The organism is Mesorhizobium sp. P2_D1 (assembly GCF_056404455.1).
In genome coordinates this window covers 1-54,664 of record NZ_JBFUDZ010000039.1, presented here as the reverse complement: position 1 = coordinate 54,664, position 54,664 = coordinate 1, and the positions used below count along the sequence as shown (strand labels likewise).

Sequence of the window (54,664 nt, the reverse complement as noted above, 5' to 3'; positions counted from 1 at the left end):
AAAACGTCAAATCACCCCTTGCATCGCGGGAGCCATCCACAGAAGACATTGCCGGCGACGAGGCTTGACGGTCGCGGTCGCGGCGCAAGGATCAGTCGAGGCTGATCCGCGTTCCTTGGCGCCGTTGAGCAGCCGCTGGGGCACCAACAATCAATCCGCCCCGCAGRCATTCAACCGGCCCCGCCAGCAAGACTGAAGCCTGCTCGACGTATGTAACCGCGAGCCCAGGCCTCGCATCAGCCAGAATCTCCTGGACTTGGCGGAGGAATGAAGATGCGCCCGCCAGTCGATTTCGACCTCGCCCTCGTCCAATCGGTCACGCCATATGCGCAGCGAATACGGCGAAAGATGCAGCGCAGCGGTGTATTCGCGAACGCCATGCCGCTCCAGTTCATGGCTTCAACATGCATGGCCCAGAACGCCTGGACACCACGGTTGCGAACATCCGCGCTTATCGCAAAGCGCTGCCGAGTTCCCTTTTTCTGCCGCTTCGCTCGCTCTTCCAGGCGCTTCTGACGGCGCAATTCCGCCTGCTTACGGGCCGCGTCGTTGCCCGCAAAGTACTTCAGCCAGCGATCAAGCGTGTCCTTCGTCAGGCGATGCACGCGGCAATATTCCGTCCGGGTCAGACCGCTGCGCTGCCACGCCTCGACGTGAACCACCCAATAGGATTGCCGCGCCTTGTTCTCGAAATGTCTCAAATTCACCGGAGATCCTCCATGCTACGAAGGAGCCCGACATGTCGCGCAAATGCACTACTCAATCTGGGTGCAGAGACCGGACGCTTACATACGACCGATTAAGATTGCCGCCCGTAATCGGGGCGGTCGCATGGAAGGGCTGCAAAGCTGTGTGTCAGCCGCGGCTCCGCTGGCGATGGTCGGCAGTTCGGCGGCACATTCTGCACCTGTCAAACAGCGCAGGAGGCGGACGATGGAATTCTTTTGTGGACTGGACGTGGCGATGGACGAGACAGCGGTTTGCGTCGTCGACGACGAGGGCGCGGTGCATCTGGAGGCGGCGGTGGTGACCGATCCGGAAGCGATCTTCGGAATCCTCAAGCCCTTTCTCGGGCGACTTCGCCGCGTCGGCCACGAGGCAGGCTCGCTGTCGCCCTGGCTGCATCCGGAACTCAAGAAACTTGGCCTGCCGGCCATCTGCCTGGAGACGCAACACGTGCGCGCCGCGATGTCGGCGCAGCGCAACAAAACCGACAAGGCTGATGCACTCGGCATCGCCCACATCATGCGCACCGGCTGGTTCCGCCAGGCTTATATCAAGTCGGAAAGCTGCTATCGAACGCGGCTTCTGCTGACCCACCGGCGCAATCTGAAGGCTAAGTTCCTCGACCTGGAGAACGCCATCCGCCATTCGCTGAAGTCGTTTGGCATCCGTCTGGGCAAGGTCGGACGCGGAGCCTTCGATCTGGCGGTGCGGGTGGCAGTGGCGAACGATCCGCTGTCGAGCGAGCTGATGGACGCGATGCTGTCGGCGCGCGCGGCACTGTGGAAACAGTACTGCCGCCTGCACGATCTCGTCGTCAAAACGGTGGCGCGCAGCGAACCGTGCCGGCGCTTCATGGCCATCCCCGGCGTCGGTCCGGTGACGGCGCTTTCGTTCATGACGGCGATCGACGATCCCACCCGCTTCCACCGCTCGCGCGACGTCGCGGCCTATTTTGGCCTGACCTCGCGGCGCTGGCAGTCAGGCACCTCGATCGACGTTCAGGGCCGCATCTCCAAGGCCGGCGACGCGGACGTGCGGCGCGCACTCTACGAAGCGGCGTCAGGTTTGATGACGCGCTTCAAGGGCAAGGACAGGGTCAAGAGCTGGGGCCGGGACATCGCCAAACGCTCCTGCCACCGCAAAGCCTGTGTCGCGGTGGCACGCAAGCTGGCGGTGATCATGCACGCCATGTGGAGCGATGGAACGTTCTACGTCGGCGATCCGGCCGCGAGTGAGGACGCCGCCGAGCGGCGCGCCCATGTCAAGGACCGCAAGCTGCTGGGAGCGCATCGATGAGCAGTGCGGCGGCATTTGAAACGCATGGCGCCGGCCCGCTGACCGACGCCATCTGAACAAGGGAGATCCGCTCCGGCGGATGAGGACCGATGCAGACCAGGAACGACGGAACGCACGTTATCCTGCCTGCGGCCGCGCCGATCGACAGACGGCCGGACCGCGCTCGATTGCCTGTGACGATGCTCCGTCAGTCCGATGGAAAAGTGCGCCACGATGGTTCGAGCGCTGCACTCATGCAGCCAAAACAGCCCGTCGCAGAGCGCGGAAGATTGCACGGCGCATCGGAACTCAACGCCAGAACGCGGAATCGTAGCGCAGAGCATAGATTCGTATATTATCGCATCCTGAAGGAGGAAAGACGATGGTTACAAAGTATCGCCAAACACAACCGATTAAGATGGCAAGATAAAATGGAGTACATTGCGCGGCGGACGGGTCTTTGTTTTTCAATGCGTTAGATAGTGATTTCGCAATGTACGCATGTTTACTGCACCTTGCGAGAATGTCGATTTCTCAGCTATCCCCGTGAGTTAGTGCAATGTGCGGGAGCCGTTTCCGCACTTTGATGAGGATGAGGCCGGGAAAGGGGCGTAGTCAGGGACGGCGCTGAGGCAGCCTCTCGCCGGCACACAACGAGGTGGTGGATAGTCAAAGTCGAACCGCGTCGACCTGGCCTGCGGTGGCTAGCGATGGGCGGCCGGTTCGGCTGCCGGGAGAGAGGCTTACTACGGACCCGATTGCCGACATCGCCAGCGTCGGCCGTAAGATAGCGGCCGAGCGCTGGCTTGCCGGCTGGCGCCATCTTCCGTACTGCGGATGCGTAGGCTTCACGGTCCCGATGGAAAGAGCGCAGGCGATACGTCCGCCACCAAATCCAAGCGTCCACCGGAGGGTTCGTCGGGCCGCCATCCGCCGGCGCTGCGCATCGCCTGGCTGTCCTGACTGTCGTCTGCCAGTAGCCTCTCCATCCTGACAGGAACGCGTAAACCATCGTGTTACGGTCTAGCCGGCTTAGGTCACTGGCTTAATAGGCTTCAAAGCAAATGGAGAGTCCGCCACGTCTAGGATCAACCGCCGCGCCTTGCTCCTCCATTCTGGCAGCGCAGTCGTCGCCTCAACAGTTGCGGCAACGGCGCTCTGTACCGAACCGCCAGGTCAAGACCGAGGACCGTCCGATAGTCTGCAAGCGCTGATGGAGGCGCATAAGCTATGCTGCGTTCGCTGAAGCCCTGCATCACAAGGGCGGTGGCCGCAGCCAGTCCGACAGAGCGAGCCGGGAGGAGGAGAGGGCGTTGCTCGCCATCTGCGGCTACCCTGCAGTTGGGGAGGCGGACTGCCTAGCCAAGGCTCGGTATCTTTTAGAAATCGAGGGGAGGTGTGAGCTCGACTTGGCAGAGCATATGCAGGCCGTTCTCCGCTCTGCGACGTGGAGGGGATGAAGCGACCGAGGCGCGGTCGGTCAGCGACTGAATGTCTGCTATGCGCCGCATGTCGGCCCTAGAGATTTGCTTAGCCGCTGCCTCAAAGCAGACGCGGCTGACAGGGCTGGACGTCTTGATTGCGCCAGGTCTGGCGCTTCGCCGACCTGTCTCGAACGACTCGGGTCGATCCTATGCGGACCATCCGACCAATGGCTCGGGGCTATCTTCCCTGTGCTTAACGGCTCTATGTTGAGAAGGACGGCACTGATCTGGCTGCAGTAGGCTGGATAGAGGGAGCACGACGTGAGTGAGACCCGGAAAATAGCAGCGATCCTGGTCTCGGATGTGGTCGGCTACAGCCGGCTCGCCGGCGCGGACGAGGATCGCATCCTGGCGCGGCTGCGGGCGCTGCGGAGCGATCTGATCGATCCGACGATCGCCGTGCATCATGGTCGCGTGGTCAAGCGCACCGGGGACGGAGCCCTCGTCGAGTTCCGCAGCGTCGTGGAGGCCGTGCGCTGCGCCATCGAGGTGCAGAATGGCATGGTTGAGCGCAATGCCGGGCTGCCGCCGGACCGCCGCATCGACTTTCGCATCGGCATCCATCTGGGCGATGTCGTGGAGGAGCGCGACGGCGATCTGATGGGCGACGGCGTCAATATCGCCGCGCGGCTCGAAGGCATTTGCGAGCCTGGCAGCATCTGTCTCTCCGAGCAAGCATACTGGCAGGTCAAGGCGAGGCTCGATCTCGCAATCAACGATCGCGGCGCGGGGCAACTCAAAAATATCGCCGATCCGGTCCGAGTTTATTCGCTGCAAGTCGGAGTCCCCGCTCAGGCGAAGCCCGCGACACCTGCGGAGCCCGCTGTGCCGGAGAAGCCTTCGCCACAGCTCGCGCCGCCCGACAAGCCTTCAATTGCCGTGTTGGCGTTCCAGAACATGGGCGGCGATCCTGAGCAGGAATATTTCGCCGACGGGATAACCGAGGATGTGATTACCGACCTCTCTAAGGTCAGCGGCCTGCTGGTGATCGCGCGCAACTCCAGCTTCACCTATAAGGGCAAGGCTGTCGACGTGCGGCAGGTGGCCCGTGAACTCGGTGTCCGCTCAGTGCTCGAAGGGAGCATCCGCCGCGCCGGCAACCGTGTAAGGATCACCGCACAGCTGATCGATGCGGAAACCGGCGGACACCTTTGGGCCGACCGCTTCGATCGCGAACTCAGCGACGTCTTCGAGGTCCAGGACGAGGTCACCCGGCGGATCGTCGACGCGCTGATGATCAAACTGAGCCCGAGCGAAGCCGCGATGCTTGGTGCTGTCAAAACAACCAGCAGCAAGGCACACGACTTTTTCCTGCTCGGGCGCGAGGCGCTGTGGGGGGCCATCAGGAACCGCGACGTGTTCGAGCGCTCGATCGACCTGTTCGCGCAAGCGATCGCCCAGGATTCGAGCTATGGCGAACCCTATGCCGGCCTCGCAATGGCCGAGGTGCTCAACTGGCAGTTCCATTGGACGGATGGCTGGAGCGAGTCGCTTGAAAAGGCTGAGCGCGATGTCGAGTTAGCCCTGCAGAAGAGTCCGCAGGTTGCCTTCGTGCACTATGTCGCCTCGGTCTTCTACTTATGGAAAAAGGATCTCGACCGATCCGCGGCTGAAGCGGACGCGGCGCTGAATCTCAATCCGAACTACGCTCAGGCGCACAACTCGCGCGGCATCGTCAACATCTATGGCGGCCAGCCCCTCGCGGCTATTCCCCATATCGAACAAGCCATCCGGCTCGATCCCGCGTTGAAGCAGCTGTACATCCACTTTCTCGGCTCCGCCTATCTTGTCGCCGGCAAATTCGAAGCTGCCACGGCGCTGTTCAGGGAGCGTATACAGCTCGCCCCGAAGACCGACCTCTCTCGCGCCTTTCTTGCTGTCGCGCTCGGCCATTTGGACAAGGCCGAGGAAGCCGGCCGGGTCTGGCGCGAACTGATGGAGATCAATCCGAAATACTCCTTTGCCGAGCATGTTGGACGGCTCCCCTTCCGCGATCAAGCCGACGTTGACCATCTGTCCGAGGGCCTCAGCAAAGTTGGCCTCCCGGCTTAAATGCAAATTGGAATCGAGCTGTCTGTCTTGCAGAAAGACATCGTCTCGGGTCTCCTTCCTGTGCTTCAAAAAATACGGGGCGTCTAACCCGCGACGAAATTGTAGGCTGAGCAGGATCGGTGCTGTCCGTGCCCCTGATGCGGCCAAGCCGGCTGTCCCCACCGGGGTTAGATAACGACCATGCCCACGTCCACCTGAACGTCCGGTTTTCACGGTCCGCACCGTGAAGCTGCCAGTCCRCTTCTGATGCGGTGGACGGCTCTCCTCCCTCCCTGCGGTATGTTCGGGGGATCAGAGATGGAGGAGCGCTATGATGAGCAACGTTATGACGGTCGGTCTGGATATTGCGAAGTCCGTGTTTCCAGTGCACGGCGTGGATGCGGTTGGTGAGGTTTCCGTTCGCAGGAAGCTGACTCGTAGGCGCGTACTGGCGTTCTTCGAGAGCTTGCCGCGATGCTTGGTGGGGATCGAGGCGTGCAGTTCATCGCATTACTGGGCTCGCGAGCTGATCGCACGTGGCCACGATGTGCGACTACTGCCGGCACAGTATGTGAAGCCCTATCTGAAGCGGCAGAAGAATGATGCTGCAGACGCAGAAGCCATCTGCGAGGCCGTGACACGACCGACTATGCGCTTCGTGCCGAGCGCACGGCGCTACCTTGTCGACGGCTACGCCGCGCTGCTCATTCAAGCGGGAACGGCGGTTTCATCGCGRCTTCGCCAAGCTGCAAATTCGTTTAACATCATTCGCATCGAGCACCCACGGATCACGGTCGAATGTCGGGCCTGGCAGCCTTCGCAGTCCGGGTTCGAAATCTCAGCCAGTTATTCTTTTCGGCACGGTCCAACCGGGTGGGAACCTGGGGATAGCGGTTAAGCGATGCCGACTTGGTAGCTTCTGCGCTGCCTTCAGCAGGTTTAGCGGCTTAGCAGGAGTTGTGGTAATATGCCTTAACGGTCGCGTAGCAATCGCAGGAGCTTTCCAACAGGCGCGGCCTCCAGTGCAGTATCTCTTGGAGGCGCTTAACCGCACGAATGGCCCTATGGAAGGCGTCTACGCTTTTCAGTCGGGGGATTCCAACTACGCAAATCTTCGGTGGAGCCACAAGGGCGTTACGCCGGTTGCTTATGATAGCGCCGGGCCGGCGGGCAGTTGCTCTTCCACCTGATCTCGAAGCTCTATGAACGCACCTCGATCATCATCACCACCAATCTTGCCTTCGGGGAATGGCCGAGCGTCTTCGCTGGCGATGCCAAGATGACTACCGCGCTGCTCGACCGCCTCACTCACCACTGCGAGATCGTCGAGACCGGAAACGAGTCCTGGCGCTTCAAAAGCCGATCTCAAAGCTAAAGCCGAAAAGCTAATCAGCCGCGCCCGATCAGGCTGTGCAACCCCGACCAGCTCCGCCTGATCGGGCGCTTACCGGCGTGCCTCCCACAACCGAAAGCCGGGGTCCCTTTTGCGCGAAAATACGAGGTCCGATTCCGCGTCATTGACAGCCAACGGCAGCGGCACCAAATTCGCTGGGCCGGCCGCCGGGATTTTGATCGGAACGCAGAAAACGAACTCGAGCCGGTGCACGTCGGGAGATTTGTGATGCACTGCCACATCCTTGAGCACGAGGTCGTGGGATGATGTCTGTGGTCGAGGTTTTGCCTATTGTGGAGGATGCCAAGTGAAGTCCCGATGCGGTCGGTTGCAACGGTCGCTGTCATTCATTTTTTTGGCGGATTTAATCTTGCTCGCGGCTCCGGCCGGCGCCGCCGACGCGTCCGGCCAAGCAGGTAGCTCAATCTGGCAGTGGGATCACCTCACTGGGGACTGGAATGGCGACCGGACGGCGCTTGAGGACAAAGGCATTAAGTTCACCCTCGATTACGTGAGCGAGGTCATGGATGTGGCGGGTGGCGGCATCCGCCAGGGCGCGACCTACGAAGGACGATTCGACGTCAACTTGGACCTCGATTTTGAGAAGATGGGTCGGTGGCAGGGTGGATCTGCCCATGTGACGGTGTATCAAATACACGATCTCAATGATCGCAATGTCGCCGCTGAGGTTGCCAGCCTCGGCGATCCGAGTAACATCGATGCGGTTCCGACGACGCGGCTCTTCACCGCCTGGGTCCAGCAAACGTTTGCAGACGGCAGTTTTGTCAGGTTGGGGCAGGTTGCGGCGGACGAGGATTTCGCAACGAGCAATTCAGCCGGGAAATTGCTAAACGGTGCGTTTGGATGGCCTGTGCTGAATGCCTCGGATTTGCCGAGCGGCGGACCGGCCTATCCGCTTGCGACGCTCGGTGTGGTTTCAGCCGTTTACCTCAAGCCGAAACTTGTCGTGCGCAGTGGGCTTTTCAGCGGCGACCCGGCCGGACGAGATTGCCAAAACGATCCGCAGGTTTGCAACCTACACGGCACCACCTTCAGTTCGGCCGGTGGCGCCCTGCTGATGGCCGAACTGGCGTACGAACTCAATCCGGACGGTGCTGCGGACGGGCCATCGGTTTCTTACAAGCTCGGCGGCTGGTATCACACCAGCACGTTTGCCGATGAGCGATATGGCCTGAGCGGTTCGGGCAGTGTGGTGCCGCTCGCGTCGCCTCAAGCGGTGGGTTCGGTCATGCATTCGGGGAACTGGGGTGTCTACGCGCTGGTCGACCAGACGCTGTTTGAGGGAAGCGGCACCAAAGTCGGTGGCTTCTTGCGCGGGCAGTTGGCGCCTTCTGACAGGAATCTGGTCGCGTGGGGTGTCGACGTAGGCCTGGCCTTTACGGGCCTATCGCCAACGCGCAAAGACGATACGTTGACCGTTGGCGTTAGTCATTCAGCTATCAGCCATGCGGCATCGAATCTTGATAGAGACACCGCAACCGAAACAGGCACAGCGTATCCGATACGTTCCGGCGAGACCATATTCGAGGTGAATTACGACTTCGTCGCGGCACCATGGTGGAATATTCAGCCGGATTTCCAGTACATTGTCCATCCCGGCGGAGGAGCTGCGGATGATGCGACCGGCCAGGCAATCCCCAACGCCCTCGTTGTTGGAGTCAGAAGCACCATCGACTTTTGAACTGCTCTCGCCGGAGTGACTCGCACGCGTTCGTTCCATCAGATTTAAGGGAGCAATAAGCTTGGATGGCCGCTATGAGGTGCCAACGGAACGGCTGCTCTTAACATTGTCTTCCCGAAAAGCTGCCCGTCCACTTCCGGCCCCAAACGCGACGTCCGAGTAGTGGCTTGGCGATGTCCGGAGCTGGTGCAAGCCGGACCTGGCAAGAGATGGCATAGTTGTGGTCTTGTTTGGACAGGCGAGCGAACCGCAAAACTGGCGGCAGCAAGGCCGACGCTAGACCATTGATATTGCTGTCGTCAAAACCTAGGGATTTTTAGCGCTACTCCCCAGCTTCGGAGAATGATCGGCGTTCAGAGAGCAATTTGCACGCTTGGGGCGCTGCGGCACTCCCCAGCCTTTGGCCACACACCCTGCAAACGCTGGGCTACCGGGAAGCCATGAGGGGACCGGAGAATTGTTTGGACTTTGAAGGTGGTAGCGGGAAGGGTGCTGGAGACTAACCTTCTCCGTTTTGGGAACCTTGAATGAGTGCAGAGCTGAGCTTCGCTCAGGGTTCAGTTTAGCGCCCCGCTGGCCAGAAACCCGCGGGGCGTCTACTCGTTGAGCAACAGGATGGCCGGCCGCTTCACACGTGCGAATAGGCCGTGGMGCCAATCTCTTCACGGCCGATCCTGAAGTCGCGGTATCGACCGGGCTGCCGCTGTGGCAGGCATCCCCAGTTCCACTGCCAGTCTGCGGTGCTCTCTCAGATGGCGATACGACAGCTGCTCCCGCGGCTACCTTGGCGTTGGTGAGCCCGAGGCCTGCTCACGTCGCCGCTCGAGGCAGCTAAGTATTAACTGGTTAACACCGCCCGATGCTCTGTAATTGCAATAGTGTTAGCTGCAGCTAGGCTGATGTGGCAACGAAGTCGCGTAGCTTCAGCAAGATCGAGCTGTCCATGTCGCTATGAAGCCTCCTCAAGCCGAGTTCGTTGTAGACATGGCCGGTCGAGCCGGGATTGATGCCCGATATGACGACAGTCGACGCGCCGCTGTTGAATGCATAGAGCACAGCGGTGATCCCGTTCGAAAACTTCCGTGCATTGTCCAACTCGCTGTGGCGCGTGCCCATGTGCGTGAATTCACGCATGGTCATCAAATCGGCGAGGATCTGCGTCGGATGCGCCTCGTCGGTGAGACCGTTGTAGGCCGGCACGCCAGCATGCGCGGCAAGCAGTTCGGCCTGATGTTGGCCAAAGCCGCGATACTCGATCGCGTCATACATGCGGCCGAGCACGCGCGCTGTATCCTTCATGGATTCCTTGTGGCCGATATGGCTGCCCGTGGGCCCGAAATAGGTGACGTGAGCGCCCTGGTCGTAGGCCGCGACTTCGAACCCCGTCCGTGTGCGCGTCGAATCCTTCTCGAAGATCAGAGCGATGTTTTTCCTGACGAGACGCGGGATCTCGTGCCCGGCGAGCTTGGCCGCCTTGAGGTCAGCGGCCAGCTTGAGAAGAAAGCGGATTTCGTCGGCCGTGAGATCGTCCAGGGTCAAGACGGAGCGGCCATGAAGGTTGATCGACATGTGGATTTCCTCTCTGGTCAAGTCGCGTCGCGGACAATCGGACAGGTCATGCAGTGGCCGCCGCCGCGGCCGCGACTGAGTTCGGCGCCCTCGACAGTGATCACTTCAATTCCGGCTCGACGCAGGTGTAGACGTTGCGGTCGTATCCGATGACCACTCCGGGCTCGACCGCAACGACATTGTTGCCATCATCCCATTGCTCGCGCTCGGCCTCGTAACGGTCGCCACCTGTGGCGATGATGCGCAGCGACTTCAGACCAAGGGCTTCAGCAACCACTGCGGTGAACGGTTTGGTCTCAGCGGTGACCTCGACCGCCGCTTCTCCATCGCCCGGCCGCAGCGAGAAGGTGCGCAACCGCTCAACGACGGGCGGATACATGGTGACCAGGTCGCGATCACAGAAGGTGAAGACGGTGTCGAGATGCATGAAACTGCGATCGCGTGGCATCAAGGCGGCAATCACGCGCGTCCCCTCGCCAGCCGCGAAGAGGCTGCGCGCCAAGTCGCCCACGGCTTGCGGCGTGGTGCGCTCTCCCATGCCGACGAGAACCGTACCGCCCCCGATCGGCATGACATCTCCGCCTTCAAGGCTGGTCCCTGTTCCCAAGTCTGGCGACACGAAAGGAGCCCCACTTTCGCGAAAGTGGGGATGGAAGCGGTACACGGCTTCGACATTGGCCGCTTCCGGGCGCCTGGCGGGCCAGTACATGGAATTGACCGAGACCGAACCGTAAATCCAGCAGGAGCTGTCACGGGTGAAGAGCTGGTTCGGCAGCGGCGGCAGCACGAAGTCCTGGGGGAGGAGCGTCCTTCCAGTCAGGCCTTTGGGTTCAAAAGGAAGCTCCGCCCGGGCGATGCCGCCGACAAGGTAAGATGCCAGCTGCCCTGACGGCATCTCGTTGAGCCATCCCCGCATCTCGCCGACCATATCCAGCCCAACGACGCCGGGATGGACCCGGCGGTCGAGGAGCCAGTCGCGGGCCTTGGCCAGGCTCATTGTCTCCGCGAGGAGTTCCCCGAAGGAATGCACCAGAACGCCGCGTTCGCGCAACGCATCCACGAAGACGTCATGCTCCTGGCGGGCCCGCTTGACCCACAGGACGTCGTCGAAAAGCAGCGCCTTGCAGTTCTCCGGTGTTAGCCTGCGCAGGCTGAGGTCAGGACGATGGACCATCACCTCGCGCAGACGGCCGACTTCGGAGTGGACACCCAGGTTCGTCATCGAACCAATCCTTTCACAGCGGGCTGATGGCGCCGGTCCACATCTCGTAAACGGCGAGGATGGCGACAGCGATCAGGGTTCCGGCGAGCGCCGCTTCGGCAGGATGGAACACGCGCTGATTGGTTTCACGGCGCGCCCAGATGTAGAAGATGATGCCTGGCGCGTAGAGGATCGCGCACATGAAGAGGTAGGCCGGCCCTGCCGCGTAGACGAGCCACAGCCCGTATACCGTTGCCAGCAACCCGGCGAAAAGCGGTCCGATGCGCTGTTCGCCACTCTCGTAGCTCTCTCCGGTCAGCGCGAGCTTGGCCGCATAAGCTCCAGAGAAGATGTAAGGAACCAGGATTGCGGCCGACGCGATGTAGAACAGCGCCTGATAGGTGCTTTGCGCGAAAAGCGTGATTACCAGGAAAGCCTGGACGAGCAGGTTGGTGATAAGAAGCGAAGTCGACGGCACGCCGCGCCCGCTCTCCGAGCCGAAGAATTTCGGCATCGTCCCGTCCTTGCCGGCGACGTGCGGAATTTCGGCTGCAAGCAGCGTCCAGCTCAGGAAGGCGCCGATCACCGACACGACAAGCGCGATGTTGATTAGGACAGCCCCCCAGGGACCGACGACCGCCTCCAGCACGCCCGCCATGGACGGGTTCTTCAGCGCGGCGAGGTCAGGTTGGCTGAGGATGCCGAGCGACAGCAGCGACACCAGGGCGTAGAGGGCGAGACAAGTGAAGAAGCCGAGGACTGTCGCCATGGCGATGTCTTTTCGGCGCTCAGCCCGGCCGGAGAATACGCTAGCGCCTTCGATGCCGATGAAGACCCACAGGGTCACCAGCATCGTGCTCTTCACCTGGGCGGTGATCGAGCCGAGACCGGCGTTGCCGAAACCGGTGAAGTCGAGAGACCAGACTTGCAGTTTGAAGGCGACGGCAACAACCCCAACGAACAGGACGATTGGAGCAATCTTCGCCACCGTGACGATGAGGTTCACGACGGCGGCCTGCCGGATGCCGGCGAGAACCAGGGCATGGATCAGCCACAGCAGGATCGATGCGCCGAGCCAGCCTGCCAGGTATTTCCGTCCCCGAAGGCCGGGAAGAAATAGGACAGGGCGCTAAAGACGATCACCGCGTAGGAGACGTTGCCGACCCAGGCGCTGATCCAGTAGCCCCAGGCGCTGTTGAAGCCGATGAAGGGGCCGAAGCCCGCGCTGGCATAAGCGTAGGGCCCGGCGTCGAGCTCGGGCTTGCGGGTTGCAAGCGATTGATAGACGAACACCAGCGCCAGCATGCCGACGGCGGTGATCGCCCAGCCAATCATGACGGCAAGAGGACCGGCCCCGGCGGCCATGTTCTGCGGCAGGCTGAACACGCCAGAACCGACCATCGACCCAATGACCAATGCGGTCAGCGAACCGAGTCGAAGCTTCGGCGACGCCGACGTCGCGACTCCAGGGATAGGGATGTTGATTCCGGCAGTAGTCATGATGCTCTCCCAAATTTGAAGGCTCTGATGGGAGGCATTAAACAGGAAGACAAGGCTGGCAGCTTTGATACGGGTCAATAGCCGTTGGCTGAACAGCAAAGGCAGCCTTAGGGTGCCAAGCCAGTTTTCCCGATCGCCGTGCCTTGGGTAGATTTCGGTCCGACATTGCCAATTCAACCTGACAACCGCCGACATTTGCATCGGCGGCGCCGATCATGCTTGCGCCGGTCAGTTTGATCTGGCGCAAGGACGGCGGGTGATGCCAAGAGCAGGATGACGGTCGGGATGTAGAGCGCTTCCGCTGCCGTCCTGAAAGAGGATCACCATGAAAACAATATCGAGGAGTGCAGCGCTCGGGCTTGCTGCCGCAATGCTCGTGGCCGGCAGTGCGGGCGCCGTCCAGGCTGCGGCGCTTGTCCAGATTTCGCTGTGGGACAAAGGCGCGAGCATGGAGATGCCTATGGGTCTCGCCTATGCGGTGCCGGGCCTCGATCTCGCAAAGGCGACTATGGGCATCACGGCTTCGCCAGGTGCTGTGAAGGCCGGGGAGGTCACATTCAATGTGAAAAATGACTCCAAGGACACCGTCCACGAAATGATCGTGATGTACCTTGCGGATCCCGGCAAGCCGCTTCCCTACCTTGAGGCCGAGAACCGGGTCGACGAAGACAAAGCTGGCGACAAGGGCGAGGTCTCGGAGCTCGATCCCGGCAAATCAGGCGCATTGACCGTCGAACTGAAGGCTGGAAAATACCTGCTTATCTGCAACGTACCAGGTCACTATGGAGCCGGTATGTGGGCCGAGTTCACCGTCGATCCATAGGCCTTGGGCCACCTGGCAACCCTTTGGCCTGCGACTGTCGCAGTTTTTGAAAGCTCGCCGGGATCGCTGGTCTTGTCGGTTTGGCCGCCGCACGACGGCAAGGTTACGACCGAAGGCAAAGTCAACGGCTGGGCCGAACGCTGGCTCGACCAAACAGACTGGGCGGTCTCGGCGTTGTTTTCCGCGGCGTATGGAGCGCGTCATGAGAGCAATGATGCTTGAAAGCGTCGGCACCCCTTTGAAACTGGTCGACAGGCCCGATCCGATACCTGGGGTGGGCGAGATCGGGCTTAAGGTCGAGGCATGCGCGGTCTGCCGGACCGATCTGCATGTGGCGGATGGGGATCTGCTTCATCCAAAGCTGCCGCTCATCCCGGGTCATGAAATCGTCGGCATCATCGATTCTGTTGGCAAGGGCGTCGCGCGTTCCAGGATCGGGCGCAGAGTGGGCGTGCCTTGGCTCGGGCACACTTGTGGGCGTTGTTCCTACTGCGTCGCAGGGAGTGAAAATCTTTGCGATCAGCCAGATTTCACGGGCTATACGCGCGACGGCGGCTTCGCCAGCCGTGCCATTGCAGACACCCAATTCGCCTTCGATCTGGACCCAGATGCCGACCCCGTATCGCTGGCGCCGCTGCTTTGCGCGGGCCTGATCGGCTGGCGATGCCTGAGGAAAACCGGTGATAGCAAGCGGCTCGGGATTTACGGCTTCGGCGCCGCCGCGCATATCGTCGCCCAGATCGCGATCTGGCAAGGTCGAGAGGTTTTCGCTGTCACCCGGCCGGGCGACAAAGAAGCACAGGAATTTGCGCGCTCGCTCGGAGCAGCTTGGGCAGGCGGTTCGGATGAATCTCCGCCCAAGCAGCTCGATGCCGCGATCATCTTCGCTCCTGTCGGTGACTTGGTGCCGATCGCGTTTCGTGCTGTCCGCAAGGGTGGCCGGGTGGTTTGCGGCGGCATTCACATGAGTGACATTCCAGCGATGGCATACGCATTACTCTGGGAAGAGCGTGAACTTGTATCGGTGGCAAACCTGACGCGCCGCGACGCGGAAGAGTTCTTTCCCATTGCAAAGCGCGCGCAGGTTCGCACGCATACCAAGGTCTATCCGCTGGAACAGGCCAATCAGGCGCTGGACGATCTGAGGGAAGGGAGGTTGACCGGCGCCGCCGTGCTGGTGCCGTGATTAACATTCAACGAGCGTTATCTTGCCCGTTCACCCAGTCCGTGCAGTTGCCGGATCCACTTCGCGCGGGTCGCATCGCTGGTGCCCGCGACCATGCCGAACAAGGTCTCGCGTACCGGACTGATGCCTACAAAATGCAGGATGCTTCGCCGTATGGCGGCGATACCGTGACCGAGGAACCATAGTCGGTAAAGAACGGAAGGCATTCCCATCGTCACCACGAGGCGCGCGGAGCGTCCGCGAAGCAGTGCCTTGGTGAAGCCGCCACCTTTGTCCGGGTAGGCAAAGGCCGTTCCTGGCCGCATGACCTGTTCGAGAAATGCCTTGAGCAGAGCCGGCATGGTTCCGAGCCACAGCGGAAAGACAAAGACGATGTGCTCAGCCCAGACGATCGCTTCGACTGCGTCCTTCAGTTCGTCGGGAACCGCATCATGTTCGAACGCCTGCATCGTCCGCAGCATTGGGAAATCAAGCGTTGCCAGATCGATCCGGCGAACGGCATGCCCCGCCTTTTCCGCGCCCTCGCCATAGGCCTTGGCGAGACCGCGGCAGAGTCGGTCCGGGGACGGGTCGGGATGGCCGACCACAATCAGGATGCGTCGCGACATGGTCTACTCCCAGGGAGCTTGGCCCCGAGGCGTCAAGGCCGTTCTACCCGCGCCACCTGGTAAGTGTGCATGGCGCCGCTGCGTTGGATCGACACATATTCACCGGTCACGAAGCGTTCGTCGCCAAGATGGAAGCCGATCTCGTCGTCGCGATCGCCTTCGGCATAGTCGAAATACCACTGTCCTCCGGGCTTGCGCCTCAGCCGGCCGATCACGTCTTCCTCGCCGGTTCGAAACCTGCGAACACTGCAGGAGGCCCTGTGCAACTTCCATTCGTCGGCATCGATTCGGCCTTCGTCGGTCAACGGAGCCAGCACGTCACAGCCCTCTTGGCGGTCACCTTCCAGATGGCCCTTTTCACGGRCAAGCAAGAGCCGGATATGCCGGAATTTCTCGGTAAGGTCATTCAGCTTGGTCATGGCAAACTCCTTTGACCGAGTTTCATAAAGCGGCGACAGCACTTGACTTTGATCCGCGTCAAAGAAGGGTGAGAGGCTCGTTTCTCGTAGACGCTCGGCAGCGCTGTAGCCAGCGATCACAGCGACCAGGGTTGCGGCGGCCAGCGGCGACCAGAACCTGATCGGACCGGCAAACACCGCCAGTGACAGGTGACCGATCGTATTTGCCGCCAGCGCCGCCAGCAGCGCCTGACAGATCGTATACACGGACCGAATGCGTGATCAGCCGCAACGCACCGAGCAGGCGATTCGCCGACCAGCACCGATACCGCATCCGAGTGCTGAGTGCGGCCAGAATCCCGCCGAGCGCTGGATATTCCAAAGGTACGAATGCTGGCCGTGCGGCTGCGATCGGGCACCTCCCGCTCCCGCCAGCCGCGTTCTCCAGACCGACGAGCAAGCCAATTGCCAGGGCCAGTCCGAGCCGGGCAATGAACGGATCCATGGTGCGGCAATTTTCAGGCGGCGACCGTCGGAAGGCGGTCGCGAACCCACCTGACGATCTGGCCTGCTGTCATTGCGCCGGATGTGCGTGCGGTTTCTCGTCCGCCATGAAAGAGGATCATGGTCGGGATGCTGCGAATGCCGAACCTGGCCGCAACAGCCTGCTCATTGTCAGAATTGAGTTTGATCAGACGAACACGCGGCTCCAGTTCATTTGCTGCTGCATTGTAAGCCAGCGCCATCATCTTGCAGGGGCCGCACCACGGTGCCCAGACGTCGACGACAACGGGCAGGCTGCTACGAGTAATCTGACGATTGAAGGTCTCGGCGTCGACGTCCTGGGGGTGCCCCGAAAACAGTTTGGTCCCACACTTTCCGCATTTCGCCTCCCCCGCATTGCGAGCCGGCGGCAGGCGGTTGACCCCGCCGCATTTGCTGCAAACCACCAGGTTCTGCTGTGCCAAGGCCATTCACCGATTTGTGGTCATCTACTATGCGCGCCCGAAACGTCCATCGCCAAGAGTGCGCAGCGCGTTGAGAATAACCGCCACGTCGATCCCTTCCTGCAGCAATGCGCCTGCCACTGGCGTGATCTGCCCCATGGCCGCCGCAGCCATCGCTATCGCCGAGAGCGCCAGCCCGACAACGATGCTTTGCAGGGCGATCGCGCGCGTGCGTTGGGCGACCCGCACCGCCTCGGCGACAGGCTCCAGCCGGTCAGCGAGAACGATGACATCCGCCGCCTCGGAAGAGGCCGTCGCCCCGCGCGCGCCCATGGCGACGCCGACCGTCGCGGCGGCAAGAGCGGGTGCATCGTTGATGCCATCACCGACCATCATTGTTGGTGCCGTTGCTTTCTCGGCCTCTACAGTCGCGACTTTATCCGCTGGAACAGCATCTGCGACAATGACATCCAGATCCAGCATGGAAGAAATACGCTTTGCGGCGGCACCGTCATCACCTGTCAGCATGACCATGCGCGTGATGCCAGCCGAACGCAGATTGGCGAGCGCGTCGTGAGCATCGGCACGCAGCGCATCGCCGAAGGTGAAAATGCCGGCAAGGTGATTGCCGAGCGTGACAAAAACCCTCAACACCGGCTGGTCCCGGTATCGGTCTTCACCGCCTTTCGCCCATCTGGGCAGTGGTTTGTCGCCGAGCACGAGAGCCTGCGATCCCGCCGCGATGGACATGCTTTCGACCCGACCCTTCAGGCCCGCGCCCCGATGCTCGCGGACATCATGCGGATGCGAAAGCATCAGCTGCCTCCCGCGCGCCGCCCGGATGATCGAGTCTGCGAGCACATGGTGCGAGGCCTGTTCCAACGATGCCAACAACTGCAGCAGATGGTCGGCATTGCAGCCGGGTTCAGCTTCGATTTCGATGAGCTCGGCGCCGCCGATGGTCAAGGTGCCGGTCTTGTCGAAGATCGCGGTCCGAACCTGCGCAAGGGCCTCCAGCGCCGCCGAACCTTTCATCAAGATACCGGCGCGTGCAGCGCGGGACACGCCGCCGATGAAGGCAACAGGTGCGGCGAGAATGAGGGGGCAGGGCGTCGCGACGACCAGCACGGCGAGCGCCCGGATCGGATCGCCGGAGATAAACCACGCGATGCCGGAAACCAGCAAGGTGGCCGGCAACAGGAACAGGGCAAAACGGTCAGCCATGCGTATGAAGGGCGCTTTGGCGGTCTGCGCCGCCGCGACCATGCGCACGATCGCCGCATAAGTGCTCTGTTCTGCGAGGGCGGAAGCCCGCATGCTGAAGGTCTCGCCCGCGTTGACGGTGCCGCTGCGGAGCGTGTCGCCAGCGCTGCGCGGCACCGGCAATGGCTCTCCGGTCACCGCAGCCTCGTCGAGCGAGGCCGAAGCATCCAATAGGATGCCGTCGACGGGAAGCAGTTCTCCGGCACGTACCAGCAGAGTGTCGCCGACAGCGACCTCTTCGATGGGGATGGTTTCTGTTCCTTTTGTCGCCTTGCGATGTGCGACACGCGGCGACCGGTCGGTGAGTGCCTTGAGGTTCCGCTCGGCGCGGCCGCGGGCAAAATCTTCGAGCACGGTGCCGCCGGCATACATGATCGCGACAACCACCGCGGCTAGCGATTGGCCAAGCAGCAGCGCGGCGGACATCGAAACCAGCGCAATTGCATCGACACCGAAGCGGCCGATCCAGAAATCACGCAGAATGGAGATGGCGAGAGCCGCCACCACGGGCAAGGTCGCCATCGTCCAGATTGTGTCGGCCTCGATTGGTCCCAATCCGGTTCGCCAGACCCCGATTCCAACGGCGAGACCCAGGATGGCAATGACCAGCAATGCGCGCCGCAGCGCCGACTCGTTCATACAATGTCCCACAACCCTGATGGCCCTGGCGCTAGAGTTCGCGGACCATCTCCTCGAGCAGGCGCCGCACATCGTTCGCGACCTGCGCAAGCTCACGATTGCTGATAGCGCCCATTGAAGCGACCGGATCCACCGCTGCGACCTCTACCTTTCCTGGTCCGACCTCCGTGACGATTACGCTGCAAGGCAGCATGGTTCCGATCTTGTCTTCGGACTGAAGCGCCCGCCATGCGAGATGCGGATTGCACGCGCCCAGGATAACATAGGGCCTGAAATCTACGCCAAGCTTGGCCTTCATGGTCTGCTGGACGTCGATCGAGGTCAGAACGCCAAACCCCTTGCTTGCGAGCTTGTYGGTCACGTGGTCGATTACCGCCGTGAATGGCATGGCGACGATCTTGCTAAAATAGTAACCCATCTAACTCTCCAAACGTTGATCGCAACAGCTCGTCGCCACTTTGCGAGTGACCTTGCGTAGGAGCTAATCGCGATGGCCGCAGAACGCTTTGATCCAACGCAACGAACGGGCAAGATCGACTAGGCGATTATCGCCCACGAATGGGAGACATAACGGGTGACGATCCGAAATCTCGAACATGCGTTCGCTCCGAAGTCGGTTGCCGTGTTTGGGGCATCTTTGCGTGACGGCTCGGTCGGCCGTGTCGTCTTCGACAACATCGTCAATGGCGGCTTCGAAGGCGATATCTGGCCGGTCAACTCGAAATATTCCGAGGTCGCGGGTCGCCGCTGCTATTCCAAGGCGGCGGACCTTCCGGGTGTTCCGGACCTCGGTGTTATCGTCACGCCCCCTGGGATAGTTCCCGCCATCGTGCACGACCTTGCTGAAAAGGGCACGCGGGCGGCAGTTGTCATCACGGCTGGGCTGACACGTGAAAACGGCCTGCGCCAGGCGATGCTCGATGCCGCCAAGCCCAGTCTGTTCCGCATCATCGGGCCGAACACGGTCGGACTGATGATCCCGCCCGTCAAACTCAACGCCGGATTTGCACACATGGCCGCCAGGCCCGGCAACATCGCGCTGCTGTCGCAATCCGGCGCCATTGCCACGTCGCTGATCGACTGGGCGGCACACAACAATGTCGGCTTCTCGCAGATCGTCTCTCTCGGCGACATGGCGGATGTCGACGTGGGTGATTGTCTCGACATGCTGGCGGGCGATGCGCACACGCGCGCCATCGTGATGTATCTCGAAACCATTCCCAATCCGCGCAAGTTCATTTCGGCCGCCCGTGCCGCTGCACGCATCAAGCCGGTCATCGCGATCAAGTCTGGCCGCCACGAGCAATCAGCCAAAGCGGCCGCGACCCACACTGGCGCGCTGTCGGGCGCCGATCGCGTCGTCGATGCGGCATTGCTGCGCGCAGGCATCCTGCGCGTCAAAGGCCTGGCCGAGTTGTTCGATGCGGTTGAAACGACCGCCCGTTTCGCTCCGCTCGAGCGGACCCGGGTCGGCATCGTCACCAATGGCGGGGGCGTCGGTGTGCTCGCCGTCGATGAACTCATCGACTGCAAGGGCGAACTGGCCGAGCTCTCGCCAGAGACAATCGCCCGCCTGAATATCGCCCTGCCGCCTACATGGTCCCACGCCAATCCGGTCGACATCATCGGCGACGCCTCGCCGGAGCGCTACAGGGCCGCCGTTGAAGCCGTAGCGGCTGATCCCAGGGCCGACGTTGTCCTGGTCATGAACTGCCCGACGGGGCTTGGCTCGCCGCTAGCGGCAGCGGGCGCAGTGGCAACACTTTCCAAGGACGGCAAGATCGGCGGCAAACCGGTCCTGACCTGCTGGCTTGGCGAACACACGGCGCGCGAAGGGCGACGCGTTCTTCAGGACGCCGGCATTGCCAGTTTCGAGACGCCCGCCGATGCCGCAACCGCAGTCTCCTACCTGAGCGAATGGTCGCGAGCCCAGCGGGCATTGATGCGGACGCCCTCGAGTCGCAGCGAGGACACAACGAGCGACCGGGAAGCCGTGCTTGCCATATTCAGGCAGGTCGCCAGGGAAGGCCGGCGATTACTAACCGAGCCCGAAGCCAAGGCGGCGATCTCCGCCTATGGGATTCCGGTGCCCGAGACGATCGTCGCCAGATCTTCCACCGAAGTGGAGGCGGCGGCTGGGCGGCTTCTCAGGGCATCCAAGCAGGTCGTCGTCAAACTGCTGTCCAAGACGATCTCGCACAAGTCGGACGTTGGTGGGGTGGTGCTTGGCATCACTGCCGCCGCCGCCGCCGGCGAGGCCGCACGCTCAATCGAGGTGGGTGTGCGCAAGCACGCTCCGCAAGCCGATATCGAGGGCTATGCAGTCCAGCCGATGGTGATACGAAGACAGGCGCAGGAATTGATCCTTGGCGTCAGTCGCGATCCAATCTTCGGCCCGGCGATGCTGTTTGGAGCCGGTGGCGTCGCGGTTGAGGTGACGGACGATACCGCGATCGCACTGCCGCCGCTCGACGATGTTCTTGCCGGTGACTTGATCGGGCAAACGCGGATCGGTCGCCTGCTTGCCGGGTTCCGAGATCGCAAGCCGGCGGATCGGCAGGCGATCGTTGCCGCGCTGAACGGCCTGTCCCAGATGATCGTCGACTTTCCGTGTCTCGTTTCGATGGACATCAACCCGTTGCTGGCCGACGCCGAGGGTGTAATTGCGCTCGATGCCCGCATCGAGATCGAGCCCGCGCGGGTGGAGGAGCCTGGCCCCAACCCGACGCTTGCCATCAGGCCCTATCCGTCGGATTGGGAAAAGGAGTTTTCGACCGGCGGCACGCACTATCATATCCGGCCTATCAAGCCGGCCGATATCGCGCTCTATCCCGAATTCCTAGCCAGGGTTTCGCCTGACGATCTGCGCCTGCGTTTTCTGTCGCCGCGCAAGAGCTTCTCCGACCAGATGCTGAAGCGACTCACCCAACTCGACTACGATCGCAACATGGCTTTCGTCGCTCTGGAGACGAGCTCTGGCGCATTGGCGGGTATCAGCCGTCTGTCTTGCGATCCGGACCACGTTGCTGCCGAATACGCCTTGCTGGTCCGCACCGATCTGCAGGGTCATGGTCTGGGCTGGGAATTGCTCAGGCAGATCGTTGACTACGCAAAAGCCGATGGGATCCGCCGCATCGAAGGCATTGTGCTTAGCGAAAATAGCAAGATGCTGGCAATGTGCCGCGAATTCGGCTTCTCGATAACGCATCTTCCGAATGATCCCGGCCTCGTGGAGGCCACGCTCGAACTCCGTCGGGATTGATCATCCGAACCAGTCAGGAGGCTGTGCGCAGGGTCTTGGAAGTATCGCTCTTGGAAACCTCTCTCAGTTCCGTAACGATGTCGACGAGCTCTTGGTCGGCGTTGATCTTGCGCCAGCCGGACTGGGTGGTATTACGCTGCAATTGCCGCGAGAGGATGTCTATGGTGGCGTCTGAAGGGCCGCCCTTGCGTTCACTGACCCGCTGCCAAAGGACGAGTGGATCCGCCTCCAACCAAAATCCGGAGAACGGGATACCCCGGTCGCGCGCCGCCTTCTCGATCCGCTCACGATCGGCCGGCCTGTCGAAAACGGCATCGGCGACGACAGAGCAGCCCTCGGAAAGGATAAGCCCGGCGCGCCACGCCATTTCGCGGTAGACGCGATCGGAGACCTCGGGCCGGTAAGCCCGGTTCGGCAGCCTGGTTTCCGCGGGCACTCCATGCATGGCCTTGCGGATGCGATCGCTTTCAACAATGCGGGCGCCGGGTGGCGCTCCGATATAGGCGGCGAGCGCCTCCGCTGTGGTCGTTTTCCCGGACCCGCTCAGGCCACCGATGGCAACGAGCCGTGGCGAGGTATCCTGGAGAAATGTCCGGGCAAGTTCGAAGTAGGATCTGGCCTCGGCAATCAACTTTTCGGAATCTTCGCTGCCTTCCTCAACCTGGGTCGCGGTGACATGAGCGCGCACCGCGGCTCGCACTGCCATGAAGAAAGGCAGCAGGATGAAACCGTCCTCATCGTCGGCTTCATCAAGGTAGCGGTTCAACACCAGATTGGCGAACCGGGGAAAACCCCGGTGCCAAAGATCCATCAGCAGAAAGGCAAGGTCGTACAGAACATCGATGCTGGCGATCTGGTCGTTGAATTCGATGCAATCGAAGAGGCGGGGCTCGTCGTCGAAGAGGCAGATGTTGYGCAGGTGCAGATCGCCATGGCACCGGCGGATCTTGCCCGCGGCTTCGCGAAGATCGAGCAATCCGGAATGGCGGGCGAAGGCGGTGCGGAAGGTTTCGGCAAAGGTCTTGACCTCCGCCTCCGTGAAAACATGGCTGGTGGCAAACCCTGCCTCGTTGATGTCGAGCACACCCGCAATGTTGGACGACCCGCTGCCATTGTGGATCGTCGGCGCGGCACGGTGATACCCCACGATCACGCGTGCGACAGCCGTCATCAATGCCGGGGTCAATTCTCCTGCGGTTGCCATCCGATCTAACAGCCTTGACTGATCGAAGCGGACCATCTCGATCGCGGCCTCGACCATCTGACCGGTGCCGTCAAAGGCCAGTCTGCCGCCCGCCTCGCGCGTGATGCGACGCACACTCCGATACAGATCGGGTGCCGTCTTCGAGTTGAGTTCCACCTCCTTCTCGCAAGCGCTGAGCCTAAGGGCCGGCGTCGAGAAATCGACATAGGGCAGTTTGACTGCCCGCTTCATCTTGAAGGCGCGTTCGCCAGTCAGAAAAATACGCGAGATATGGGTCTCGATCGCCTCGACCGGCGTAGTCGCGCCGTATGAGGCAGGATCAAGCAGAAACGCGATAGCGGCTTGCTGGCCGTCAACGATCATGGTTCGCTATCCTCGATGTTGCGTCTTCCGGAGACTGTTTCCATCATCTGCTCTCATCGTTGCAGCGTCTGGACATAACCGGCCAGATCATGGATCCGTTCCCTGGTGACGATTTCCCCGGCGTTCGGACCATATTTCTTCACGTCGCCGGGGAGGAACTCGCGACCCCAGACCGGCATGTCGCGATCGCCGTGCTCCGGCACCATTGTGCGGCCGTCGATCATGGCGAAAACGCGCCAATAGGGAAACGCGCCGCCATTGTGTTTCGAAAGACGGGTCAGGTCAGCCGGCCGCTTGATCAATTCGTCGCCGAGCGGTCCGTCGCCCTTGCCTTCCGGACCGTGGCATACGGCACAGGAGTTCATGTATTCCGCCTTGCCGTTGCCGAGTTCCTGGGCGTCCGTCGCATTGAAGGGCAAAACCGCCAAGGCCACCGCGATCAGGAACTTCATCTGCGTTCCCCCGATTGATTGGCGCAAGCCTACAGCCCCGGCTCGACAGTGCGTTGATGCGGATCAAATGCCGCCGCACCAAAGTGTTTGATTCAGCGCAATGAACGCACCAGCCCCTCTCGCTTACGCTTCAGCAACGATTGAACTTTCTTTCGAAATGAGGAGTTTGTTGCCGTGACGTTCAAGACACTGCTTACGGTTACCGGACCGAACCAGGGCGAGGGCGATCTCAAGCTGGCCGCCGGCCTGTGCGAACAGATCGGCGCCCATCTCTCGGTGCTCGTTCTCGAGCTGGCCGCACCACCTTCAGGCAGTGCGCATCTGGGTGTCGTTTCGCCAGCCTGGTTTGAGGAGCGTCAGGTCGAGGTCAACAGGCTCAAGAAGCGAATCTCGACAGTCGGCGCCTTTCTTTCGCACAGCGAGGTATCGGCTGATCTGAGCGACGACTACCCCGACACGGCCTGGGCGGACGAAGTCATCGGAAGGCGCGCCCGCTATGCCGATCTGACCGTTCTTGGCCCAGATCTGCTCACAAGCCCGACACTCAGGGATAAAGTCATCCAAGGAGCGCTGTTCTCATCGGGAAAGCCTATCCTGCTAGTTCCCGAGGGCGTGCGGCCAACGCTGAAGCCGAAACGCATCCTGGTTGCTTGGGACGCCCGCCTTGAGTCAGCGCGCGCCGTTCGCGAGTCGCTCGACATGCTGAAAGGTGCTGATGATGTGCGCCTCGTCATGGTCGACCCGATCGAGGACGAGTTCCATCACGGCGCAGAACCCGGAGCAGATGCCGCGACCTATCTTGCCCGGCACGGCGTGAAGGTTACGGTCGAACGACTGCCGAGCGCGGACCATTCTGTCGCCGACGTGCTTCGTCAGCATGCAGGTGACGTTGCAGCGGAGCTTATCATTATGGGTGCCTATGGTCATTCCCGGTTGCGCGAGAGGATTTTCGGCGGCGTCACCAAATCGATGCTTGAAGGGCAATCTCTGCCGGTTTTGATGGCTCGATAAATTCGACCGCAGCGAACAACGGGCTGGCGCAGATTACGCCGGCCCATTCCATATATAGCAACGAAGGGAAGCGAAGCTACGCACTTGCTCCTCGTCCCGACAACTGCACGATGAGGATTCGGAAGAAAACATGCGGTGCACTCTCGGCCGTGGGAGGAACGACCGGCTTGAGTGCGCCAGGTTCCCACCAGTCCGGGTACTTGCTCAAGACCGCCCAGGCATGATCTCGTTCGAGCTTGTAGCCGATACGATCAGGCAGTTCTTCGTAGCGACCATCGACGACGACGCTTCTCCATCCTCGTCCCTGGCCAGGTTCGTCGACCTGGACGGACACCAGCGGATTGGCTCGCATCCAGTCGATCTTCTTGCCCGGCATGGAAAACGCGTAAAGATGAGCAGCCGCATGGGCGTAGTGGAAGGGCACGACGTAGGGCTGCCCGTCCTTCGTGCATGCCAAGCGGCCAACGCGATTGGTCGTCAGGATTTTCGTGCACTCCAAGGCCGAAAGTGTGCGGACAAGCGTGACGTGATCTCCTCTTCTATCTAGCTCTTGAACCATCGCCGGCGACGTGCCGATGGCCAGTCTTGTACAGCTTGGCAGCCTCGTCCATGGCGGCAATCACTTCGCTGTCAGAGAGCTGCGGAAACCGCAGGTAGTGGTGACCCAGGGTACGGAACCGCCCTGGCTGGCTGAGGCATACCAAACGGTCCGCTTCCCTTGCCAAATCAGCCGCAGTGTCCGGCGGAGAGACCGGAACAGCAACGATGATTTCCCGTGGCGAGCGATGCCGCAGCGCACGGATCGCGACCTTCATGGTTGTGCCGGTCGCTGCACCGTCATCCACGATGATCGCTGTCTTGCCAGCAATCGACATGGGCCGCCGGTTGCCTCGATAGGCAATGCACCGGCGCTCGAGTTCAGGACGTTCCTTGGCGACCAAGACACGAAGCGCGTCGTCGTCGAGCGCGTAGGCCTCGACGATCTCACGGTTCAACACAACGTCCCCAGGCTCGCCATCGACGATCGCGGCAACTGCCAGCTCGGAATTGCCGGGGGCGCCAATCTTGCGGACAATGAGCAGATCAAGAGGAGCATTCAGGGCCCTGGCCACTTCCACCGCGACAGGAACGCCACCTCGCGGCAAAGCCAGCACGACAGGCTGGTGCAGTTGAAGCCTGCTCAGTTCCGTGCCGAGCYTCTCCCCAGCCTCTTTGCGGTCGCGGAACATCGGTCAATCTACCGGCCACAGTTTTCGAAGCGACTTCTTCATCGAGGTTCTTACCTGCTCAATTTCGCTATGCGTAATGTGACGGTCGAGAACTTTGAACACCGCGTTGATTGCGACATCGAAATCGACGTCCTCATCATAGCCGAAACTGGTTCAGACGCTGAGGATCACTTTTCTTGCGCTCACGCACAAGCACCGATGGATTCCAGCCTTCGAAGTAGATGCCACGGATCAAGACGGGCAGTTGCGCGGAAAGATCGGCCATCTCCGCTGGCGACAGCCAGTCTCGCACCGTGTGCAAAACGGACCGCAGGAGGCGACACGCGCTCGGTTCGCTCCAGCAAAGATCCCTGGCAAGCTCGTTGACCCCCTGCTGCGCCTGCTGGGCAGCGTGGGTGAAACTGCCGAAAGAGGTATGGGACAGCTGGCTCATGGCATGCTCCTTGAAGTTTCCATCTTCATCCCGAAGCGTCGAGGGCGTCTGCGCATTGCGCCGGATCAATTGGGCCTCCACGCACGGGCGCGCCACCTCAGTTCGAGATGAGCCGATGGAACGACCCGCTCTGGAGTAGCGAGCGCGTCACGCCGCCAAAAGTCGTTTCCTGCACACGGCTGTGACCATAGCCGCCGAGAACAATGAGATCGGCCGCGATCTCCTGTCCGATCTGGAGGAGGATCTCCGCTGGTTCGGAGCACCGCGCATCCAACACTTTCGATCGCGCCTTCACCCCGTGGCGTCTCAGGAAGAGTTCGACATCTGCAACATTGTCCCGAGGTGCGGTATCCCCATTATCTACGGTGACGATCACAACATCCCGGGCGTCGATCAGGAAGGGCATGGCGTCAACAACGGCACGCCGCGCTTCCCGCGTGTCATTCCATGCAATCAGGATGCTTTCGGCCTTGATCGGAGCACAGGGTTCCGACGCCACAAGTATCGGGCGGCCGGCTGCTAGGATGAAGCTTGCGATGTCCAGGGCGCGGTGATGGTCTACTATCAGATCGGCCGTCGGCGACCCAGTTACGATCAGGTCGGCGGCGCGTGCATTAAGCGCAAGTTGAAGGGTCGGATTTCCTATTTCGCCGCGCCACGAGGCGCGATTGCCGCCGTTGACAGTGCTTAGGAATTCCTCGCTCAAGCAGTTGAGGCGACCCTCTATCTCCTCCACCTGAGACCATATGGCCTTTGTGGCGGCCCTGTCGTCAGTGCCGGTTGGCATGACAAAATGTGGCTCCGCCGCACAGAAGCCGATCAGATCGGCATCATGCCGTTGCGCAAAGTCCCACGCGACGGAGATGAGCGGTGCGCCGATGGCGTCCACGTCCAGTTGAACCATGATCGTCTTGAAAGCCATCGTTTCGGCCCTTTTTGCTTTCGAGGCGAGCTAGCCACGAAGAAAGGGCAAGGGCCTTGATGCGTGTCAAATACGGCGAGACCTGATGGCGCTCGATTGCCCGTGCACTCCGGTAAAGGTCATGCGCCTTGATCTTAATCAATGACGCGACGACGAATGGCGGTAGCGTTGTCTGGCGGACACTTTGTTTGCGCCGCCTCACAAGGGAGTTCACCGATCATGCAGATCCAACCGGAGCCGTGGCAATTCGGCACGCAACCCTTGCCGATGGCGGAAAATGGCCAGAAGCTCATCCTCGCTGCCGCGTCTCTTCAGGCGCACGCCTTCAAGGCGGTGATGCGCTATCAGATCGAAACGCTGGCGTTTCTGAAACATCGTTACGAGCAGGATGTTAAGCTGGCCGAGGATCTCATCGACGGTTCCGAATTCAGCGACGCCTTCGACATCTTTTCCACCTTCCTGCAGAATGCGGCATCGGAATACGCCACCGAAGCCGGCAAGGTCGCGTCGCTGACCTCCAAGCTCGCTTCGGAAACGGCCAGCCGCGTGCGCAACGAAGCCAAAACCGCTGTCGAGGACGTTGCAGCAAAGACAGTCGCGTAGATCGGGGAATGCGGAGGCCTCCAACCATGAACGCCTGTATGAGCAGCGGTGGTCACTGGCGTCTACGGGTTTGCGTGCTTGCGGCGGTATTGCTTGGTTCCGTGGTGCCGGCGCTCGCGGACAGCCTGGCGGAACACGGCAAGGCCCTGGTGGAGTTCAATTGCGCCCGCTGCCACGCCATTGGAAAAACCGACGTGAGCAGCCACCCGGACGCTCCTGCCTTTCGCACCCTGTCAAAGCGCTATCCGATCTCGGATCTCGAGGAAGCACTCGCCGAAGGCATTTCGACCGGCCACCCGGACATGCCTGAGTGGGTTGCCAGCCCCGACCAGATCGAGGCAATCATCGCCTACATCAGCAGCTTGCAACAACCATGATCGAGGCCACGGAGATGGCAGGCACGATTGGATCTCACGCCAGCAGCTCGGAGACATGCAGTCGACCTCGCGGCCGATCGCGGTCCCAGTAGCCCAGGACTGAAGCTAGGGCAACATCCGGTCAGCTGCACGGAAGAACGATCGAGCATGCGCCACGATCTGGGCCTCCGTTGGATGATCCGCCGGCTCAACGCCGACAATGCGATCCTTCAAGTGGGGATGGTGGTCGCGGATATGCTTGGCCAACTCATCCTTTGCCTCTCCCGGCCCCACGATCAGCCATTCCTTCGCCGGTTGCAGGGCGCTGACGACATCGTCGTAGAAGGCTCCGTTTTCCGACGCCCGCTTGCCATCTACCGAGCCTGCCTTGTTATGGGTCTGAAGATGCGCAAGCGTAGTGACAAGCCTCACGCTTGCGGCTGTCTGACGATTGAAGAAAAACACCTTGGCTTCGCGATGGTCCAGCCAGGCGACGGCATGTTGGGCCTGCATATCTATACATCCTTAAGGTTATTGTTGAGGCTGAGCGCAAACGCCGCCGTAAGGCGTGGAATGCCTCACGACTGCGGCTCCAGCGTTGCGAGGATCGAGCCGGGTTCGATGACGGCATTCGCTGTTGCGACAATCGTCGCGCGGCCACCGGCCGGCGCGACAATCTCGTGCAGTGCGTCTTCAACGCGAACTTCGGCTATTCGCTCAGCGGCCTTGATCGTGTCGCCGCTGGCAATGAACCAACGCTCCAGAATGCCCTCGGGCAACATGCTGGACGCCCATAGCGCTTCGTCGACCTTGATACACTGCATCGCAATTCTCCTTGTGCGGCCGAATGATATTCCCCTCGCCACGGCGGCCCTTGATCCGGATCAAGAGCTACGCGACGCGAGCCTCTCGGAGGCAGCCTGCAATCGGCGCGCGTTTGACCGGCATCAAGGCGTTGAGCGCCAGCGGGTGCACTTCATCATGCATTCGATCGCCCAGCGAAAGGCGTCCGCTATGTCCTACAAGTCAATTGTCGTGACCCTAGCCATAGATGCGTCTCCGGCGCGCTATGGTCAAAGCCGTCTGCGGGAATGGGCGTTCGGCGGGGTCAACCGCGTGCTGATCGAAGAGAGCAGCACCGACCGCTTTAGGTCGTAGTGATGATCTCTCGTATCGTACCCGGCGAAGTTGACCAGCAACCCGTCGCGGCAGACGCAGGTGCCTATTGGTCGATCGAGACCGATGACCTCCTGCGACGCCTCGACACGCTTACCTCCGGGCTTGCCACTTCCGAGGCCGCATCGAGGCTTGTAAAATTTGGCCGAAACACACCCGGATCACGGTCCGGCACCTCGGCGTTGACCGTGTTTATCCGTCAGTTCCGTAGCCCACTGGTCCTGATCCTTATCTTCGCGGCCACCGTGTCGGCTTTCGTCGGCGAGGGGCAGGAGGCTGCAATCATCGGTGCGATCGTGCTGGCAAGCTGCATCCTCAGCTTCACCCAGGAGTACGGCGCGTCGCGTGCCACGGAGGCGCTGAGACAGCGCATTTCGCGCAAGGCTGTTGTGCTGCGTGATGGTATCGAGTGCTCGGTTGCAGCCGAAGATATCGTGCCGGGGGACGTGATCCGGCTTTCCGCCGGAAACCTCATTCCCGCGGACGGTATCATTCTGGATGCCCGCGATTTCAATGTCAGTGAGGCCGTACTGACCGGCGAGACCTTCCCCGTCGTGAAAGCACCGGGGCGGTCGGCTCCCGAGGCTTCCGTCGCACAGCGCGGCAATGCGGTCTTTACGGGCACATCGGTTCGCAGCGGCACCGCAACCGTGCTTGCGGCAGCGACCGGTGCCCGCACCGAATTCGCATCCATCGCCACGGCCCTGGAACGACAAATCCCCGAAACAGGGTTTGCCCGAGGTATTAGGCTGTTCGGCTATCTGATGACCGAGATCATGCTGGCGATTGTCATCCTGGTGTTCTTCGCCAACCTGATGCTGCATCGACCGCTGATTGAATCGCTGCTGTTTTCGCTGGCACTGGCGGTTGGTCTTACCCCGGAACTCCTTCCCGCTATCATCAGTGTTACCCTTGCTAGAGGGGCCCGCGCGATGGCTGCAAACGGCGTCATTGTGCGCCGTCTCGACGCCATCGAAAATCTGGGCAGCATGGACCTGCTCTGCACTGACAAGACCGGCACGCTGACGGAAGGCGTCATCCACCTCGACGGATGGCTTGATGTCGACGGCAATCCGTCAACCGACATCCTGCTTTGGGCACGTCTCAACGCGACCATGCAGACCGGACTGAAGAACCCGCTGGACGAAGCGATCGTCGGTGCGCCGGGGGGAGGCGCATCATTGGCCGCTTTCACCAAAGTCGACGAGATCCCTTATGATTTCATTCGCAAGCGCCTATCCGTTGTTGTGCGAACCAAGGATGCCTCAGATCTTCTGATCACCAAAGGCGCCGTACTAAATGTCCTCGAAACGTGTGCCTTCGTCAGCATGGCCAAAGGGCTGCAACCCCTCGATGAGAAGCAGCGCGCGGCGATTGACGAAAAATTCCGGCGCTGGAGCGCGGACGGCTACCGCGTTCTGGGCCTGGCAATCCGTCGATTTGAAAACCGGAAAACGTTCAGCAGGAACGACGAAATCGATCTCGCCTTCGCGGGTTTCCTGCTTTTCCTCGACCCGCCAAAGAAAGGTGTCAAGGAAACGCTTGCCGAACTTTCCCATCGCGGTATCGCGGTAAAGGTTGTTTCGGGCGACAACCGGTACGTTGCCGCACATCTCGCCGGTGCCGTAGGCTTGCGCGCCGAAAGGATCATGACCGGTGAGGACCTTTCAAAGCTTACGAAGGCCGGGCTTTTCGCAGGTGTGCAGCACACTGATCTCTTCGTCGAGATCGATCCCAACCAGAAGGAGCGCATCGTCCAGGCATTCCGGAGCCGCGGCCATGTCGTCGGTTATCTGGGTGATGGCGTCAACGATGCGCCCGCCCTTCATGAGGCAGACATAGGCATCTCCGTCGACAAGGCAGTCGATGTCGCCCGCGAAGCGGCCGATATCATCCTTCTCAAGCAAGATCTGGGCGTGCTCGTGCGCGGCGTCGACGATGGCCGCAAGACATTTGCCAATACGATGAAGTACATCTCGATCACGACCAGCGCCAATTTCGGCAACATGATCAGCATGGCTGTCGCGTCGCTGTTCCTGCCATTCCTGCCGCTGCTGGCTGCGCAGATCCTGCTCAACAATTTCCTGTCGGACATTCCCTCGCTGGCCATCGCCAGCGACAATGTCGATCCAGACCAGGTGCGCGGACCCCGTCGCTGGGACATCGGCTTCGTCAGGCGATTCATGATCGGCTTTGGCCTGGTCAGCTCGCTATTCGATTTCGCCACCTTCGCCTTTCTGCTGCTGTTTGCACATGCGACAGCGGCTACYTTCCAGACTGCGTGGTTCGTCGAGTCGCTGCTGACGGAACTCGCCATCGTGCTGATCGTGCGCACGCATAAGACGTTTTGGAAGAGCCGTCCCAGCCTCCTGCTTGCATGGCTTACGCTGGCTGTTGCGGTTGTTGCGATCGCTACACCCTACGTGCCCTTCGCCGGACGCTTCGGCTTCGTGCCGCTTCCGCTGCCAGTGCTTGTCGGGCTCGTTGCCATCACCGCTCTCTATCTGTTGGCTTCGGAGATAACCAAGCGCTGGTTCTTCGATTATGAGAGCAGGCACCCGCGTCGATCGAGGGCAGGGCATGCCATCAGCGGTGGGATCATATCCCATTCAGCCCACATCCGGTGAGATAATGCATGATTGAGGATCAAAGCATGGCAAGAAATGCGGCCAACCCGCCCACAGCCGACCATCGAGAGGCCTTGCGACAAGCCCGTCCATGGTCCGTGAGCCGATCTGCCAGGTTAGCCAGCGAAGGCAGTCTTGGCCACATTCACCCCGAGATCGTAGACAAGCAGGCCGCCGTAGTAAGCTGTAGCGGTTACAAGCGCTGCGCCTGCAACCTCGATCACAGGAACGGCGATAGCCGCGGGCCCCATCTCGCGATTGCGGACCCACAAAGCGAGCCGGACGCCGCCCCAGCTCAGAAAGGCGAAGGCCGTGATGCCGCCGAGGCTTTCGTGGATTTCTGCAATGTCGCTGCTGAAGCCCGCGGCTTCAGCATAGTCAAGCGCCAGTCCGCCGTAGAACCAGGTTCCAATAGCGAAGACGCCCGCTGCCAGAGCGACAAAAGTGGAAATCGTGCCCACGCCAGAGCGCCTTGTCACAGCATTGCTGCTCGCGAGCGCCAGAAGGTCGATAGTCGCAAGCATGTAAATGAGCACAATTGGAAAATGCACGAGGATTGGGTGGATATGTTGGATATCGATCATCAGAAAGAACTCTCGGACTAAGAAATGGCGAAGCGATAGATGGATGTCGGCCTTGACGACGAGCGGTTGGCTAGCGGGGCCAAGCTCAATGATCCCTGAGCAGAAATAGCTCCGTGTTCTTAGTCGTCTTCTCCATGGCCGTCGTCCTCAGTGCTGCCGAAAGCGGCTCTACTGGAGGTGGGACTGTCGCCGCATTCGTCGTCATCGCCAACGCCCTTGATGGCCTTGGGGCCGGTGGCATCCTGTATGGGGATAGTGTCCAGATTGATCGGACCGACAGGTGCGACGGAGGATGGCGCCCCACATGATCCTTCGTCCGATTCAGCTGCCGCGGGCAAGGCAAAGATCGTGAGGCCCGCAAGTGCTGCAAGGACAAATATGGAATTGCGCATGGTCTGGTATCCTTACTCGGCGCGGCCGTGATTGGACGCGACAATGCCTTGATATGAGCCCTTTGCTTGCGGGGGGCTGAGGATGACTGACAGCAAATTGAAAGCTTCAACGTGCGACATGCCTTGCCGATGAAAAGCCAATTGAAGCGTGTCGCGGTGCTGGGTCTCGCGGGACTTGTCCTGGCCATGCCTCTCGCTGCCCGAGCCGACGAGGACGATGACGGCGACCATGACCGGGCGCGGGATCTGTACGAGCACGGCGAAATCAAGGGTCTTGCCAACATACTGGACGTTGTCCGCGCCAAAGCTCCCGGCGATGTTGTTGCGGTCGATCTCATCCGCAAGGCAAACAGATGGGTCTACCGGTTCCAGGTCGTCGATGCAGATGGCCGGCGAAGGACCGTCGACGTCGACGCCGGTGCCGGTGTCATCATGCCTGATGGGGAGGGCGACTGATGAAGATCCTCCTGGCCGAGGACGAGCCGCGTATCGCGGCCGATATCGCTACAGTCCTTAGGGCATCCGGAATGGCGGTTGATACCGTTCGCGATGGAGAGGCTGCCTGGTTCGCCGGCGATGTCGAGAACTATGATGCAGCGATCCTGGACCTCGGTTTGCCCAAGCTCGATGGTCTCACGATATTGAAACGTTGGCGAGCCAACGCCCGCCGGTTTCCGGTTCTTATCCTGACCGCAAGGGGGATGTGGACGGAGCGTGTCGAGGGCATCAATTCCGGTGCTGACGACTACCTTCCCAAGCCTTTTGAAATGGAAGAACTGCTCGCCCGGTTGCGGGCAATCCTGCGTCGCTCAGCAGGGCAGGCGGCACCAGTGTTGAGATCCGGCCCGCTGCTTCTGGACACGCGCCAAATGCGGATATCGCTTCGCGGCATTCCCGTTTCCCTATCGCCGCTGGAATACCGGCTCCTGGCGTTTCTGATGCATCATGCAGGGCGGGTGGTGGCGCCGACCGAACTGGCTGAGCATCTTTACGATTCAGGGAACGACCGCGATCCGAACACGATCGAAGTCATTGTAGCGAGGCTGCGGCGGAAGCTCGGCAGCGATGTCATCGAAACACGACGCGGGTTCGGGTATCTGATGCCCGATGATCCCGCCTGATGGGCAACTCGATCCGCTTCCGGCTGTGGTTGGCGGCAACCATCTCGATTCTTGTCGCACTCGCCATCGCCGGCGCCGGCCTCCGCTATCTGTTCGAACTTCACGTTGAACGACGCGTGGTGGGCGAGCTGACGGTTGACCTCAACGAGTTGATCGGCGCAACGATCTTCGCAAGCGATGGCCGCCTGATCGTGACCCCAGCGCTCACTGACCCGCGTTTCGCCAATCCGCTGTCCGGTTACTACTGGCAAGTGGAGGACATCGCCACCGGCAGCCTTGAGCGTTCGCGATCATTGTGGGACGCCAAGCTGGTCCTGCCTGCCCGGAGCGCAAGTGGTGAGCTGCGAGCGGTCGAGGAGTTCAAGGGCCCTGGTGGCGAACTCAGTATTGCGGTCGAGCGTACGATCATCGATGCCGGAGGCCGTTCCTTTCGCGCAATCGTGGCGGAAGATCATCGAACCGTGGAGGTGTCTGTAAGCGAATATGTTCGCGATCTTGCTCCAGCCCTCCTGATGCTTGCGGCAGTTCTCATGGCCGCGTTTTTCATCCAGATCACCATCGGCCTTGCGCCGCTGGAGACCTTGCGGGTCGCCGTCAGAAACGTGATCGCACAGCGAGCGGCACGGCTCGATGTGGTGGCACCAAACGAAGTGCAGCCGCTCGCCGACGAAATCAACCGTCTTCTCGATGCCCAGGAGAAGGCTCTTGCGCGAGCCCGCTCGCGCGCCACCGATCTGGCGCACGGCCTGAAGACGCCGCTGCAAGTGCTGTCGGCCGATATCCGTACGTTGCGAATGAAAGGCGAGACGGGTCTGGCCAACGAGATCGAGAAGAGCGCCGGAGCGATCCGGCGCCATGTCGAGCGGGAGCTGGCGCGTGCCCGCCTTGCGCCAGGCGTCTCCGGCAAGGCATCCTGCCGGGTGTCGGACGTCGCGGCTGGCGTCATTGCGGTCGTCAAACGGACGCCAAGCGGCAAGCAGCTTTCATTCAAGATGGACGTCGCAGAAGTTCTGACGGCGCCGATCGATGAAGGCGACCTGTCTGAAATCCTCGGCAATCTGGTCGAGAATGCCGCACGCTATGCAAAGTCGTCAGTCCGTGTCGGTGCATCCGCCACCGCTGGCGAGGTGATCGTCACTGTCACCGATGATGGCCCAGGTATACCCGATGCCGATCGGGAGACCGCCTTGTCGCGTGGCGTCCAGCTCGACAGCAAGAGCGGCAGCAACGGCCTTGGCCTTGCCATCGTTTCCGACATCGTCGAAGCCTATGGCGGACGCCTTGCCATGGCTAACGCCGATCCGGGTCTGGTCGTGACCATTTCCTTGCCGCGACACAGTTGAGCGTGCTTCAGGCAAAGCCTGGGAAATAGTCGACTTTTATCTTCGAGCGGCGAACGCCCATGGCCAGCAGTTTCTGGCGCAGCGCCTTGACCATCGCCTGCGGGCCGGAAATATAGAAAGTCCGCTCGAGGTAGTCGGGGATAGCCAGGCGCACCAGGTGCTCATCTATATGTCCGGCATATTGGCCCCGCTCTGCGCTTCGAGCTACAGCATGCACCGTCTTGATGCCAAGCTCCTGCCTGGCGGCGCCAAGCACGTCGCGATAGGCGATGTCCTCTTGGCTCTCGGTTCCGTACAGAATCACGATCGGCCGTGCCTCCTTCCGGTCAAGGAGATACTGCAGCATCGAGCGGAACGGCGTGATGCCAATGCCTCCGGCCAGGAAGGCGATCTTGGTTTCACGCTTGGCGGGCAGCGTGAAGTTGCCGGCCAGTTGCGCGGCGTGGATCTTGCTGCCTGGCTTCATGGTCATCAATTCGCGCTTGAAGGCGCTTGATTGCGGATAGAACTTGACGCCGAGGCGGACCGTTTCCTCCGTGGGCGCTGATGCAACCGTGAAATAGCGGCGGTTGCCGCGATTGTCGGCACGATCGAGGCCAAGCGTCCATTCGAGATACTGGCCGGCCTCAAAGGCGAGCTTGCGGGGCGACCGGAAGATGAAATCAAAGCTGTCGACTGCCGATTGCTCGATGCGTTCCAGGGTCAGCACGAAGCGTCCCTTGGGGCCCGCCGCATAGGCAAAGAGGTTGCCGGCGAGTAGCGCCAGTTCCGGTGTGAAATAGAACGAGCCCATATGGATATTGGGAGCAAACAGTAAGCCGACGATGGCGGCAAAGACGATCCGCGACCAAGGCATCGTCGGTGCGGTCAGCGGTTCGGTCAGCATCACAAAGGCAAAGAACAGCAGAGGCGACGAACCCAGGGTCTCAGTAAGCGCGGTCCAGTACTGCGATGGGTCCGTGGCTGCCAGAATGGTCGCCAGCGCCACGATAACGAAGGTCGAGACTAGATCAAGCCGGCGCAGTTTCCGGACAATGAGCATGCCGCCGAAGAGCACGAGCGAAAGCAACGCCAGATTGCCGCCAACCCACCAGGTGGCTGGTTGGTCGAGCAGCAGCGCGGACAGCGCCACGCCCAACGCAGCCGGATTGAAAAGGTGCTTCCGGCCGATAGCGAGAATGAACTTGGATGATATCGCCCAGACGGACGCGAGTGCCACCGCCGCGATCCCCTTTGTGTCCGTGACGGCTACCGGATCAAGGATGAGCGCTACAATGAGAGCGGTGATGTAGACGGACTCGTTGTTAGCCGGTACCGCGAAGGTATGCGCAAAGACCTTGTTGGTGAGCCAACAGGCGGCCAGCGCCAAAGCCGTCGTGAAGGCGAGTGCAATCGGATCATGCGGTATGAGATTCAAGAAGCCGAGCACGAACGCCGCGCCGACCAGCGCCATCAGATAGTAGAGGACCAGCCTGTACATGGTCACGTGATCGAGAAATCGGTCGACTGTTTTGATCATGGCAGGCAAAAGGCCCCGAACCCGGTTGTCGGCGTGGCGCGGCCATTGGCGTCGACGACATACCCCTCCAGGCCTGGCGTCTGCTCGATGAAGATAATGCCGTCCCGGCCCATGGCGAAGGCAGCGGTGGCGAAACGATCGGCTTCGAGCACATCGGCGCCGATGACGGTCAGGCTGACGATGTCCTGGATCGGGCTGCCAATTCCATGCGGGTTGTAGATGTGTTGACCGCGGACATAGGTGCCCGAGGTCGCGACACCGCGACCGCGGGGATAGACGACCTTTACGACCTCGTCCTCTTTGAAGGGATTGCGGATGCCGACACTCCAGTCATGGCCCGAAGCATTCTTGCCGCAGGACTGGACATCGCCTCCCGCCTCGATGAAGAAATCGCTGATGCCGGCCCGTTGAACAATCCCGGCCGCATTGCGGATTGCCCAGCCCTTGACAATGCCGGAAGGATCGAGCGAACCGTCGGGCTTGCGAATATCAAAGTATCCGGCGGTTTCGCTTCTCGTCCGTTCGGCAATGGCCAGCACTTCCATCATCTCGCCACTCCAGTCGACGACTGGAACGTCGCCGCGGTTTATGGCCGTGATCTCGCTGTCGGACCGGTATGTGCTGAAGCGCTGGTCGATGTGCTCGAAATAGCCGAAGACGGTGTCGATCAGCTCACCGTTCGACGCGCCGCCGATGTCGACCGTAACGGGCATGCCCATCAAAATTCGCGTTTCTCGCATGGGACTAGGAAGACGCTTTCTTCAGCGCGCCGCGCAGCGACTGGATAAAGGCCCTGCTGGTCAGTGTCGCGCCCGAAATAATGTCGACATTGGCGCTTTGGGCGCTGATCGCTTCGTCGCGCAGCATGGGCAGCGCCTGCCTGTTAATGCTGATGGAGGTGCGGCGATCGGAGGGATATTTCAGCACTTTCAGCGCCGTAAGCTGCCCACCCTGTACGAGGGCCTGAATCTGAATGATGCCGTAATAAGCATCGGCGGGCGGGCCGGTGTAGACGCCGTCGGCATAACCCTGTGCGGCCAGTTGCATACCCGCTGGGACAACACGTGCGGGCGCGTCCGGATATGCCGGCCTCGGCTGTGGGACAGGTATGTAGACGGCAGGAGTTATGGCGAATGACGATGCTAATGACGAGGGATCGGTGACAGCCGGAGCCGCTGCCTGCTTAGGTGGCGTTGGCGACCGATGTGGTGCCATCGGAACCGTTATCTGCTTGGCTGGATCATTTTGCCGTTCGGTGGAAACTGCTATGCCCGCCGTCGTTTCCCGGGCAATCGGGAACCTTGTTCGGAACCGCAGGTCGATCGGCACCGGCAGGGGCCGAAGCATCGGCAAAGTCGCTGCGGATGCCGGCTCTTTTGGTTGCTCGGCAGGTGCTTCGACTGCGTTGGGCGGCAGCGCGTCGCCAAGCATATCGTTTGCCGGATCCTTGCCGGCCTGCTCCCATGCATAAGCGCCCGAGGCGGCGATCACGAAAAGTGACAAGGCGATCTGTTTCATCGGAATTGTGTTCCACGTTGAATCTGGCAAGGCGATCCGTCTGGTTCGCTTCGGGTGCAATATCCCACGACTAAGCTGACAACTGGCTGTCAGCCGAGTTCAAGCTGGGAGGGGCGCGCTTGAAAGCTCAAGGGGAGAGGGCAAATTGACTTGTCCTAGATCAAGATTCTCGCATAAGCAGCGAGGTAGGAAGGTCCACTTAAGCGAGGTAAGCTGCCTATGACTGTTGCCAACGAGCCGGCCGGATACACCAAAACCCAGATACTGCTGCATTGGGCAATCGCGGTGCTGATCGTCCTGCAGCTTGTAATTGGCGAGGACATCAAGCCGGCTTACCGGGCGCTCTCGCGCGGCACCGAGCCGGCAGCTGCCGACATCTTCAACGCGAATATTCATGTCTATGTCGGTTTGACCGTTCTGGCGCTGGCGATCTGGCGGGTTGCGGTCCGTCTATTGCGCGGCGTGCCGGCTGCACCATTCGAAGAAGGCGCGGCGTTGAAGCGGATCGCCGCTGCCGCCCATTTCCTGCTTTACCTGTTTATTTTCGGGATGCCGATTACTGGGGCACTGGCATGGTACTTCAGCTTTCGTGCGATGGGTGAGATACACGAGCTTGCCAAGCCGGTGATCATCGTCGTCGTCGGGCTCCATGCGGCGGCCGCATTGTGGCAGCACTTCTATGTGAAGTCGGATGTGCTTGTCAGGATGCTGCGGCCGCAGCGCACGTCATGAGCCGTCTGCATGCAGAGAACCATCTCGTATCGCGCGTCGGCTGGTTGCGCGCTGCCGTTCTCGGCGCCAATGACGGCATCGTCTCGACGGCCAGCCTGATCGTTGGTGTGGCGGCAGCCAATGCCGCTGCCTCCAACGTTCTGGTGACCGGCGTAGCGGGACTGGTCGCCGGCGCGATGTCGATGGCGGCCGGCGAATATGTCTCGGTCAGTTCACAGTCCGATACCGAGCGAGCCGACCTTGCGCGTGAGAGAGGGGAACTGGCGACACAGCGAGACTTCGAGCGACAGGAACTTGCGAACATCTATGTCAGGCGGGGCGTGGAGCCAAAGCTGGCCTTGCAGGTCGCCGACCAATTGATGGCTAAGGACGCGCTCGGCGCCCACGCACGCGACGAACTCGGTATTTCGGAGATGACGACGGCAAGACCGATTCAGGCCGCGCTGACCTCAGCGGCTGCATTTTCGGTTGGCGCGGCCATGCCATTGGCGATGGTGCTTGTTTCGCCGGCCGCCTGGCTTGCCGCAACCGTATCCGTTGCCTCGCTCCTCTTCCTGGCCGTGCTGGGCGCCATCGGTGCGAAAACTGGCGGCGCCAATGCGTTGAGGGCAACGGTTCGAGTCACATTCTGGGGCGCGCTGGCGATGGCGCTGACGGCCGGCATTGGCGCCGTCGTCGGTACTGCCATCTGATTCATTCGCCTGACGAATCGTTCTTCCGAATTGCCACAGGCAAAAGGCGCAAGAAACAACTTGGCGACCCACGTTGAATGGGACTAGTGCGGTTCGCTAGATCGTCCGTAGAGCGGTGACGGTACTTTTCGAGACAGCTTGGGCACGCTGTCGAACGCCGTAAAGTGCAAAAATCGCCCGATTGGTCCCGATAGTTGGTGAAACCTCAAAATATTTTTTGCGGCGTTTCGAGCGGCAAGCAAAGAAAAAATCCAGGTAGATCAATAATCTAGCTGGGTCAGAAACAATCGAATGGGAGTGAGGGTACAAACGGCGGCAATAGCGTAATTTCGGCGGCGAATTTCGCCGTCACGCAATGTCGTTGCAGTCCGTACCTTACTCCGCACAGCTGGCGTTCTCCGGTTCTGCCTCGCTGGTTCGATCTGCGCCCAGTTTCGGGATGATGTAAAGTCGCTTAAGAGGGTGGGAGTGCTCTCGCGTAGAACGGCGTGCATAAAGGTGGGTCCGCTTTGCGCCGCAATGGCGTCTTTGAATCTTACGATGATCCTGAACCCCGCCGTTCGTTCATTGGTGCTGCGGCTCAGGCGGACGGCCGTGTCCGATTCCACGATCATCAACATGCTAGCAACACGTACGCGGGACGAGGCCGTCCAATGCTACGGTAACTTACCTGCCTGATTCTTGATCGTTACCTCGCTCCAGCGCTCAATCTTAGTGAGGAGGAACTAGCGTGACCTCGGTGGCTCATCGATGTCAGCGCACTTTGGCCGCCGCGGTCAACCTCCACCGCCTTGCAATGACGCCAAGCGCAAGCGACTTATCGGGAGTCAGCTTGGTTCCCGCCGACGCACAAGGGTTGATCAAGCTTTGAGGGCATARGACATGCTGGGACGCACGAACATTCAGCTCAAAATGCGCGCTCTGATTGTCGATGACGAGCTGGCGAAACCAGGCAGCTCACGCGGGCGTGCCGTAGCAGAACTGGTGGAGGAGTTTCGCCACCAGAACGTAGGGGTCGCTGAAGCAACCTCATACGAGGACGGCCTGGCGATCGTGAACTCGGATGCCGGCCTGCACTGTTACTTCGTGGATTGGACGCTGGGAATGAACGACGAGGGCAGTCACGCTGCAGCGATCGAGGTGCTGCGCGCCATCCGGGCGCGCAACTCTCGAGCACCAGTGTTTCTCATGGCCGACCGTGATACCAGGGGTTCGATGACAGTCGAGGCGATGCAGCTCGCCGATGAGTTCGTTTGGATGCTGGAGGACACGGCGACATTCGTTGCCGGCCGGGCGCTCGCAGCAATCCGGCGGTATCTGGCACAACTTCTGCCGCCGTTTACTGATGCACTTTTGCGTTACAGCCAGTCTGACGAGCACTCCTGGTCGGCGCCCGGCCATCAGGGCGGAATTGCCTTTGCCAAGTCGCCGATAGGGAGGGTATTCTTCGATTTCTTTGGTGAGAACCTATTCAGAACCGATAGCGGGATAGAAAGGGGCAATCTCGGCTCACTTCTCGATCACAGCGGACCGGTGAAGCAGAGTGAGGCCTTCATCGCCCGCGTCTTCGGTGCAGATCTATCCTACTCTGTGCTCAATGGCACGTCGGGATCCAATCGGACCATCTTCATGGCCTGCGTGGGCGAGAATCAGTTCGCGCTTTGCGACCGAAACTGCCACAAATCGATCGAGCAGGGGCTGGTGCTTTCCGGCGGCATACCGATCTACATGACCCCGACGCGCAACCGGTACGGGATCATTGGGCCGCTACGGCGCAACAGCTTCAAGCCTGAGGCAATCGCCGCTGCTGTCGCCTCCCACCCGTTGCGCGCGCAGGCAAAGGGCGACAAGCCTGTCTACGCGGTCGTCACGAACTGTACCTACGACGGCATGTGTCTCAATGCCGAGGCAGCCGAGGCCGAGCTGGGCAAAACCATTGACAGGTTGCACTTTGATGAAGCGTGGTATGGCTATGCCCGCTTCAATGCCATGTACGCCGGTCGCCATGCGATGCGGGGCGACCCTAAGACCCGTGCCAAGGATGGTCCCACACTTTTCGCTACGCACTCGACGCACAAACTGCTGGCGGCGCTGTCTCAGGCGTCCTTCATCCACATACGCAACGGGCGTAATCCCGTTGAACACAGCCGCTTCAACGAATCCTTTGTAATCCAGGCGACGACGTCACCGCTTTATTCGCTGTTCGCGTCGAACGAAGTCGGCGCTGCAATGATGGACGGTGAAAGTGGCCGGACGCTTACCCAGGAGGTCATCAGAGAGGCAGTGGATTTCCGCATGGCGCTGGCAAAGGTGCATCGCCACTTTGCGGGCAGGGACGAGTGGTTCTTCCATCCCTGGAACGCCCCGCAAGTTCGCGACGCGAAGACCGGTGCAATGGTCGACTTCGCCGATGCCGACCGCGACCAGCTGGCCAACGACCCGGAGGCCTGGGTCCTTGAACCTGGCGCAGCGTGGCACGGATTCGCCGACCTTGAGGAGAACTGGTGTATGCTTGATCCCATCAAGGCAGGCATCGTTACGCCGGGCATGGGTGACGACGGCAAACTGCTGGAGCGGGGCATTCCGGCCCCCGTGGTGTCTGCCTATCTCGGCCGCAATGCCACGATACCCTCACGCACGACTGACTTCATGGTGCTGTGCCTCTTCACCATGGGCATAACGAAGGGCAAGTGGGGCACACTGATCAGCACGCTGCTGGACTTCAAGACCGACTACGACGCGAACGCGCCGCTTTCACAGGTACTGCCGGCAATCGTCGCAGTCGCGCCGGATCGCTACCGCGACATGGGCCTCCGCGATCTTGCTGACGAGATGTTCGAGGCGATGCGGGCGATGCGCGTAGATGCGCTTCAGGCCGCCGCCTTTGGAAACCTGCCCGAGATCGTGACGACGCCGCGTGCCGCATTCCAGCAGCTGCAGAGTGGAAATGCCGAGCTGCTCAAGTTGGACAAGACTGCGGGCCGCGTCACCGCGGTCGGGATCATGCCGTACCCGCCCGGCATACCCATCGTGATGCCCGGTGAGCGCATGGGCCCGGTTGACGGCCCTTGGCTCTCGTTCATCCGTGCCCTTCAGGAATGGGGCGAGCGCTTCCCCGGCTTCGAAAAGGAGGTCGAGGGCGCCGTACACAAGCAAGGCGGTTACCACATCTGGTGCTTGAATGAGGCACAGAACCCGCTTTGATCGTAGTCCGGGCAAATAGATGACTCGCGCCATTGCAGCCGAGCTTCGCCGGCGATCAGTTGCTGGTGTCAGAAAGTGGCCGGTCCGCACGAGCTATGACCTGAGCTAGATTGTCGGGGATTGTTGTCCGTGTCTCACTGCCTCAAGGCCAGAAGCGTTAGCGCGCCTCGGCGTCAATGATCGGTTCGCAGAGTTCGTTGCTTCGGCGTTCGCTAGCGCGATACCTGGCGGGCATACCACCTTCCTTCGAGACCCATCCGAAGAAGAATCCGGGCCAGTTGAAATCATAGCACTTCCGCTGTTCTGCGCGCGTCGCCGCGTCGCCGCGTCGCCGCGTCGCCCATCAGCCCAAACTGGCGATAAATTGTTTCGCTCGACAGCCCTGTGTCCACGGAAACCACCAACACAGGCAATAGCGGGCAGCCCCGTTTGTGCAGCCGGCCAGCCATTACGGCGAGGACTGGTCCCCAGCCGTTTGCCAGGTCGCCAAACTTGGCGCTCAGCTCTCCATAAGTTACCTTGCGTCCCACACGCGCCGCAGCTGCGATGTAGAGGGCGACGTCCAATCGAAATCTATCTGACATTTGGTTTGTCACAGCTCTATGAAGATCGGGAGCAGTTAGCCTGAATGACCAGCTAGATGGGAACCCTGTGGCACAGCCCGTTGGGTCGCGACGCCAAAATCTTGCTGCTTGGTGCCACTGCGCAGATCGTCATGTGCGAATAGTCCATTCGACTTGCCTGGGCGCCGCCAGACGTCGTGTCCCCGCCAATTTCTTCATGCTTTGATTAATCGGCTCGGAGGACAGCGGCGCAAAGTTGGATCCCTTTGCGCCGCCGCCTCCTCGACGCAGGTGTCCTGTCGTCAGTCGCAGGAACAGGATCGCGAAAACACGTCCCAGTTTCCGCCAGCCGTTCAGCGCCTGCGGTTGGATCTTTTTCCTGCGTACCGTTCGCATCGATGATTCGTCCGAATTGATCTTGCAACGCTGCGACAAGTATTTGCGCTTAGCTGCCAAGCTTCATAATGGAGGGTCGAGCGGGTCCGAGAGGTGTGCGCCAGTGGTCGAACAGAGTGCAGCGGTCGTTCGAACACTGGCAGCCATACCGACTGCGGCAGGTCTGGCCGCGCGCTTGGCCTCTGCTGAGCTTGAGCGACACAACATCGATCCCGCGCGGTTGCTGACGCGCGCTGGCCTGTCTGCCTACGCGGCGCGTTCTAATGGCACCCGCCCCGCCGGGTTCGTCGGTGGAGGGGGTTGGGGGTGGCTTATGGGGCCCCTGGCAGGCGCGCGATTCGCATCGCCTTCATAGGGTTCAAAGCGAGGCTGGCCGTCTTGCTAGCAGCCTGGCTGCCGAGCCCCTGGGGAAGAAACCAACGCGAATTTGCGGTGTTGCCGTTCGTACCTGCACCCTGCGAACTCGCTAAGGCGGCCTCGGCCGGTGTCCTCCCTCCCGCAGGCGGGGACGCGCTTGATGGGCCCCGCAGCGGTGGGAAGTCAGCGCGGTGAGGAGCTACAGGCCCCCAAATGGAGGGACTAGATCACCAGGAAATCCGCGTTGGTGAGCGCAAGGTTTGCAGCCAGCGTGGCGAAATGGGTCGAGCCGCCAGCGGCACTGCCGTTGCTGTCATAATAGAGCCAGCCGGTGTCGGTCTCGTAGATGATGTGGTCGTTGCCGTCACCCGCAAGGCCAGTTGTGTTCTTGACGAACTGGTCGGCCGTCAGCGTGCCGTTGCCGCCAAGCGCTGCAAAGATGGCGTTATCGACCCGGATAGTGTCGTCGACCACCGAGAAGTCTGTGATGCGGTCGACATTGCTCAAGGCGTTGAGCGCCGTGGTGAAGTGGAAGCTGTCGTTGCCGGTGCTGCCGGACAGCGTGTCGTTGCCGAGCAGGCCGTTGATGACGTTGTTGCCGGAATTGCCGGTGATGACATTGGCGATGGAATTGCCGGTGCCGTTGATAGAAGCCGCGCTGCGCAGCGCCAGGTTCTCCAGTTCCTGACCGGAGAGGTTGAAGGAAACGTAGGCCTGCACGTTATCAGTGCCCTGGCCATTGGCCTCGATCACGTGATCGCCGGCATTGTCGACATAGTAAGTGTCGTTGCCCCGGGCGCCGCTCATCGTGTCGGCACCGCCGAGCCCGTTGATGATGTTGTTGCCAGTGTTGCCGGTGATGATGTTGGCAATCGAGTTGCCGGTGCCGTTGATGTTGGCAGATCCGAGCAGCGTCAGGTTTTCGACCGAGCCCAATACGTGCGCAGTGTCGGAGAGGCTGAAGCTGATCGACGACTGCACTGTGTCAATACCGGTCGAGCCGGCGAGGCCCTCGTTGACGATGTCGGAGGCATTATCGACGATATAGACATCGTTGCCTGCGCCACCGACCATCGTGTCGGCGCCCGTGCCGCCGTTGAGGTAGTCGTTGCCTGCCATCCCGCTGAGATAGTCGTTGCCGGCGCTGCCGTAGACAGCGTCGTTCCCGTCGTAGCCGTAAATTGTGTCGTTCCCGCCAAACCCGTCGAGCCTGTCCGCGTAGATGCTACCCAAGATAGTGTCGGCTCCGGCCAGCGCAGTCACGACGACTGCTGCGTCGTCCGCCCTCGAGTAGGTGGCGGCAGCATCAAGGATTGCGCTAAACGGAATACTGATGCCGGATATCGTGATTGGCTCATAGCCGTAGGCGTCATCGACGTGGTAGCTGGTAACGATGCCACCGCCGTTCGGCTGTACATATATATTATAGTAGTTGTCGTAATAATAATTGTAGGTGAACCCGTATCCTGTAAAATGATCTGCCAAACCATTACTGTAATTCAACTTGAAATCTGTTGAGCTGTACACATAATTGGTGAAACCGTTAATCGAACTAAAGTCAAAGTCGGACCACATGTCCAAAGGGATGTCGGCGTTGATGAGCGCCATGATGATGTGTTCTCCTGTATAGAGCGATGGATGGTTATTATTGCAACGTACAGATAAGGATTGAGATCGGGTGGCGCCTGTCGCCGCACGCCAAAGACTTGTGTTTGGCTGTCACGAGCGCTTATGCCACGCGCGTACCACACATTCCGGCCCAGCCAGCCGGACTCCACTATTCCTTGAACGCCCTGTGCAGCTGGTCCGATAGCGGCTTCATTGCATAGGACCAGACGTCGCGCTCGCCGGTCTGGATGTGGACTTCCGCTGGCATCCCCGGCTGCAGCCGTCTGGCATCCTGCAAGCAGGCCTGCAGGTCGTCGACGGTCGTGCGTGCGACGAAATAGGAAGTTTGCCGCTGCGGGTCCTTGATCAGGTCAGCCGACACCCTCTGCACGGTGCCCTCGCATTCGGGCGTCGTGGCAGCGTCGAAGGCAGAGAAGCGGATCGACACAGACTGGCCGGGGCGAACGTCGTCGACGCTGGAGGGGGCGATCATGGCGTCGACCACGAGCCGGTCCTGCTCGGGCACGATCAGCATGATTGTCTCGCCCGGAGCGATGACCCCGCCGATAGTGTGGACGGCAAGCTCCTGCACATACCCTGACTGGGGTGCACGGATTTCGGTGCGGGCAAGCTGGTCCTGCGCGACCACCTTGCGCTCGACAAGCTCGACCTCCTTGCCGTCGAGCTCGCGCAGCTCCTCGTTGACGTCCTTGCGCATCTCCTCGTCGACCTGGAGGGCCTGCAGCTTTGTCTCGCTGATCTTGCCTTCTGTCTCGGCGATGGCGGCCATAAGGCGGCCAGATTCGCCCTTGAGCCGCGACAGCTCGAGCTGGAGTGTGCTTACCCGCTCGAGCGAGACGAGCTTTTGCTCATAGAGCGTCTGAAGGCTGTTGTAGTCCCTTTCGACGAGCGCTGCCGATTTGTCCGTCGCCTCCCGCTGGGCGGTCAGGCCTTCAATTTGCTTCGCCAACTGTTCCGAACGAACCTCGAGCTGGGCCTTCAGCCCTGTCGAAGCCTTGGTCCGGCTTTGGAACAACGCCTTCTCGCCGGCAACCAAGGCGTCGACATCCGCCTCTCCGGCGCGTCTGGCAAGGCTGTTGGGCAGCTTGATCTCGGGCAAGCCCAGCCGCTCCGCTTGCAGACGCGCCTGGCGGGCGAGCGTGCGGTCATATTGTTGTGCGATGATCTGTAGGTTGGCACGGGCAGTTGTATCGTCGAGCCGCACAATAACATCGCCCGCCGAGACGCGGTCGCCTTCGCGAACCAGGATCGCACCAACGACGCCACCAGTCTGGTGCTGGACTTTTTTGGCGCTGCTTTCGACGACAACGGTGCCCGACGAGATGACGGCCCCTGCGAGTGATGTCTTCGCCGCCCACGCGCCGACACCGCCGACGAGCAGGATCGATACCGCCAGGCCGAACAGGATGTTGGCCCTGATGCCTTCGCCGGAATGCGTATTCTTTTCTGAAACGGACATTGAAATCACCGAGGTCACTTTCGATCGTGTAAGGGGACGACAGTCGAGGTCTGCCGCAAAGCTGAATGAGCCGCTGGTTGTTGCGTATGGGCCACCGGACGGGTGATGCCGGCAAGCACTTCTTCCTTCGGGCCGAAGGCTTGCGAGGTCCCGCCTGCCATCACCAGCACCTGGTCGAGATTGGCCAGCGCCGATGGGCGGTGGGCGACGACGATGACAATGCCGCCACGCTGGCGCACGCTCTGAATGGCGGTAGCGAGCGCGACATCGCCGTCGGCATCGAGATTGGAGTTAGGCTCGTCGAGCACTACCAGAAAAGGTTCTCCGTAGAGTGCCCGCGCCAACCCGACGAGTTGCCGCTGCCCGGCCGAGAGCGCGCTGCCGCCTTCGCCGATGCGCGTCTGGAACCCATCCGCCAGCCTGAGAATCATTCGGTCGATTCCAGCCGTCCGCGCCGCTGCCAGGATGTCCTTGGGATCGGCATCCTTGTCGAAGCGGCAGATGTTTTCTGCGACCGTTCCGTCGAACAATTCGATAGCCTGTGGCAGATAGCCGATATCCCGCCCAAGGGCCTCGGGATCCCACTGTTCGAGCGCTGCATTGTCTAGCCGGACCGTCCCGCGCAGCGACGGCCACGCACCGACAATGGAGCGCACCAGGGTCGACTTGCCGGATGCGCTCGGCCCGACAACGCCCAACCCCGTCCCCGCTTGCAGCGTGAAGCTGACGTTCTGGATAAGAGCATTCTGCTGGCCTGGCGCAGTAACTGTCAGGCCTTCGACGGACAGCGTGTGCTGCGGTCGCGGGAGCGCCATCGGCTGACGCTGCTCGAAAAAGGCGTTCAACGTTCTGGATAGCTGGTCGTAGCTTCTTCGCGCAGAGATAAAGCCCTTCCAGTTTGCGAGCGCGACATCGACTGGCGCAAGCGATCGGCCCAGCATGATAGAGGAAGCGATAATGACGCCCGAAGACGCCTCGCCTGCCATAACGAGGTAGGCGCCGAGGCCGAGCATGAGCGATTGGAGCATCATGCGGAACGTGCGTGAAAGCGCGCCGGTCGCACCGATGACGTCGAAAACCCGCCGCTGATCCTGCAAGAAGCGCAGGTTCTGCTCACTCCAGAGTCTGCCGAAGCGGTTGGAGAGGCCCATAGCGCGGATGACTTCGGCATTGCGGCGGCCCGCGTCGGAGCAGGAAGTGCGGGCAACTATCGATTCGGATGCACGCCTTGACGGCGCGCGCGCGAGCCCTTCGGCGACGAGGGTCAGTAGTACGATGACCACTGCTCCAAGCGTCGCTAGGAGCCCGAGTGATGGATGCAGCATGTAGATGATGACGAGGTAGAATGGAATCCACGGCAGGTCGAAGAAGGCGGTCGGACCGCTTCCGGAGACGAAGCTCCTGATCTGGTCGAGGTCACGGATCGGCTGGATGCGCGATCCCTCTTGTCCTGCCCTCAGCGGCAGCAGCAGCGAGGCTGCGAATGCCTTGCCATGCAGCTTCTGGTCGAGTGCGTTGCCAATCCGAACGAGCAGGCGCAAGCGGACGAAATCGAGCAGGCCGTAGACCGCGTACAGAAAGACCGCGATGATGGTGATGCCGACAAGCGTAGGTACACTGTGCGACGGCATCACGCGATCGTAGACCTGCAGCATGTAGAGCGAGCCGGTCAGGCCGAGGATATTCACTATGCCCGAGAAAACGGCCACCGCCGTCAGCGCCCCGGCACACTGCCAGAACGCAGACTTCAGTTCATTGCCCCGAGTCGCTGCGGCGAACGTCTGCAATGCCATAGTATATCCTCGATCCTTCTTCCTGCACCAACCCGAAGCGACGGCGTCGAGCCATGTGTGACTGGACTCAATCCGGTGGGTCTGGCGTTCTTCGCTTAGGTGGATGCCTTGTGCACTGACGCAAGGACAGTGGCGGCTGGGCGCAAGTCGTTGGCGGTGCCGATCAACTACATTGGCTGCAACGGCGGCAGCCGCCGCTCAGGATCTGCTAGGACGATGACAAGCCACGCCGGTACTGGGACGGAGTCTTGCCGGTCCAGCGCCGCGCGGCATGACTGAAGGCGCTTGGCTGATGGAAGCCCAGCAGCCATGCGATCTGGGAGATTTGCAGGCCCGGCTCCTCCAGGTGGCGAATGGCGAGATCACGCCGGAGATCATCCAGAATGGCCCCGAAGCTAAGCCCTTCTGCCGCGAGGCGGCGTGCGAACGTCCTCTCGCTTAGCCCGAGGCTGCCGGCCACCTTCTTCGCGCTCGCCTCGGCGTGGGGCAGGAGCGGCGCGATGGTGTTCTCAACTATCGTGCGGAACGGGCCCACGTTGGTGGGGCGGGCGGCCATCGCCTGCTCGCAATTCTCGACCATCAGCCGGTTAAGGAATGGATCGGCGGCCACCAGCGTCCGGTCCAGCAGCGCAGGGTCGAGTATCAACTCGTCCGAGTCGACGCCAAAGTTGACGTCGCAGCCCAGGAGGTTCCGCGCACGGCGCAGATCGCCCGAGCGCTGGTGGACGAAGTTCGCGACGAGCGGAGAAATCCTGTGGCCGACGAGTTGCCGGCAGAGCCGGACGAGCGTCAGTGCGAAGGACTCCATCTGGTGCCGGTCGAGGTGCCGCGGCACGCCTGCATAGGAAAGCGCGAGCCGGAAGGTCGAGCCCTTGTGCATCCGCAAGATCAACGCATGATTCGCCGCCTGGGCGTACCGTTCGAGGCGGCGTAGAGCATCGCCGAGGCAATGCGACGAGGCGGCGACGTAGTAGAGCATGCCGAGTTCGCGCAGATCGAATTGCTCGGCCAGGTTCAGGCCGAGGAAGTCGTCGCCGAGGGTGCGCGAAGCCTGCTCGAGGAATTCGATCTGCGACCTGACATCGATCCGACCGTCGTGATCGGGGGCGACCGCTGACAGTCCGGCGCGGGCGAGCAAAGGGGCCGGATCGATGCCGCGGCGTCGGAGTTCGGCTACGGCGAGGCGCGTGGCCAGGCCGGCCGTAGTCGGCGCCGCTGCGAGTTGTCGGAAAACAGGCTCATTCTGGTCGGCCACGGTCGTCCGGTATCACGACGCGATTAACGCTTTATGAGCCTTTGGCGGCTCAGCGCAAAACTTTGTACCGTGCCGCAAGACGGGTGTGCCCATATCTCAGCCCATGACACCGCCTATGCCGTACTCCATCGGGTTGTTTATCGAGCGGGCAGCAGTTGGCACGACCGCAAGATCGCAGACCGGTATGAAGAGCAAGCATTGCTGGCCATCTGTTCTTATTCTGCGACCAGCCGAGGCGACCGCCGGGCCAAGGCCGACTACCTATTGCCCGTTGAGGCACGGGCGAACTCGACCTGGAAGAGCACATGCAGGCCATCCTGCAATCCATCATGCAGGGCTGATCGGCGCCGGTCGACGCTGAAGCGAACTTCCGCTTCTGGCCCCCAAACCGGATCTGCTTCTGCCGCGACGTGAACGGCAGCTGTGCCCCTCATCTCGGCCGTAGAACCCAGTCCTGCCAACCACTGAAAGCAGACACTAGCGGCAACCACGCTGGAGGTCGCAGTTGCCCAGCACCGGAGGTCTATTTTGCAAATTTTCGACCTTTCTGCACGCTCCTGTTGGGGTCGCATCTCCGCCTTTCGGACAATGGATGCCCACATCGCCGGGCTCGGTCTTGCCAATGCTCGCCAATAGCGGCAGTCTCAGCCTCGACTGGCTGGTCATCGAGTGCATGGCAGTTACCTTGGATGCTCGCGAAATCCTAGACAGACTGATCGCGACCCATCGAGGCTGCATAGAAGCATGGGACACATCGAGGATGAGGCGGCTGGTCAATATGTGGATCGCCGCCGCCGTCATTCTTTTGACCTCAATTGGCGAGACTGCCGCTCAGATCCGATCCTGCAGCAGGTTCGTGTTGCCGCTCGCCATGAGACTGCGCGCCAACCTTCTAATTGCCTGCGCGAGCTTAGCCATATCGATAGCTGGCTGTTTGCCGGTGTCGGCTGCCACGCGGAATATCGTTCTGCTTTTTGACGAACGGGTCGAACTGCCTGGTCTATCGGTGTTGAGCGCGGAACTAGTCCATACACTGCAGTCCAACTCCACCGAGCCAATCGAGGTCTATCGCGAGTCGATGGATTTGTCCCGATTTGGCTCAGATTCTTACAACACGCTGCTGCGGGACTTCCTCCGTGCAAAATATGCCGAGAAGAAGATCGACGTAGCAGTTGCCGTCATGGCCCCTGCGCTTAATTTCCTTTTGAACTACGGTGATCAGATATTTCCGAACACACCAATTGTGTTCTGCGGGCTTGATCGAGGACAACTTGGCACGCGTGCGCTCCCACGCAACGTGTTCGGCGTTCTTGTAAAGAGGCAGTTTGCGCCGACACTTGAGGTTGCACTTCGTCTCCAGCCCGCGACCGAAGGCGTTGTTGTCGTTTCCGGCACGACGGACTTCGACAAGAGCCTTCTCGCGGCGGCGCAGAAGGAGTTCCGTCCGTATGAAAACCGGGTTTCGTTTACTTACCTGTCCGAACTCCCCCTGGAACAGCTTCTCGCGAGGCTTTTCGCATTTGCCGCACGGAGACATCGTCCTCTTCGTCTCGATGTTTCGAGACGGCAGCGGCCATCCCGTCGTTCCACATGAGGTCGTTGAACGTGTTTCCAACGCGGCAAGCGTGCCCGTCTATGCCTTTGTCGATCAATACCTCGGTCGCGGTATCGTAGGGGGAAGCCTGTATAGTTTCACCGCGCATGGCGCTGAGACAGCCAAGATGGTTCTGCGGCTGCTGACAGGCGCGGTGCCTCAGCAAAACTTTTCCGAAGTCTCCAGCAGTAAGCTAATGTTCGACTGGCAGCAGATGCGACGCTGGGGTATCAGCGAGGCCCGTCTCCCTCCAGAGAGCCAAATCTACTTCCAAGAGCTAACCGAATTGGAACGGTATCCCTGGCAAATTGCCCTTGTGACTGCGGTTGTTCTGATACAGGCCGGGCTTATTGCAGTCCTGCTGCGTGAGCATCGTCGGCGTCAAGTGGCCGAAGTCCAGTCCCGGCAGCGCATGGCAGAGCTTGCTCATGTCGGCCGCGTCTCGACCGCCGGCGAGCTGACCGCCTCCATTGCCCACGAAATAAACCAGCCGCTCGGCGCTATTCTGATGAGCGCCGAATCCGCGGAATTCATCCTGAAATCGCCGAGCCCCGACATCCCTGAACTCGGCGACATCGTGAGCGATATCTTGCAGAATAACCGGCGCGCTACCGACGTCATCCAGAGGATGCGCAGCCTCCTGAAAAAGGCACCCTTCGAACTGAAAAGCCTCGACCTCAACGACCTCGCACGGGAAACCGTCGAATTTCTTTCGGCGCTAGCAATCGGCCGAAAAGTCGAACTCCTCAGCGTGATCACACCGTATGCGCTTCCGATCCTCGGCGACCGCATTCAACTTCAACAAGTCGTTGTGAATCTTGTCGTGAACGGGATCGACGCGATGAACGAGACGCCGAGCGAAAATCACACCATCAGCATCCGGACTTCGCGCGTTGAACAGTTTGCCGAGTTGTGCGTGTCTGATCGCGGACCGGGCATTCCCGAAGACAAATTGGAAGAGGTCTTCGAACCATTTTTCACCACCAAGGCGGAAGGCATGGGCATGGGGCTGTCCATCACGCGCACTATTATCGAGGCGCACAATGGACTGATATGTGCGAAAAATCAGGATCACGGCGGTGCGTCGTTCCGGATCAGACTTCCTCTTGTCCGATAGTTGGTGATGCCTCGCGCGTCCAATTCGAGTTCGCAATGCATCAAAGCGGACATCTGCCGACGGCCATGAATTTATGGTGGTTCTGGTGCGTTAGAGGTTTGCCCGCGCATTAACGCCGTGCCGGGTCAATAGCCGTTTCTAAGGGCGAATAAGGGCAACCGTGCTGGTTGGTTCAATCCTCTGCGGTGGTGCTACCTCGACCGAGGCAGTTAGGGTTCCGTCGGGGTGAACCTCCCAGACGAGCTTGGCATCCTCATCTTCCATGACCGGGTCAACCGAAAGGCATTGTGCGTAGACCTGTTCGAATTGCCCAGTAAAGGCTCCGAGCGAGTCTGGAAGTTGCTGATCGCAATCCTCCTTCGTTTCGAAGATGGAAACCGGGGCGGGCAGTTCATGGCATTGGGAAAGACCATCCGAACAACCGACGATCAGAAGCAAGGCGGCGATGTCTTCAACGGGCGGGGAGACGTCCTCGTCCGCCAAAGGTGCAGTCACGTGATCCGCCAGCGGGAGAGTCATCAGCACCAGCACAGCCAAGGCAAGAACTTGGCTCGATAAGCGGCGTCGCTTCGGCAAGACAGCGATCTTCATGGCTGATTTCCCTCCACCTGACGTAGGGGCAGCAGCCATCATCCTCCGAATTTCGTATAGCCGATATTGGCCCTACGGCCATTGCACGTGCGGACAGAAGTTTCCGACGCGGCATCGTCCTATCTCAATAGTGCATGGCGTCGATGAGCTACAAGGCGACGGGAAACATCCGCGCCATCCAGATACTGCTCGGACATTCCAAGATTGAGAACACGGTCCGATATCTGGGGGTCGACGTGGAGGACGCGCTGCTCTTGGCAGAGCGGACCGAAATCTGACGTTGAGCGGTCATCCGGCGCGACGCGGATGACCGCTTCGACGGGTTATCAATCTCAACGGCCCCGACCACCATGGGGTGGAAAGCGGTCAGTCCGGTGGCGAGGTGCTAGTGACCGCTTCGTGTCACATACAGACCTGTAGAA

At 60.8% G+C, this 54,664-nt stretch carries 43 protein-coding genes and 6 pseudogenes; 21 read left to right on the top strand and 28 right to left on the bottom strand.

What is annotated here, in order from left to right; genetic code table 11:
- Positions 1–236 precede the first annotated feature (236 nt).
- The gene (gene tnpA / locus AC1D0I_RS24005; RefSeq protein WP_477398174.1) at positions 237–707 is read right to left on the bottom strand and encodes an IS66 family insertion sequence element accessory protein TnpA; all 471 of its coding nucleotides are present in this window, start codon (positions 705–707) and stop codon (positions 237–239) included.
- Between the two features lie 226 nt (positions 708–933).
- Here tnpA and AC1D0I_RS24000 point away from each other — a divergent pair, with 226 nt between their 5' ends.
- The 5 genes and pseudogenes from AC1D0I_RS24000 to AC1D0I_RS23980 all read left to right on the top strand — a co-directional run bounded on the left by AC1D0I_RS24000 (position 934) and on the right by AC1D0I_RS23980 (position 8,611).
- A complete protein-coding gene (locus AC1D0I_RS24000) occupies positions 934–2,022 on the top strand; it encodes an IS110 family RNA-guided transposase (protein ID WP_477304533.1) in 1,089 nt (362 codons plus the stop codon).
- A 1,724-nt stretch (positions 2,023–3,746) separates the two neighbouring features.
- Entirely contained in the window at positions 3,747–5,537 is a 1,791-nt protein-coding gene (locus AC1D0I_RS23995) for an adenylate/guanylate cyclase domain-containing protein (RefSeq protein ID WP_477398172.1), read from the top strand.
- A gap of 313 nt (positions 5,538–5,850) precedes the next feature.
- Positions 5,851–6,180 (top strand): annotated as a pseudogene (locus AC1D0I_RS23990) (IS110 family transposase); the annotation flags it as partial.
- A gap of 495 nt (positions 6,181–6,675) precedes the next feature.
- Positions 6,676–6,891 (top strand): annotated as a pseudogene (locus tag AC1D0I_RS23985) (ATP-binding protein); the annotation flags it as partial.
- Positions 6,892–7,279: 388 nt separating this feature from the next.
- Positions 7,280–8,611 (top strand): carbohydrate porin, encoded by a 1,332-nt coding sequence (locus AC1D0I_RS23980; protein ID WP_477398170.1) that lies wholly within the window; start codon positions 7,280–7,282, stop codon positions 8,609–8,611.
- A 1,125-nt stretch (positions 8,612–9,736) separates the two neighbouring features.
- Here AC1D0I_RS23980 and AC1D0I_RS23975 read toward each other — a convergent pair.
- The 3 pseudogenes from AC1D0I_RS23975 to AC1D0I_RS23965 all read right to left on the bottom strand — a co-directional run.
- Positions 9,737–10,180: pseudogene (locus AC1D0I_RS23975) on the bottom strand (Rossmann-fold NAD(P)-binding domain-containing protein); the annotation flags it as partial.
- Between the two features lie 17 nt (positions 10,181–10,197).
- Positions 10,198–11,402: pseudogene (locus AC1D0I_RS23970) on the bottom strand (arginine deiminase).
- A gap of 13 nt (positions 11,403–11,415) precedes the next feature.
- Positions 11,416–12,782: pseudogene (locus AC1D0I_RS23965) on the bottom strand (basic amino acid/polyamine antiporter).
- 424 nt (positions 12,783–13,206) lie between these two features.
- On the opposite strand from AC1D0I_RS23965, the gene AC1D0I_RS23960 reads away from it, so the two are divergent.
- Together AC1D0I_RS23960 and AC1D0I_RS23955 are read left to right on the top strand one after the other, a co-directional pair.
- Positions 13,207–13,704 (top strand): sulfocyanin-like copper-binding protein, encoded by a 498-nt coding sequence (locus AC1D0I_RS23960; protein WP_477304560.1) that lies wholly within the window; start codon positions 13,207–13,209, stop codon positions 13,702–13,704.
- A 202-nt stretch (positions 13,705–13,906) separates the two neighbouring features.
- Positions 13,907–14,890 (top strand): zinc-dependent alcohol dehydrogenase family protein, encoded by a 984-nt coding sequence (locus AC1D0I_RS23955; RefSeq protein ID WP_477304562.1) that lies wholly within the window; start codon positions 13,907–13,909, stop codon positions 14,888–14,890.
- A gap of 17 nt (positions 14,891–14,907) precedes the next feature.
- Here AC1D0I_RS23955 and AC1D0I_RS23950 read toward each other — a convergent pair whose 3' ends face one another.
- The 5 genes from AC1D0I_RS23950 to AC1D0I_RS23930 form a co-directional block, all read right to left on the bottom strand.
- Positions 14,908–15,498, bottom strand: coding sequence for an NAD(P)H-dependent oxidoreductase (locus AC1D0I_RS23950; RefSeq protein WP_477304564.1), 591 nt, complete (start codon positions 15,496–15,498; stop codon positions 14,908–14,910).
- Positions 15,499–15,530: 32 nt separating this feature from the next.
- Positions 15,531–16,094, bottom strand: a complete 564-nt coding sequence (locus AC1D0I_RS23945) for a hypothetical protein (protein ID WP_477398168.1) — start codon at positions 16,092–16,094, stop codon at positions 15,531–15,533.
- 320 nt (positions 16,095–16,414) lie between these two features.
- Complete coding sequence (trxC, locus tag AC1D0I_RS23940; RefSeq protein WP_477398166.1) at positions 16,415–16,870, bottom strand: thioredoxin TrxC; 456 nt, start codon at positions 16,868–16,870, stop codon at positions 16,415–16,417.
- 21 nt (positions 16,871–16,891) lie between these two features.
- Complete coding sequence (locus tag AC1D0I_RS23935; RefSeq protein ID WP_477304569.1) at positions 16,892–18,745, bottom strand: heavy metal translocating P-type ATPase; 1,854 nt, start codon at positions 18,743–18,745, stop codon at positions 16,892–16,894.
- A 31-nt stretch (positions 18,746–18,776) separates the two neighbouring features.
- Entirely contained in the window at positions 18,777–19,163 is a 387-nt protein-coding gene (locus AC1D0I_RS23930; RefSeq protein ID WP_477398164.1) for a DUF302 domain-containing protein, read from the bottom strand.
- A 156-nt stretch (positions 19,164–19,319) separates the two neighbouring features.
- Here AC1D0I_RS23930 and AC1D0I_RS23925 point away from each other — a divergent pair, with 156 nt between their 5' ends.
- Entirely contained in the window at positions 19,320–22,007 is a 2,688-nt protein-coding gene (locus tag AC1D0I_RS23925; protein WP_477398162.1) for a bifunctional acetate--CoA ligase family protein/GNAT family N-acetyltransferase, read from the top strand.
- A gap of 13 nt (positions 22,008–22,020) precedes the next feature.
- On the opposite strand, the gene AC1D0I_RS23920 is transcribed toward AC1D0I_RS23925, so the two are convergent.
- Complete coding sequence (locus AC1D0I_RS23920) at positions 22,021–23,574, bottom strand: bifunctional aminoglycoside phosphotransferase/ATP-binding protein (RefSeq protein ID WP_477398160.1); 1,554 nt, start codon at positions 23,572–23,574, stop codon at positions 22,021–22,023.
- Positions 23,575–23,627: 53 nt separating this feature from the next.
- The gene (locus AC1D0I_RS23915) at positions 23,628–24,026 is read right to left on the bottom strand and encodes a c-type cytochrome (protein WP_477304575.1); all 399 of its coding nucleotides are present in this window, start codon (positions 24,024–24,026) and stop codon (positions 23,628–23,630) included.
- Positions 24,027–24,200: 174 nt separating this feature from the next.
- Between AC1D0I_RS23915 and AC1D0I_RS23910 the strand changes: the two genes are divergently transcribed.
- A complete protein-coding gene (locus tag AC1D0I_RS23910) occupies positions 24,201–25,037 on the top strand; it encodes a universal stress protein (protein WP_477304576.1) in 837 nt (278 codons plus the stop codon).
- Between the two features lie 76 nt (positions 25,038–25,113).
- On the opposite strand, the gene AC1D0I_RS23905 is transcribed toward AC1D0I_RS23910, so the two are convergent.
- The 4 genes from AC1D0I_RS23905 to AC1D0I_RS23890 all read right to left on the bottom strand — a co-directional run bounded on the left by AC1D0I_RS23905 (position 25,114) and on the right by AC1D0I_RS23890 (position 27,621).
- Positions 25,114–25,596 carry a pyridoxamine 5'-phosphate oxidase family protein gene (locus AC1D0I_RS23905; protein ID WP_477304578.1) on the bottom strand — a complete coding sequence of 161 codons (483 nt, stop codon included), beginning with the start codon at positions 25,594–25,596 and terminating at the stop codon, positions 25,114–25,116.
- Positions 25,577–26,266, bottom strand: a complete 690-nt coding sequence (locus tag AC1D0I_RS23900; RefSeq protein WP_477398158.1) for a phosphoribosyltransferase — start codon at positions 26,264–26,266, stop codon at positions 25,577–25,579. Before AC1D0I_RS23900 ends, AC1D0I_RS23905 begins: the two co-directional genes overlap by 20 nt.
- Before the next feature lie 136 nt (positions 26,267–26,402).
- Positions 26,403–26,768 (bottom strand): DUF2267 domain-containing protein, encoded by a 366-nt coding sequence (locus AC1D0I_RS23895; RefSeq protein WP_477304582.1) that lies wholly within the window; start codon positions 26,766–26,768, stop codon positions 26,403–26,405.
- 28 nt (positions 26,769–26,796) lie between these two features.
- Positions 26,797–27,621, bottom strand: a complete 825-nt coding sequence (locus AC1D0I_RS23890; protein WP_477304584.1) for a universal stress protein — start codon at positions 27,619–27,621, stop codon at positions 26,797–26,799.
- 219 nt (positions 27,622–27,840) lie between these two features.
- On the opposite strand from AC1D0I_RS23890, the gene AC1D0I_RS23885 reads away from it, so the two are divergent.
- Both AC1D0I_RS23885 and AC1D0I_RS23880 read left to right on the top strand, forming a co-directional pair.
- Positions 27,841–28,224: a phasin family protein gene (locus tag AC1D0I_RS23885; protein ID WP_477304586.1), complete on the top strand. Its 384-nt coding sequence runs from the start codon at positions 27,841–27,843 to the stop codon at positions 28,222–28,224.
- 26 nt (positions 28,225–28,250) lie between these two features.
- Positions 28,251–28,601 (top strand): c-type cytochrome, encoded by a 351-nt coding sequence (locus AC1D0I_RS23880; RefSeq protein ID WP_477304588.1) that lies wholly within the window; start codon positions 28,251–28,253, stop codon positions 28,599–28,601.
- A gap of 105 nt (positions 28,602–28,706) precedes the next feature.
- Here AC1D0I_RS23880 and AC1D0I_RS23875 read toward each other — a convergent pair whose 3' ends face one another.
- Entirely contained in the window at positions 28,707–29,093 is a 387-nt protein-coding gene (locus AC1D0I_RS23875; RefSeq protein WP_477398156.1) for a translational machinery protein, read from the bottom strand.
- A gap of 65 nt (positions 29,094–29,158) precedes the next feature.
- Positions 29,159–29,404 (bottom strand): lipoyl domain-containing protein, encoded by a 246-nt coding sequence (locus tag AC1D0I_RS23870; RefSeq protein WP_477304592.1) that lies wholly within the window; start codon positions 29,402–29,404, stop codon positions 29,159–29,161.
- Between the two features lie 336 nt (positions 29,405–29,740).
- Here AC1D0I_RS23870 and mgtA point away from each other — a divergent pair, with 336 nt between their 5' ends.
- Positions 29,741–32,383 carry a magnesium-translocating P-type ATPase gene (gene mgtA, locus AC1D0I_RS23865; protein WP_477398154.1) on the top strand — a complete coding sequence of 881 codons (2,643 nt, stop codon included), beginning with the start codon at positions 29,741–29,743 and terminating at the stop codon, positions 32,381–32,383.
- Positions 32,384–32,499: 116 nt separating this feature from the next.
- Here the strand turns inward: mgtA and AC1D0I_RS23860 are convergent, their stop codons facing one another.
- The gene (locus AC1D0I_RS23860; protein ID WP_477304598.1) at positions 32,500–32,967 is read right to left on the bottom strand and encodes a DUF2231 domain-containing protein; all 468 of its coding nucleotides are present in this window, start codon (positions 32,965–32,967) and stop codon (positions 32,500–32,502) included.
- Between the two features lie 119 nt (positions 32,968–33,086).
- Positions 33,087–33,359 (bottom strand): hypothetical protein, encoded by a 273-nt coding sequence (locus AC1D0I_RS23855; protein WP_477304600.1) that lies wholly within the window; start codon positions 33,357–33,359, stop codon positions 33,087–33,089.
- A 141-nt stretch (positions 33,360–33,500) separates the two neighbouring features.
- Between AC1D0I_RS23855 and AC1D0I_RS23850 the strand changes: the two genes are divergently transcribed.
- From AC1D0I_RS23850 to AC1D0I_RS23840, 3 genes are read left to right on the top strand one after another with little or no spacing between them, the layout of a single operon-like run.
- Positions 33,501–33,815, top strand: a complete 315-nt coding sequence (locus AC1D0I_RS23850) for a PepSY domain-containing protein (protein WP_477304602.1) — start codon at positions 33,501–33,503, stop codon at positions 33,813–33,815.
- Positions 33,815–34,480, top strand: coding sequence for a response regulator transcription factor (locus AC1D0I_RS23845; protein WP_477226102.1), 666 nt, complete (start codon positions 33,815–33,817; stop codon positions 34,478–34,480). Before AC1D0I_RS23850 ends, AC1D0I_RS23845 begins: the two co-directional genes overlap by 1 nt.
- Entirely contained in the window at positions 34,480–35,823 is a 1,344-nt protein-coding gene (locus AC1D0I_RS23840; RefSeq protein ID WP_477398152.1) for a sensor histidine kinase, read from the top strand. The genes AC1D0I_RS23845 and AC1D0I_RS23840 overlap by 1 nt, the downstream gene beginning before the upstream one ends.
- A 7-nt stretch (positions 35,824–35,830) precedes the next feature.
- On the opposite strand, the gene AC1D0I_RS23835 is transcribed toward AC1D0I_RS23840, so the two are convergent.
- Genes AC1D0I_RS23835 through AC1D0I_RS23825 form a run of 3 tightly spaced genes read right to left on the bottom strand, consistent with a single transcriptional unit; the run spans position 35,831 to position 38,860 of the window.
- Positions 35,831–37,342: an RnfABCDGE type electron transport complex subunit D gene (locus AC1D0I_RS23835; protein WP_477304606.1), complete on the bottom strand. Its 1,512-nt coding sequence runs from the start codon at positions 37,340–37,342 to the stop codon at positions 35,831–35,833.
- The gene (locus AC1D0I_RS23830; protein ID WP_477398150.1) at positions 37,339–38,061 is read right to left on the bottom strand and encodes an FAD:protein FMN transferase; all 723 of its coding nucleotides are present in this window, start codon (positions 38,059–38,061) and stop codon (positions 37,339–37,341) included. The genes AC1D0I_RS23835 and AC1D0I_RS23830 overlap by 4 nt, the downstream gene beginning before the upstream one ends.
- A gap of 25 nt (positions 38,062–38,086) precedes the next feature.
- On the bottom strand, positions 38,087–38,860 hold the full coding sequence (locus AC1D0I_RS23825) for an FMN-binding protein (RefSeq protein ID WP_477398148.1): 774 nt from the start codon (positions 38,858–38,860) through the stop codon (positions 38,087–38,089).
- Between the two features lie 285 nt (positions 38,861–39,145).
- Here AC1D0I_RS23825 and AC1D0I_RS23820 point away from each other — a divergent pair, with 285 nt between their 5' ends.
- The 3 genes from AC1D0I_RS23820 to AC1D0I_RS23810 all read left to right on the top strand — a co-directional run bounded on the left by AC1D0I_RS23820 (position 39,146) and on the right by AC1D0I_RS23810 (position 43,488).
- Entirely contained in the window at positions 39,146–39,592 is a 447-nt protein-coding gene (locus AC1D0I_RS23820) for a cytochrome b (protein ID WP_477304612.1), read from the top strand.
- Positions 39,589–40,284 carry a VIT1/CCC1 transporter family protein gene (locus tag AC1D0I_RS23815; RefSeq protein WP_477398146.1) on the top strand — a complete coding sequence of 232 codons (696 nt, stop codon included), beginning with the start codon at positions 39,589–39,591 and terminating at the stop codon, positions 40,282–40,284. The genes AC1D0I_RS23820 and AC1D0I_RS23815 overlap by 4 nt, the downstream gene beginning before the upstream one ends.
- 882 nt (positions 40,285–41,166) lie before the next feature.
- Complete coding sequence (locus tag AC1D0I_RS23810) at positions 41,167–43,488, top strand: Orn/Lys/Arg family decarboxylase (protein WP_477398144.1); 2,322 nt, start codon at positions 41,167–41,169, stop codon at positions 43,486–43,488.
- 713 nt (positions 43,489–44,201) lie between these two features.
- On the opposite strand, the gene AC1D0I_RS23805 is transcribed toward AC1D0I_RS23810, so the two are convergent.
- The 5 genes from AC1D0I_RS23805 to AC1D0I_RS23785 all read right to left on the bottom strand — a co-directional run bounded on the left by AC1D0I_RS23805 (position 44,202) and on the right by AC1D0I_RS23785 (position 50,940).
- Positions 44,202–44,447 carry a hypothetical protein gene (locus tag AC1D0I_RS23805; protein ID WP_477398142.1) on the bottom strand — a complete coding sequence of 82 codons (246 nt, stop codon included), beginning with the start codon at positions 44,445–44,447 and terminating at the stop codon, positions 44,202–44,204.
- 579 nt (positions 44,448–45,026) lie between these two features.
- Positions 45,027–46,289: a calcium-binding protein gene (locus AC1D0I_RS23800; RefSeq protein WP_477398140.1), complete on the bottom strand. Its 1,263-nt coding sequence runs from the start codon at positions 46,287–46,289 to the stop codon at positions 45,027–45,029.
- Between the two features lie 292 nt (positions 46,290–46,581).
- Entirely contained in the window at positions 46,582–47,892 is a 1,311-nt protein-coding gene (locus AC1D0I_RS23795; protein ID WP_477304622.1) for an HlyD family type I secretion periplasmic adaptor subunit, read from the bottom strand.
- A 14-nt stretch (positions 47,893–47,906) separates the two neighbouring features.
- Entirely contained in the window at positions 47,907–49,685 is a 1,779-nt protein-coding gene (locus tag AC1D0I_RS23790; RefSeq protein WP_477398138.1) for a type I secretion system permease/ATPase, read from the bottom strand.
- Positions 49,686–49,893: 208 nt separating this feature from the next.
- On the bottom strand, positions 49,894–50,940 hold the full coding sequence (locus AC1D0I_RS23785) for an AraC family transcriptional regulator (protein ID WP_477304626.1): 1,047 nt from the start codon (positions 50,938–50,940) through the stop codon (positions 49,894–49,896).
- A gap of 592 nt (positions 50,941–51,532) precedes the next feature.
- On the opposite strand from AC1D0I_RS23785, the gene AC1D0I_RS23780 reads away from it, so the two are divergent.
- Positions 51,533–52,534, top strand: coding sequence for a hypothetical protein (locus tag AC1D0I_RS23780; RefSeq protein WP_477398136.1), 1,002 nt, complete (start codon positions 51,533–51,535; stop codon positions 52,532–52,534).
- Positions 52,494–53,651, top strand: coding sequence for a sensor histidine kinase (locus AC1D0I_RS23775; protein ID WP_477398176.1), 1,158 nt, complete (start codon positions 52,494–52,496; stop codon positions 53,649–53,651). The genes AC1D0I_RS23780 and AC1D0I_RS23775 overlap by 41 nt, the downstream gene beginning before the upstream one ends.
- A 138-nt stretch (positions 53,652–53,789) precedes the next feature.
- Here the strand turns inward: AC1D0I_RS23775 and AC1D0I_RS23770 are convergent, their stop codons facing one another.
- The gene (locus AC1D0I_RS23770) at positions 53,790–54,242 is read right to left on the bottom strand and encodes a hypothetical protein (RefSeq protein WP_477228632.1); all 453 of its coding nucleotides are present in this window, start codon (positions 54,240–54,242) and stop codon (positions 53,790–53,792) included.
- 137 nt (positions 54,243–54,379) lie between these two features.
- Between AC1D0I_RS23770 and AC1D0I_RS23765 the strand changes: the two are divergent.
- Positions 54,380–54,520: pseudogene (locus AC1D0I_RS23765) on the top strand (integrase); the annotation flags it as partial.
- Positions 54,521–54,664: the final 144 nt, after the last annotated feature.

What these genes read in the sequence shown, in the direction of transcription:
- AC1D0I_RS24000 (WP_477304533.1), top strand. Translation starts at nt 934, where the DNA reads ATGGAATTCTTTTGTGGACTGGACGTGGCGATGGACGAGACAGCGGTT.
- AC1D0I_RS23960 (WP_477304560.1), top strand. Translation starts at nt 13,207, where the DNA reads ATGAAAACAATATCGAGGAGTGCAGCGCTCGGGCTTGCTGCCGCAATG.
- AC1D0I_RS23955 (WP_477304562.1), top strand. Translation starts at nt 13,907, where the DNA reads ATGAGAGCAATGATGCTTGAAAGCGTCGGCACCCCTTTGAAACTGGTC.
- AC1D0I_RS23950 (WP_477304564.1), bottom strand. Translation starts at nt 15,498, where the DNA reads ATGTCGCGACGCATCCTGATTGTGGTCGGCCATCCCGACCCGTCCCCG.
- trxC (WP_477398166.1), bottom strand. Translation starts at nt 16,870, where the DNA reads ATGGCCTTGGCACAGCAGAACCTGGTGGTTTGCAGCAAATGCGGCGGG.
- AC1D0I_RS23935 (WP_477304569.1), bottom strand. Translation starts at nt 18,745, where the DNA reads ATGAACGAGTCGGCGCTGCGGCGCGCATTGCTGGTCATTGCCATCCTG.
- AC1D0I_RS23915 (WP_477304575.1), bottom strand. Translation starts at nt 24,026, where the DNA reads ATGAAGTTCCTGATCGCGGTGGCCTTGGCGGTTTTGCCCTTCAATGCG.
- AC1D0I_RS23905 (WP_477304578.1), bottom strand. Translation starts at nt 25,596, where the DNA reads ATGGTTCAAGAGCTAGATAGAAGAGGAGATCACGTCACGCTTGTCCGC.
- AC1D0I_RS23890 (WP_477304584.1), bottom strand. Translation starts at nt 27,621, where the DNA reads ATGGCTTTCAAGACGATCATGGTTCAACTGGACGTGGACGCCATCGGC.
- AC1D0I_RS23885 (WP_477304586.1), top strand. Translation starts at nt 27,841, where the DNA reads ATGCAGATCCAACCGGAGCCGTGGCAATTCGGCACGCAACCCTTGCCG.
- AC1D0I_RS23880 (WP_477304588.1), top strand. Translation starts at nt 28,251, where the DNA reads ATGAACGCCTGTATGAGCAGCGGTGGTCACTGGCGTCTACGGGTTTGC.
- AC1D0I_RS23875 (WP_477398156.1), bottom strand. Translation starts at nt 29,093, where the DNA reads ATGCAGGCCCAACATGCCGTCGCCTGGCTGGACCATCGCGAAGCCAAG.
- AC1D0I_RS23870 (WP_477304592.1), bottom strand. Translation starts at nt 29,404, where the DNA reads ATGCAGTGTATCAAGGTCGACGAAGCGCTATGGGCGTCCAGCATGTTG.
- AC1D0I_RS23860 (WP_477304598.1), bottom strand. Translation starts at nt 32,967, where the DNA reads ATGATCGATATCCAACATATCCACCCAATCCTCGTGCATTTTCCAATT.
- AC1D0I_RS23855 (WP_477304600.1), bottom strand. Translation starts at nt 33,359, where the DNA reads ATGCGCAATTCCATATTTGTCCTTGCAGCACTTGCGGGCCTCACGATC.
- AC1D0I_RS23845 (WP_477226102.1), top strand. Translation starts at nt 33,815, where the DNA reads ATGAAGATCCTCCTGGCCGAGGACGAGCCGCGTATCGCGGCCGATATC.
- AC1D0I_RS23840 (WP_477398152.1), top strand. Translation starts at nt 34,480, where the DNA reads ATGGGCAACTCGATCCGCTTCCGGCTGTGGTTGGCGGCAACCATCTCG.
- AC1D0I_RS23835 (WP_477304606.1), bottom strand. Translation starts at nt 37,342, where the DNA reads ATGATCAAAACAGTCGACCGATTTCTCGATCACGTGACCATGTACAGG.
- AC1D0I_RS23830 (WP_477398150.1), bottom strand. Translation starts at nt 38,061, where the DNA reads ATGGGCATGCCCGTTACGGTCGACATCGGCGGCGCGTCGAACGGTGAG.
- AC1D0I_RS23825 (WP_477398148.1), bottom strand. Translation starts at nt 38,860, where the DNA reads ATGAAACAGATCGCCTTGTCACTTTTCGTGATCGCCGCCTCGGGCGCT.
- AC1D0I_RS23815 (WP_477398146.1), top strand. Translation starts at nt 39,589, where the DNA reads ATGAGCCGTCTGCATGCAGAGAACCATCTCGTATCGCGCGTCGGCTGG.
- AC1D0I_RS23810 (WP_477398144.1), top strand. Translation starts at nt 41,167, where the DNA reads ATGCTGGGACGCACGAACATTCAGCTCAAAATGCGCGCTCTGATTGTC.
- AC1D0I_RS23805 (WP_477398142.1), bottom strand. Translation starts at nt 44,447, where the DNA reads ATGCGAACGGTACGCAGGAAAAAGATCCAACCGCAGGCGCTGAACGGC.
- AC1D0I_RS23795 (WP_477304622.1), bottom strand. Translation starts at nt 47,892, where the DNA reads ATGTCCGTTTCAGAAAAGAATACGCATTCCGGCGAAGGCATCAGGGCC.
- AC1D0I_RS23790 (WP_477398138.1), bottom strand. Translation starts at nt 49,685, where the DNA reads ATGGCATTGCAGACGTTCGCCGCAGCGACTCGGGGCAATGAACTGAAG.
- AC1D0I_RS23780 (WP_477398136.1), top strand. Translation starts at nt 51,533, where the DNA reads ATGCCCACATCGCCGGGCTCGGTCTTGCCAATGCTCGCCAATAGCGGC.
- AC1D0I_RS23775 (WP_477398176.1), top strand. Translation starts at nt 52,494, where the DNA reads ATGTTTCGAGACGGCAGCGGCCATCCCGTCGTTCCACATGAGGTCGTT.
- AC1D0I_RS23770 (WP_477228632.1), bottom strand. Translation starts at nt 54,242, where the DNA reads ATGAAGATCGCTGTCTTGCCGAAGCGACGCCGCTTATCGAGCCAAGTT.